The organism is Agarivorans sp. D1326 (genome assembly GCF_056958115.1).
The window spans coordinates 1-57,671 of record NZ_JBTWEN010000003.1 but is presented as its reverse complement, the minus strand read 5'-3'; the positions used below and the strand labels follow the sequence as shown (position 1 = coordinate 57,671).

Below are 57,671 nucleotides of genomic sequence, written 5' to 3'. Positions count from 1 at the left end.
ACTTCCGCTAGTAACACCTTGGTCGCTAACCACTTCGGCTTTAGCATGGTCTTTTTTAACTTTTTTGAAAAAAGCGGCAGATTCAAAATCTGGAATCGTTCCGCCTACATCTTCAACAGCGCCTTCGGCGTCGCTCGAGCTAGGAGTTGAGCCACATCCGTACACACCCAACAAAGTGAGCGATAACAGCGCAGCAATTTTATTTTTTGTAAATTTCATAACTTCTACCATTACGAGTGGGAGGCCCGTAAGCCGTGGCTTACGGGCTCTAGTGCTAAGTGGGTATAACTATGGGCGGCCTACCACCACGTTTCGAATTGTGCGCCAACTGTAGTAGCAGAGTTTTTACCCTTCTCTGTTACGTAAGGGTTGTGACGCCATTCCCAACTTGGATTATCTACACCTTCACCATGGCGGTTGTTGTAAACCGTGGTTTGAGTATCAGATTGACCGTAAGTCACGAAGAAACGCAGTACCGGGCGATCCCAGAAGGTGCCACCAATGTGTACGTTTTGCGACAGCGTAACTTTGTAAGATGAGTTAGTACCGCTCTCGCCGTAACCTTCACGAGCATCTAGCTTGATTTGGTCGTAGCTCAGTTCTAAATCAGTTGAGAAGCGATCATCCCAGATGTAAGTAGGACGAATGGTAATGTTGCCCCAATCAGACTTATCAATAGACACTAAGTTGCGTTTTAGCGCTTCGTCATCAAATTTCTGTCCTTCATATACCAATGCGTATTGAAGTCGGAATGAGTCACCTAGCTCTTGCATACCTTGGAAGAACGCACCAATCTGAGTTGATGGAGTATCTAACCAATCTTGAGTCATGGACTTACCAATGTCGCTGCTGTAACGAACGACAAATTCATTAAAGTCAGCCCATTGGCCTTGCTTAATTTGGAAACCAGCCTGGTAGCTATTTGGGTTCATATCTTTGGCAGTCATGCTGCCATTTTCGCTCAAGCTAGTATCAGAGCCTGCGTAGAAGCCATAGTTAAAGAACAAGCCCGCAGCAATGTTGTCGGTAATTTTCATGCCATGTAAGCGTGTATTTACCGAGTGGTATCCACCGCGGTAACCCGAACGACCGCTGCTGTCACAAGCATAAGTTGGATCGTTGATTGAACAGAAATCTTGACCGTAGCTATCGCCATTCTCTTGCTTGGTAATACCTAGGTTAAATTTAGCAAAACCAAAGTCCCAATCATCAATACCAGCACCTACGCCATCATTTTGTAGCATGTGGTAATCGAGGATTTCAGCTTTGTAACGCTGGTAGTAACGCTTACCAACCCAAATTACCGCACCAGGATTAGATTTGAATACGCCTTGGCCTGCTACCCACCACTCATCCAGATTGAATTTCTCCATATCTGTAGCGATGTTGGTTTTGATTACCCAGTTCATGTCGTTAAGAACTAAACCGTAATCGATATGGAATTCAGCAAAGTTACCTTCGTTACCCAAACGACCGGTTTGAGCATGTGGGTTACCAGCAGTTTCGATAATGTTAAAGCCGTTGTTGGCTAAATCTGAGCGTAAGCCCATTACTTTGTCAGTAGAGGTACCTGTACCGCCGCGGCCATAGCCCCAGAAGCGAGCACCTTCAACCACTTGTGCTCCTAAGTAGTCTAAAGCAGCTTCTTGAGCATGAGCCATGCTGCAAGATAGCGCTAAAGCGGATAGTGCAAAAATACGTGTTTTCATACGTTTACCTAACATCCTTATTTAAAAATAGTGTTTCGATTGTTTAAGCTGCTACGGTTTCTTGTTGATCTGTTGTAGTCAGCGTCTTCTTGGAACTTAGTGTGAACATCGCCAATACCGTGGCAACAGCAGCGAACACACCAAAATAGATATAGCTATGTGGGAATCCATGTTGGTCGTACATCACACCCATCACTGGCGCAGCAATGGCCGTCATCAGGTTATTAACCACTTGGAATCCAAACATGTAAGTGAAGGAGTTTACTTTCTTATCAAACTGCTCGGCGGTGTAAGCAAATACCGACACAATCAACAGCGGATTAACGATGCCGAACAGCAATTTAGCAACAATGGCTAAGTAGAGATTTTTCTCACCTAAGCCTGCAAAACCAATCATTAGCAAGAAAGAGGTAATACCAACAGCGGTAAGAATAAGACTGCCTTTAGCACCAATTTTACGAATAATGAAAGGCACACCAGCACTCACAAAGAACAGGAAGATAGCGGTAAGCCCGTCCATGTTAGAGCTAAAAGAAATACCCTCTTCTTGGGTAGGGAAGAAACTAATAAAGTAGCGAGTGAACTGGCTCATTGAAGTCCAGAACACCACCGATATAGTGCCCGCATAGGTCATGAAGGCCCACATTTTAGGGTTCTTCAATAGGCGAATAACATCTTCTTTTTGAATTTTATCCTGCGAGATAACTTCGTTATCAACATTTTCTAAGTGGCTTACTTTAAGCAACCAAGCACACAACAGCATTAAGAAAGCAGCAACGCTACATGCGTAGAAAATGAAGTCTGGGTTGATGTTATACAGGTAACCAGCCAATACTGCCGATACACCCCAAGCGGCGATACCAAAGCCGTTAACCAGTCCGAAATCGTTATCATGGCAACGCGCAAAACGGTCACTATAAGAAGCGATAACACCACTGCCCGCTTGGAACAACATACCTAAGTACACAGAACCAGCCACAATACCCAATACAAATGTTGAATCGTTACCCAGCAGTGGGCCGTATACATAAATGTAGAAAGGACCAATTAACAAGCTTAAGAAAGAGATGAAGTATATAAGGTGTTTTTTAAGACCAAGCTTATCAAGGATATAGCCAAAAGCAGGTTTAAACAAAACCGCAATACCGGTTTGCAAGCCAAACAATACGCCAATCTGAGAGCCATCAATGCCAACTTTGTCGTTTAGCCATACAGCAAATAAAGAACCTGAGCTTAACGACCAGAAGAAGTTGTAAAAAAAGTACATAAGGCAAACTTTGCCCATGGCGACTCGGTTAGAATCGGTTTTCATGATTACTCCATTAATTTTGCGATAGCTACTCAATGCCTAGCACACTGGTAAACCAATATCTAAATAACTTGCTTCATCGTACATAATGATCAACCAATTTAAAGTGACACCGCTAACATTTCGACATAAATACGGCTATTGGTTGGCAAAATGCTAGGCCCTACAGCCAATTGGTTGATGAGTTAATAAGCGTTAACATTCGCCAAGCCTTTATTCATGGGGGTTTGCGGCCGGAAAGCTTGTCATACAAAAAGATTGTCAAATTAAACAAGTGGGTTATGAAAGCTAAAAATTAAGTTACAAAAGTGTGTCATTGGTCACTTTTCTTTCATCTCAATAGCTGCTTCAGAGTAAGTTAATGTACCATTGCTCTAAATTGGTTTACCTTTGTAGCCAGTAGTTATTAAGCAATTTAGATTTTCGACAAATAGAGGTAGATATGTCAGGGACAGGTAGCAAGCTAAGCTTGGCCAGTAAACGCGCTATTGAGCGTGGTTACGATAAAAAAGGGCCTGAGTGGATGGTTGAGTTTGAAGAGCAAAGCTTACAAGGTGACTTTGCTTTTGAAGAGGGTGTGATTCGTCGTGACCCCACCGCAGTAATAGAGGTAGAGGGTGTTTACCACTGCTGGTATACCAAAGGTGAAGGCGAAACTCTCGGCTTTACAGGCAACCCTCAAGATAAGGTTTTTCCTTGGGATCTTACCGAAGTTTGGCATGCCAGTTCTGAAGATGGCATTACTTGGAAAGAGCACGGTTGTGCTATTGCCCCAGGTGAAGCGGGAGCCTACGACGACCGTGCCGTATTCACCCCAGAAGTTTTAGCCCACGACGGCAAATACTACTTGGTTTACCAAACTGTTCAGGCGCCTTACACCAACCGACAATTTGAAGAGATTGCCATTGCTTGGGCCGATAGCCCATTTGGCCCATGGACCAAATCACCAGCACCAATTGTAAGCCCAGCTAAAGATGGCGAATGGCGCACCGAAGAAGACAATCGATTCTTGGTCAATTCGAAAGGCAGTTTCGACAGCCATAAAGTGCACGATCCCTGCCTAATGTTCTTCAAGGGTGAGTTCTACCTTTACTATAAAGGTGAAACCATGGGTGAAGAAATGAACATGGGCGGCCGCGAAATTAAACATGGCGTTGCAATAGCAAAAGACATTCTTGGCCCGTATGTGAAATCGGAGTACAACCCTATTTCAAACAGCGGCCACGAAGTTGCAGTTTGGCACAAAGATGGCGGGATAGCCTCGCTAATCACCACAGACGGACCAGAAAAGAATACCGTGCAGTGGGCAGCCGATGGGATCAACTTCGAAATTATGTCTTATATTAAAGGCGCGCCAGAAGCGCTGGGCATATTCCGCCCAAATCAAGAGACAGCCATCGAGTCACCAGGCCTTGAGTGGGGCTTGTGCCACAAGTATGACGCCTCGTGGAACTGGAACTATATTTGTCGCTACCGGGTGAAGAAACAAGTTCTTGATGCTTCAACTTATCAAAATTCAAATTAAGTAAGCTGTTAGCCCACCGCCCGGTGGGCTAACTATTTCCCCTTAGCTCAGCAGCTATCACTCCCTATTTTTTGTACGTCGAGATTTCATGTCTATTTCCAGCAATACGCCTAAAGCATCACGCCAAACTATCGATTTTAATGCTGATTGGCAGTTCCAATTACAAACAGCTAACCAAACAACAACTGAAGCAGACTGGCGTAGCGTTATCCTGCCCCACGACTGGAGCATTGAACAACCATTTTCATCTGAACTGGAAGGTGCAACGGCCTACTTGCCCGGCGGTATTGGCTGGTACCAAAAAAGCTTTGATATGAAAGAGCTAAAAAAAGGCCAGCGGGTGTTTATCTTGTTTGACGGGATCTACAACAACGCTAGCCTTTGGCTAAACAAGCAATTGCTAGGTAAACAGCACTATGGTTACTCACCATTTTACTTCGAGGTAAGCCAGTATTTAAAAGCGAGCGATAATCAGCTGAAGATAAAAGTAGACCGCAGTCGGATAGCCGACAGCCGTTGGTATCCCGGAGCAGGCATTTACCGAGAAGTAAAACTGATAACCGTAAACCCTGTGCATATTCCCATTTGGAGTAGCGTTGTTGATAGCATAGAAATAAATCAAGGTTTCGCTCAAATACTGCACAAGTTTAAGGTAGTTAGTGAGCAGCTAAATCAACGTATTCAAATAGATAGTCATATTGTTGAGTTAGACACCGGGCGCCCGGTTGCCAGTTATCAACATCAAGCAACACTAAGCAATAAAGAACAAGCTTTTGCCTTTAGCTGTGACATATTGCAACCCAAACTGTGGTCTCCCGATTCCCCAACCCTCTATCAAATGACCACTAAGCTAACTGCTGGCTCTAAAGAGTTAGATTGCATCACTACACGCTTTGGCCTTAGAGATTTTCATTTTAACAGCCAACAAGGCTTCTTCTTGAATGGGCAAGCCACCAAAATTAAAGGGGTTTGTTTACATCACGATGGTGGCTTAGTGGGCGCAGCTGTGCCAGAAGCAGTGTGGGAACGTCGACTCACTATGCTAAAAGAAGCTGGCGTAAATGCGATTAGAATGGCACATAATCCCTCATCTGAAGTGCTTCTATCACTTTGTGACCGTTTAGGCTTTTTGGTTCAAGACGAGTTTTTCGATGAATGGGACTTCCCCAAAGACAAACGCCTAAACATGAATGAGCAGCATAATGATGCAGCCTCGCGAGGTTATGCGGAGCATTTTCAAACTCACGCTAAACAAGACCTTAAAAATGCCTTAAGAGCTCACATCAACCACCCATGCATATTCATGTGGAGCATCGGCAACGAAATAGAATGGACCTACCCAAGAAATGTAGAAGCAACCGGCTTTTTCGATGCCAACTGGAATGGCAATTACTTCTGGAACTTACCGCCAAACTCGCCCCAACAAATCAGCAATAAACTCAAGACCCTGCCTCATCATAACTACGACATAGGCAAAACAGCCCATCAACTAGCGCAATGGGTGCGCGAAGAAGATGTATCAAGGCCCGTTACTGCCAACTGTATATTGCCCTCGGTAAGCTATTTAAATGGCTATGCTAAATCCTTAGATGTAATTGGCTTTAGTTACCGACAAGTGCTTTATGACTATGGCCACCAGCATCATCCTCAGCTTCCTATTATAAGTAACGAGGCATTGCCCCAGTGGCACGAGTGGAAGGCGGTAAGTGAGCGCTCACATGTTGCGGGTTTATTCCTATGGACCGGTATTGATTATTTAGGTGAAGTGCATCAGCAGTGGCCAACTAAGGCGCTGGCTGCAGGCTTGCTCGATACAGCTGGCTTTAAAAAAGCACCCTACTATCTCTTTCAATCACTGTGGACCACCACGCCCATGGTGCAAATTCATAATCAGGTATTTGACGAAGAACGCTTTGTATACAAAACCGATAGTTTGAGCCTTGAAGAGCGTGACCCACAGGCTTGGAAAAGAAAACTGTGGATTTGGCCAGAGCAACAACAACATTGGAATTTTAGCAGCAACCAATTAATCGCCATTGAAGTCATCAGCAATTGCCAAGAGGTAGAGCTGCAACTCAACGGGCGAACAATTGGCAGTAAGCAACTTGCTGACCAAGCCGATAGAATGTTTCGTTGGGCTTTGCCATTTCAACCTGGCGAGCTAGTCGCTCTAGCTAAAAACAATGGCAAAGTGTTGGCAACCCACCGCCTTAGCACCACCCAAGCCGCCAGTGACTTAGTGGTGACTGTTGAAGGCGCTCCTTTACAGAAGGGCCAACCGGGTTACCAACACTTGGTGGTACAACTAGCAGATAGTGAAGGAAAATGGGTTAGCCATCAAAACACCCAACTAAGTTTTGAGCTAACCGGTCCAGCCGAGTTAGTAGGGCTAGATAATGGCTACCCAGCCAGCGTGCAAGCCTTTAACGCAAGCCAGATAGACACCCATCAAGGTCGGGCCCTAGCCTTAATAAAATACACAGGAGAAAAAGAAAATATTCTAGTGAGAATTACTACGCCCGAGGGCTTCTTTAAAGTACAACGCTTTATACTTGAGTAAGTCTAGGCGATAATCGGCGATAAATAACAGCAAGCTAGCCTAACTAGCTTGCTGTTCTAGCATTAAGCGGTTGCTCCTAAATCACTTAAATAACCCAATTCTTGGTCTGAGTAACGCTCTTGAAGCTGCGCCATAAACACTTTGGGAATAGCATGCTGTTGGCTACTTAAGAAGCTTAAAGCTTGCTGCGCCATTGCCTGCACCGGGTAATAGAGAGTGCTATAGCTGGCTTTGCTGTCTGCTGCATTATTGGATGAGCCAATAAATTCAAATGGGTTAGTGCAGCCCAACTGCTCTTTTAGCTGTTGCCATACCGGCCAACTCAAACGAGCAGACAAACAAACAAAAGCCGAAGCAGGCGATGATAAGGCATCACTACTCAAGCAGTCGTTGGGATCATGGGATAAGCGACTAAGAGTAATGTTAGCTTGCTTAAATGGGCTATCGATATGGCTTAAGCCTTGCTCAATAGCGAAGTACTGCTGCGCTTCGCACATTACCGTAATATGCTTGTGACCGTGCTCTACCAAAAGCTTTACTGCCAGCCAAAGGCTGGTAACAATGTCTAGGTGCAAACACTGTTTGGCATAGCTTGGTAAGTAACGTTTAGCGACCAATAAACCGGGATGTAAACGCATAAATTCGCCCAGTCTCGCTTCTTCCATATAGACGCTTTCAAAATATAAGGACTGCACTCCAAGGCTTAAGTAGTTTTCTAACATCTCAATTTCTTGTGCTTCTGAATGCGCACCAGAAACCAAGTGTAGCGGCATTGAGTTACTGGACGCTTCTGCCGACAACGCCTTTAGCAAGGTTGCGGTAAGCGGATCTTGTATCGATTGCACAATCATCGCTGGACCAATTTTGGGATTATTGGTGAGATTTTGCGCATGATAATTTGGAATAAAATTTAATGCTTTTATCGCCTGATTTACTTTTTCCACCTTGGCTTCACTAACAAAGGTAGTTTGATTAATTATTCGCGATACTGTGGCAACAGACACGCCAGCTTTTTTTGCTACGTCTATGATAGTGGGCATATGTTTCCTTACTACGCGTTTAGTGTAATGATTTTTATAGTGATTTAGATAAAACAAAAGACGAGCTAGGCTCGTCTTTTGGCTATAAGCAGAGCCTACTTCACCAGCTCTGGGTAACGCTGTGGATACAGCTTACGGTTAACTTCTGCTGCTCCTGCTACCAGTTTTTCATAGGGCGAGTCAGCTACAGTGACAAAACCATTGTTGTAGTTTTCTCCGTCCCAAGCTCGACCAGTAGTTGGCGAATCTAGGTACTGGAACCAATGCGCACCAACAAAGTAAGGATTAGCAATAACACTATCCATATAGTGGGCATACTTCTCGGCACGCCCTTGTTGGGTATCGGCAGCCACTAGACCAGGGTGGAACATACCGCTGTCGGTAGCACCAAAGTGGAACTCACCAATAATGCTTGGCATATCCAACTCGGCAAGGTGGCTCCAATCGCCCTTCGACATGTCGTTGCCATAGAGGTTGTAGCTCATTACATCTACATATTGGGCAGCACTATTTGCAGCTTCAGGAGTGATCCCCCACTCGGTAAAACGCGCACCTAGGTAAAGGTGGTTAGGTAATACCTGCTTCATCTGTTGCTGTACAATCGCAAAGTAGCGATCAGAGTGGTCAGCCAAGAACATGCTGTAATCGGCTTTAAGAGCGTCGTTCAAATCACCTTGATGCACATAGCCTTTAGCCAGTTCATCCCATGATTTAAGTTCGCTTCCCCATGCCTTATTCAGCGCCTGGATGTCTTGCGCATATTTCGCTTCTAACAAGCCAACAAACGCAGCTTTAGCAAAGCTGTCTTTAGCATCAGCACGTAAAGCGGCAATCGCTAAGGCATAGTGGTTAGCGTCAAACTCGGTGTTACCCCAGCTCATTTCGTTATCCACAAAGGTGCCTATACACCAAGGGTCTTGCTCTACTTCAGCGGCAACTTGCTTAGCCATTGTTTTCACAGACTCAACAAATTCTGGGTCGTAAGGATCGTGCATTGGCCCCCAGTAATCGTTACCGGTATTAATGCGCTGGTGATCGCCCACAATCCAGCCGTTTGCTACGTACGCAACTTTTTGATTACCGTAAAAACTTGGATCGGCCCAGTTACCTAACGAGGTAAAACCCCAATCCAACATACGAGCCAGCGTTACGTCGCGCCAAACCGCAATCGCTTCATCGCGAGAATCGGGCGCATATTTACGCTGTAAGTTAGCACTGTAAAAGCTATAAACTTCGCCATGCTCAAGCGGGCCGGTGTGAATCATGGTGGAATACTGATAGTTTTGCGCCAAGGCATCTTGGTAGCTAGGTAACCAAGTAAACATGCTGTTACGTAACTGCGAAGCCACTGAACGAGCATCTTGATTATCTACATAGCTGTCTTGAGAAATCTGACTAGGACGCAAGCTAAGATCTTCCGACAACACCAAATCGGTAAAGCCAACACCGGTGGTGGTGTAGGTATCATCCATGCGAATGTTGTCTAAACCTGTGGCAAAATACAGGTAACCGCTTGGGTCAACTAAAGACCATTTTCCATCTACTTTTTCAGTTCTAAAGTATCCCGTCGCTTCTAGTTTAGGTCCACTCTTCCAACCACCATATGGCGTACGGTCGTCCATAGGTTTGGCCGAATCAATCAACTTAACATCGGCTTTTGCATGCGCCTGTAGCTCTTCAGCTGAGTGAATTTTTTCTGCCCAGTCTTCATTGGTAAACTGACCAAATTCATCCAGCAAACCTTCATAGCGGCTGGTATCGGCGCTCAAGTTAGACACTAAGCGAATGTTGTCGATAACTAAACTCAGGTCTTTTTGCAGATCTTGCATATAGAGTTGGAAGCTAACAATATTGCTTAGATCTAGCTTCTGCTCACCCCAACCAAAGTTGATTGCTTGCGCTTGATAAGACTTCTTCGGTGGCTCGCCTCGCATTCCAGAATCAAGCGTTTTAGCTAGCTCTTCTAAAGTGAAGTAGTAAGTACCCGCTTCGCCTGCTGGCAACTGAACATAACCAGTACGACTATGGATAACACCATTTGCGCTACCCCCTTGCTTCTCATTTACGTCATCGTCTACGCGAATAAATAGTTGTGCGCCGGCATCACCAATATTTTCAATATCAAGGGCTAAGGTAAAGTCACCATGTTCTGACCAGTTCCAAGGTTTATCGGCACTAAAAGTTACGCTGGGGTAAGACGCGTCTGCGGAGTAATCAATTTTAAGGCCTTTACCCTCATCACGTTTTACTGAGGTGATGGTTGTGCCATGAGTTTTGCTAACAATGCCTTTTGAGCCATCATCAAAATCAGACAACGCTAAAAGAGTTGGAATAGGTGCAGCAATAACTTCCGCTTCACGCGCTTCCGACTTTACAAAATCACCGGTACGTTCAATAAAGTTAATGTCACGAATTACCACTTCTTGCGCAGCGATAGGCCCCACTGAATAGAATTGGATTTCGGCAATGCTTTTTAGGTTTAACTTAGCACCACCGCGGTAGCCGTCGATATTCATTTGTGTACCGTTAAACAAAAAGTCTACGGTGGTAGTTTTGCCCGCTGGCAAAATAATTGGTAAATCAACTTGGTTGTCGGCCGACCCCATAATGCCAATGTTATCGCTCACTTTCATTTCGATGCGAACGTCTTCACTGCCTGGATTTTCTAGGGCTACCTTTAAGCCGCCTTTGGTATTCCAGTCCCAAGGGCCTGCCTTAGAGTGGATTTTTACGTTTGGCCATTTAGATTGCGCCTCGGCTTCAGAGATCGCATCAAAATTCATCTTTAAGCCATCTTTACTTTGCTCTGCGGTTTTCTTAAGCACCGAGAACTGACTATGACTATTGGTAATTTTTTCTAATACTGCTGGCTCGGTGAAATCAAGCGGCGTTGCCGCGCTGGTCATATCACCCGAAGTGGCTGCATTTTCACTAGACTGCTTAGTGTCATCTGCAATGACGTTTGATGTAGATACCCCAGCTAATACAACTGATACTAGGATTGCTAAGTTGCTCTTTTTAAACAACACAATATTTCCTCCCTTAAAAGGATAACCAAAACCAATATTTGGACAACCACTAAGCAATATTGGATAACCAGATTACAAAATTAGCACACCAATTCAAGTTCTAATGTGAGCCAAAGCGATATTTGGAAAACTCAATACCAATAAAAAAGTCATTAAAAACAATAAGTAATACCAATAAGAATGGCGCCGTAACTAAGGGCTAGTCACAGATAAAAAGAGGAGAAACCTAGGTGCCCGCGGAACCATTGCAGGAGAGCACCTAGGCTAGTAGCAACACAGAGCGACACCATATTGCTACCTTTTTTAAAACACTTAGCTCACTAGGTAGTCGTAAACACCTTGCGCAACCGGAATGCCATTAAGGTCGCACTCGGCACGATAAGCCACTTGAAGGTCATTTGGCGCAAGCACTTTATCAACACCCGGAACCGGTGGAACTTCGTGTAGTTCTTTCACCATTGCAGCCATCATCACTGCAAACATAGGGTTACCGAGTTTCTTAGGATCAATCACTATCACTAAGCTCGCCAACTTACGCATTTTTTCGTAGTCACCATACATTTTCACAATGTGGTTACCGAAATTAGCGCCCATCAAAATGCCCGTTAGCGCATCAATCGCCAGCGCAATGCCAGAGCCTTTATGTCCACCAAATGGGAGTAAGTTAGCCACTTTATGCGGATCGGTGGTTTCGTTACCCTCTGCATCAATAGCTAAACCTTTGCCAATAGACTTACCGGTTTCTTTGGCGTGCAGTAACTTGCCGTATGCGGTTGCACTTGTAGCCATGTCAATAATCATTGGCGTTGAGCCTTCAACCGGAAAACCAAAGGCAATCGGGTTGGTTCCCAAAAACTTCGCTGCGCCACCATGAGGTGCTACACAGGTATCGGTTTGGGTCATACCAATGGCAATCATACCCGCATTTGTGGCTTGCTCCATGAAGTATGAAAGCGCCCCACAATGCGAGGTATTCTTGACACTTACAAAACCTAAGCCGGTATCAGAAGCTAGGTTTATGCCGTGTTTGGTGGCAGCAATAAGCGCCGAGTGGCCCATACCATCATCAGAGTCTAATACCGCTACCGAAGGCGATACTTGCTCTACTGAAAATGTTGCTTTAGCGTTTAAGCCACCCTTGGCTAAACGCTCACAGTAATGCTCTACGCGCATAACTCCGTGTGAATGAACACCGGTAGCATCCGCATGTACTAATACTTCGGTTACTTCCTTGGCCGTGTTTTCATCAAGGCCAGCGGCAATAAGTTTGTTAAGCGCAAGTCCTTTTAACTCGGCTTCCTTTACGTGTACTGTTGTCATATTTACCTGCGCGACTAAAAATTAATAACGCCCTTAATAAGCGTTGCGTTGTTCACTACATCTTGTTGGTATGAAAGACCAACTGTGTCAAAGTCATAATCACGATTTTTCATGATGTTCTCGTCGATTTCGCCTTTGCTCATTAACTCAATCACGCGCTCAAAATCTTCACGAGTGGCGTTGCGACTGCTTAATAATGTGGTTTCTTTTTTGTGGAATGTTGGGTCGTCTAGCACCAAGTCACCGATGTACAAACCGATGAATACAATCTTGCCGCCATGGCGAATTAGCTCAACACTGCGGCTCATAGAGCCTTTGTTCCCAGTAGCGTCTAATAAGGTGCATGCCAAGTTGCCGCCAAAGGCTGCTTTTAGGTCATCAACATAATTTTCCGCAAGAGGATTTAAGGTTTTAATGCCTAAGGCTTTTTCTACATGTGCGCGGCGCTCATCACTTACGTCTGCTACTACCACTTCTGCGCCATTAGCTTTAGCAATAGCAGCTGCCGCTAAACCGATTGGTCCAGCGCCTACTTGCAGCACTCGTTGGCCAGCTTTAACTTCGGCGCGACGCACCGCATGAGCACTAATAGCGAAACATTCGATTAATGCACCTTGGCTATCGCTAACGGTTTCTGGCAATTTAACCAGGTTGCTTTCAAGTACGCTTAGGTACTCTGTAAAGCCGCCATCTTGGTGGACGCCATATAAAGAAACATTCTCACAGCAGTTGGTTTTACCTTCTGCACAAGCAGAACATTCGCCACAAGGAATACACGGAATAACCGAGAAACGCTCGCCTACTTTAGCGGTGCTACAAGCACTGCCGGTGGCTTCAACTACACCACTAATTTCGTGGCCAAGTACCCGCGGGTAGCTAAAAAATGGCTGACGGCCAGCAAAGGCATGAATGTCGGTGCCACAAATACCTACTGCTTTAACTTTCAGTAGTACTTCGTTTTCGGCAAAAGACGGTTTCTCTCGCTCTACATACTCAATTGAGAATGGTTCGTTACAAACTAATGTTTTCATTGATATTTCCTAATTCGCTGCAATGGAGTCTACAACTGACTCAATGCCGTATTCTTCGATAGAGGCAAATGCTGATACCACCTGTTGGCTAAACTTGGCGTTATCTTTAGCAAGCGTTCCAAATATTTTGTTAATTGCTAACAAGGCTTTCGCTTGGTCTAGCGCTTCGCCGTTGCTTTCCACAATCTGTTTAAACTCGTCGGCTAATGGGTCAACAATTTGCTCACCCGCTTTTACAGCGCGAATAACTGAATGCATCCAACCTGCGATAAGAATTGGCAAACAAGTTACTTTTAAGCCGGCGTTTTGTAGGTGTAATAAGGGATCAACCGCGCGTTGTGGAAGCTTTTGAGAGCCGTCCATCGCGATCTGTGCAGTTTTGTGTTTTACGTTGGCGTTACTAAAACGCGCTATCAATAGATCAGCGTATTCTGGTAAATCAACGTTAAGGCTTGGGCTTAATGACTTAGCTTGCTCTTGAGTCATCAGTTTTAGCGTTGCCGCTTTAAACGCTGGATCTTGCATGCATTGGTATATGTACTCGTAACCAGCAAGCGCGCCGTTATATGCTAAGAACGAGTGACTACCATTTAACATGCGCAGTTTCATTTCTTCGTAAGGCAATACATCAGCAACAAACATTGCACCGGCCAAATCCCAATCTGGGCGACCAGCTACAAAATTGTCTTCTACTACCCATTGACGGAAATCTTCACATACCACGCCACAAGGGTCGGCATAACCAACTTCAGCTTCAATAGCGGCAAAGGCTTCGGCTGTCATAGCTGGGCAAATTCGGTCAACCATAGTGCTAGGGAAGCTAACATTTTGCTCAATCCAGCTGGCCAACTCTTTATCTAACTTACGAGCGTAAGACAACAAAGCATTCTTAGTTAGGTGACCATTCTCAGGAATATTGTCACAAGACAATACGCTAATTGGCGCTAAGCCATTGTCACGACGAATTCGCAGCGCTTCGGTAATTAAACCTAAGGCCGATTGCGGCTGCTGCGGATTTGCTAAGTCGTGTTTAATTAGTGCGTTTGCTTCATCAAGCTCACCCGATTGTGGGTCAACGCAGTAACCTTTTTCGGTAATGGTTAGCGACACTATTGCTACTTGTGGCTCGGCTATTTTAGCAATGGCCGTTGCAATACCACTTACAGGTGTATGAATAGCTTCGGTAACGGTACGAACTAAGCGAGAAGTCGTGGTGTCTTTAGATTTTTCAACAACACTAAACAAACAGTCTTGAGCAACTAAGTTGGCAACTAAGTCTTCGCTACCAAACATGTTAATTTCACAAATGCCCCATAACTCGCCAGATGCTTGGTTAGTTAAGTCGTTGTATACCGCTTGGTGGCCGCGATGAAACGCGCCAAAACCTATGTGAACAATCTTAGTGCTTAACTGTTCCCTGTCGTATGTTGTTGCTTCATTAAACCGATCTTTACACTGGCTTATTTGATTACTTGCTGCCATTCACTCACCCAATTGTTCAACCAATACGGCATTTATACCGACAAAGCGGTTAGATAGCCGTGACTATAATCACAAAATGGTAAACCAATACAGCGAGAATGGCTAACAATAATACAGTAAATAGCAGTCCAATATTGTTTAAGATCAATAAAAACAATCAACAAAAAAACACAAAACACAATAAAAACAACAACTTAATGCACACCCGCCAAGATTGGATTTAATTTATCCATGTTGAGGCTCTAAAAACCATTTTGGTTGACCAAAATAAATTCATCCCATACCATCAACATCATTAAGGGATTAACCCTTCTTATTAATTCAATCAAATAGGACAGGTCATGTTTAGCGAGATATTAAGTTTTGGCGAACCCATGTATGAATTCAGCCAAATAAAGCAGTCTAAAGCCATGGAGCCAGATTTTTTAAGCGGCTTTGGTGGCGATGTTTCTAACTTCGCCATTGCAGCAGCACGTCAAGGCGCCAACGTAGGCATGATCACCCATTTAGGGGACGACGAATTTGGTGAGCAATTTAGAGCGCTGTGGAAACGTGAATCTGTAGCAAGTGATTTAGTAGTAAGTAACGCGAGTGCACACACGGGCGTCTATTTTATTACTCATAATGAAGAAGGGCATCACTTTTCATTCCTAAGAAAAGGCTCTGCAGCCAGCCTTATTAGTAAGCAGCAACTTCCCGTTGAAGCGATAGCAAATGCTAAACTGCTACATACGACTGCAATTACCCAAGCCATTAGTGACACCAGCTGTGACGCAGTTTTTGCCGCCATTGAGCTGGCGCGTAAAACCGATACCTTGGTCTCTTACGATACTAACCTACGCTTAAAGCTGTGGTCGCTTAATCGTGCCAAAGCCATCATCAATGAAACCATTAGCCAGGTAGACATTTGCTTCCCTAGCATTGATGAAGCACAACTACTTACCGGCCTTACACATGCCGATGAAATTATCGATCATTACTTACAGTTAGGCGCCAAAATTGTTGTGCTAAAACAGGGCTCAGAAGGCGCTACTGTGGCTAATCAACACGAGCGATTTAGCATCAAACCCCACAAGGTAAGCGCTGTAGACGCAACAGCCGCAGGTGACTCATTTGCTGGTTCATTCTGTACCCATTATGTACGCGGCGCAGAACTACAAGAATGCCTTAAATACGCTAATGCTACTGCTTCTATCACCATCACTGGCTATGGCGCTGTAGCGCCGCTACCTACTCTTGCTCAAGTAGAGCAACGTATCGGCCTTAGTTAATTTTACTTTTAATATTACGGACAAAAACATGGAAAATTTAAACTCTCTGCTGAAGCAATTTAAAGTAATTCCAGTAATTGCTATCGATAAAGCCAGCGACATCGTGCCACTAGGCGAACAGTTAAGTAAAAATGGTTTGCCAGTTGCCGAAATCACCTTCCGCTCAGACGCGGCAGCAGAGGCAATTCGCCTACTTCGCGAAGCACAGCCAGATATGCTAATTGGTGCAGGAACCATCTTAAACGAAGAACAAGTAATAGCTGCTAAAGAGGCCGGTGCTAGCTTTATTGTTTCTCCAGGTTTAAACCCAAATACCGTTAAAGCCTGTCAGAAGCACAACATTGCTATTATTCCTGGCGTTAATAATCCGTCAACGGTAGAGCAAGCATTAGAGCTAGGTTTAGACACAGTGAAGTTCTTCCCAGCAGAAGCCTCTGGCGGCATTGCCATGCTTAAGTCATTACTTGGTCCATATACCAACATTCAAGTAATGCCTACTGGTGGCATCAATCAAAACAACATTGAAAAATACTTGGCATTACCCGGCGTTTTAGCCTGTGGTGGCACTTGGATGGTAGATAAATCACTTATTAATAAGGGCGAATGGGATACCATCGGTCAATTAGTGAAAGACATTGTGGCGCAACTTGCCGAGTAAGAGAACAAACATGAATACAGCAATTAAATCAGTTACAGCGCGTTTGTTTAAAATTCCTTTAGCGGAGATTTTATCGGACGCCAAACACGGCGATCACGACCACTTTGAGTTAGTGACCACCACCATTACCTTAGAAGACGGCAGTGAAGGTACCGGTTATACCTATACCGGCGGCAAAGGTGGCTATGCCATTAAAGCGATGGTGGAGCACGATTTAGCACCGGCTCTTATCGGTAAAGATGCCAGCCAAATCGACGAAATTTACGACTTTATGGAGTGGCATATTCACTATGTAGGCCGTGGTGGTATCGCTTCTTTTGCCATATCTTCGGTAGATATTGCCCTTTGGGATCTAAAAGGTAAGCGTTTAAATCAACCTTTATGGAAAATGGCTGGTGCTAAAAACTCTAGCTGTAAAGCGTATTGCGGCGGTATCGATTTACAATTTACCACCGAAAAGCTATTGGCCAATATTCAAGGTTACTTAGATAAGGGCTACAACGCGGTAAAAATCAAAATTGGTCGCGCCGATGCCAATGAAGATATTGCTCGTATTAAAGCGGTGCGTGAGCTAATTGGTAAAGACGTTACCTTTATGATCGATGCCAACTACTCATTAAGTGTTGAGCAAGCCATTGCTTTATCTAAAGCGGTAGAGCAATACGATATTACCTGGTTTGAAGAGCCAACCATTCCAGATGACTACCTAGGTTACGGCAAGATTGCCGATGCCACTTCTATTCCTTTGGCTATGGGCGAAAACCTACATACCATTCACGAATTTGAATATGCCTTCGAGCGCGCCAAACTTTCTTTTGTGCAACCCGATGCTTCAAACTGTGGCGGTATTACTGGCTGGCTTAAAGCCGCCCGCTTAGCCGACCAACATGGCATTCCGGCATGTTCTCATGGCATGCAAGAATTACATGTGAGCTTAGTGTCTTCTCAGCCAAATTCTGGCTGGTTAGAAGTACATAGCTTCCCAATTGATGAATACACCAAGCGTCCATTGGTGGTTAAAGATCATCGTGCTGTAGCACCAGATACCCCAGGCGTGGGTGTCGAGTTTGACTGGGATAAGATTAAACCTTTCGAAGTGTAAATCGCCCCTTCTTTAAACACCGCCCTAGCGCGGTGTTTTTTTATGCTTGTTTTATAGCTCCCCCCGCTTCAGCTTAGACTCTCTTCTGATCTGCTCTGTTCTGTTCCCCTACTAACAACAAAAAAATCAATAAAACACCACAATTGATAACCAATACACACAAAAGATCAACCAATGTCGATCTTGATCGACAAATTGGCTAACCAAACATGCTTAAATAACTTCCGAAAATAACCTTCTAAGAGGAACAAAGATGGACATAAAAACATGGAATGCTTACAAGTATGCGTTAATTGTGGCTATTGGCGGCTTTGTATTTGGCTTAGATGCCGCCATTATTTCCGGCACAGTGCGCTTTATCGCGTCGGAGTTTTCCCTCACTGATTTGCAAATTGGCACTGTAGTAGGCGCGCCAAGTTTAGGTGCAATTTTGGCCTTGCTAGTCGCCGGCAAAACTGCCGACGCCCTGGGCCGTAAAAAAACCCTCATAATTATTGCTGGTCTATACGTTGTCTCAGCCTTGCTGTCAGCTCTAGCAACTAGCTTTATGATGTTAACCATGGCGCGCTTTATTGGCGGACTAGCCTTTAGCTCGCTTTCTTTAGCCTCTATGTACATTGGTGAAATAGCCCCAGCTAAACAGCGTGGCAAACTCGTCTCGGCGAATCAATTTAACATTGTGATTGGTTTATTAGCGGCTTACTTCATTAACTACTATTTAGTGCTACATGTTAGCGAGAACTCCTTATTGTTTGCCCCCGATACCGTATGGCGAACCATGTTAGCTTCGGAGCTTATTCCAGCGGTGCTTTGGGTGATCTTACTTTGCCGCGTGCCAGAATCTCCTCGCTGGTTAATGATGAAAAACAAACAGGAACAAGCTAAAGAAGTACTGCTAAAACTGTTGCCAGAGCAACGCGCCGAAGAAGTACAGGCTGAGATTGAGCAGAACCTAAAAGAACATCAGGACACCAGTAGCATTACCGAACAACTTAAGCTGTTGTTCTCGTCGCCAATGAAAACCATTTTTGCGATTGGTTTTATCATGGCGGTTGTTCAAGGCATTACCGGTATGAACGCAATTCTGTTTTATGCTCCCACTGTGTTCGAACAAATTGGTTTTGGCTTAAATGCCTCGTTCCAACAAGCTATCTACATTGGCATAACGAGTGTGGTATTCACGGTATTAGCTGTTTTCTTCATTGATAAAGTTGGCCGAAAACCACTGCTTATCTTTGGGCTATTAGCGGTAGTACTAAGCCATGCAACTTGTTGGTACGGCTTTAGCAACGCCAGCTACAGCATTAATCAACAAACCATCGATAAACTAGAAGAGGTAATCGATACTACTCCACTTAAAGCGCAGCTAAATAGCCAATATGCTGATGATGTAAGCTTTAAGGAAATGCTAGCAAGTAACTATGATGCCGATACGCTGCGACTAAGCGAAGGGCATATTATTGAAGCCGCTATTTCAGTGAACCCAATTGTTATTTTAGTGGGTATTTTGGCCTTTATCGCGGCTTTCCACATTTCTATTGGGCCAATTATGTGGGTACTGTTTTCGGAGATTTTCCCTAACTCGGTACGAAGCGTTGCGATCCCATTGTTTGCATTGGTCACCAGTGTTGCCAGTTACTTAATCCAGCAGTTTTTCCCTTGGCAGCTAGCCAACCTAGGTGCAGCAAATACCTTCTTAATGTACTCAGTGTTTGGCTTAATAGGCCTATTACTGCTGTGGCCACTGTTGCCAGAGACTAAGAATAAAACCATTGAGGAGATTGAAGATACGTTGGTAAACAAGCGCAACCAGCCAACCACCAGCGCAGAAGTATCAGATAACCCGGTAGGCAGTAACGCACCTAGTGCCTAACGCTTAGCTGTTAAAGCCAAATAAAAAAGCCGCTAAATGTTCATTTAGCGGCTTTTTCTTATAACAATTGTCATTAATGGCTTTCGGTAAAGTTACTATCAAATTCCATTGCGAAGAAGTAATCGTCTAAATCAGTATCGCTATTGTCAGAGCTGGCAATCTTAAGCAACTCTTGCTTACTGTTCTCGATATGTTGCCACACTGCTTGTTTAGCATCTTCTGGAGAGCGTTTTTGCAAGGCTAACAAAATGCGTTTGTGGTCATTAATCCACATCGACTGTAAACGCTCTTCGTGTAAAAACTGATGGTTAAGCTCATTCCACAGCGGGTTGGTGGTACGTACCGTGCTCCACATGTCAACCGCTTGGTTAATCAGCACTCGGTTTTGAGTCGACTCAGCAATTAAGCTGTGGAATTGCTGATCCAGTGCTTCAAACTTCTCGCTGTCGCCATTTATCTCACTTTCTTGCAGTTGCAGTACCTTTTTAAGTTCACGTAGCTCGTTAAACTTAATTTGAGTGGCGGCAAATCCGGCAATGCTGCTTTCGATGATCTGGCGCGCTTGGAGCAACTCAAAAGGTCCTACATCACTTTTTGGCAATATAGTACGCTTGTTAACTTTTTCAGGAGAATCAATGAAGTAAATACCAGCACCTTGGCGAACCACAACCAAGCCTTTCAACTCAAGCATAATTACAGCTTCTCGGATAGTTGCGCGGCTGGTTTCGAATCGTTCGCTTAGCTCTCGCTCTGATGGCAGTCGTTCACCCGCTTTAAACACGCCTGAAAACAACAATTCCTCGATTTGCACGCCAATATCATAGTAGCGACGCTTGGTATCCATCTTAGCCATAATGTCATTTAACCTTTGGGGAAATATAGAAACTATCTAACTTTTGGTAAATCAATTCAAGTAAGTTCTAGACCGAAGCCTGAATAGTAACGCCTTTTAGCGCGTATCGGTAGTCAACCACAACTACCGATGTCTCATTTTGATCTAAATTGTACGACTAATAATAAATCACGCCTTAAATACATGAAATTTAGAAAATATTCATTTACCAAATGAATTTCTACAAAATTGACAGAATAACTTGTGAACCTCATCACTTTAAAGGTTAACCTTTATGGCGTAGAATGCAGAAATTGGTTTACCAAATTAGTTTTATCTCCACTGGGAATCTAAAGGAAGTTAGATGAGCACAGTTACTCACAAAATGTTTATCAATGGTGAATGGTTAGAATCAGCTACCGGCAACACCATTGAAGTTGTAAATCCAAGTAACGAACAGTTGGTTGGCTATGCTCCGCAAGCGAGCCGTGAAGAAGCAGCTAATGCTTTACGCTCATCAGAAGCGGCTCAAAAAGACTGGGCTAAATTACCGGCACAAAAACGTGCAGAACTAGTAGCAGCACTAGCTGACGAATTAGAAGCAGACGCTGAGCGTTACGCCGAAATGATTACCCAAGAACAAGGCAAACTGCTAAGTGATGCACGTGGCGAAGTAGCCGGTTCTGTTGGATTTTTGCGTTACGCTGCTGAATCAGCTCGCCGCATTGAAGGCGAGATAGTAACCAGCGAAAATCAAGACGAACAGATTTGGATCCAACGTGTGCCTTTTGGCGTAACCGTGGGCCTGCTGGCTTGGAACTACCCGCTAGCACTAGCGGCACGCAAACTAGGTAACGCCTTAGTCACCGGCAATACCATGGTAGTAATGCCACCAGCAGACACTCCGCTCACGGTATTAGAGTTCTCAAAACTTATCGCTAAAGTAGGTTTCCCTAAAGGCGTCGTAAATATTGTTTCAGGTTTAGGTGGCGAAGTAGGCGACGAGCTAGTGCGCAACCCTATTACTAAGCTTGTGACTCTAACCGGCAGCTCGGAAGTGGGCTCTATTTTATACCGCTCTGCTTCAGAGAACATTACAGCACTAAACCTAGAGCTTGGCGGCAAAGCGCCGTTTATCGTGTTAGACGACGCCAACATCGACGAGGTGGTTGAAATCGCGGTTAATTCAGGCTTTGGCAACTGTGGCCAAATTTGTACGTCTAACGAGCGCATGTATATCCATAAAGCGATTTACGCAGAGTTTATGGATAAGTTCATCGCTAAAGTGAAGCAACTTAAGATCGGTGACCCAATGTTAGCTAGCACTAATGTTGGCCCTAAAGTTAATGCTCGCGAAGTGGAAAAACTGGTTGAGATGATCAGCAAGGCCAAGGCCGAAGGTGCAACCATCGCTTGTGGTGGTGGTAAACCAAGTGGCGAAGAGTTTGCCAATGGTTACTGGTTTGAACCTACCGTGGTTACCGATGTAAACAACCAAATGGACATCATGAAACAAGAAGTGTTTGGCCCAGTTGTAGCTGCAATGCCAATTGATAGCCTGGAGCAAGCATTACAGTATGCCAACGACATCGACTTAGGTTTGTCTGGCTACGTATATACCAACGACATGCGCAAAATAATGCAAGTTGTTAACGAATTAGAGGTCGGCGAAATCTATGTTAATCGCCCTAATGGTGAGCTATTAAATGGCTTCCATACAGGCTTTAAACGCAGTGGTATCGGCGGCGAAGATGGGAAATACGGCTTGGAGGGATACTTGCAGAAGAAAACCATTTACCTGAACTACCAGTAATCTTTTTTAATTCCTTTTGACAATTGTTAGCACTTTGCCTTGGTAGTCATACCAAGGCCTTTTTTTATCTGCCCTTCCGAGACCTTGCTCACCAAAACCACCCTTCTACAAAGTAAAAATAATAACTTGATCACACACCTTACAACAGGTTAACAATGAGCATAAATTGATCGACCAGATCGCATAAATAGGTTAATAACTGTGCGATATTTGTTATCACACTAAACAGGGAGATAACAATGAAAGGATTCACTAAGCACCCACTACTATTAGCCTGCGGTTTAGGTTTATCACTCAGTACTTATGCGGCAGACTGGGATAATATCCCAATTCCAGCTGAGCTAGACCCAGGACAAAGCTGGGAGTTACAAGAAAGCTATTCAGACTCTTTTAACTATTCGGGTAAGCCAAGCTCCTTTACCAGCAAATGGAAAGACGCTTACTTTCATAACTGGACAGGCCCTGGCCTCACTTACTGGTCAAGCGATGAATCGTGGGTTGGTGATGGTAACTTAATTATTAGTGCATCTCGCCGCCAAGGCACTAACCAAGTTAATGCTGGGGTAGTCACTTCTAAAACCAAAGTGAAATACCCAATTTTCTTAGAAGCCAACATTAAGGTAAGCAATTTAGAGCTCTCTTCTAACTTTTGGTTACTAAGTGAAAACGACCAGCGCGAGATTGATGTTCTGGAAGTGTATGGCGGTGCGCGCCAAGACTGGTTTGCCAAAAACATGTCAACCAACTTCCACGTATTCTTCCGTAACAACGATAACTCAATTAGCAGTGACTTTAACGATCAAACACACAATACCCCTACTTGGGGCAATTACTGGCGTGAAGGCTTCCATCGTTTTGGCGTTTACTGGAAAAGCCCCACTGAGGTGACCTTCTACATTAATGGCCAAAAAACCACTAAAGGCGCTTGGAGCCAAGTGGTAATGAAAGATAAAGATTATACCGGTGCCATACTAGATAAAAGCCGTTACAACATGGATCAAGAAATGTTCATTATTCTTGATACCGAAGACCATTCTTGGCGCTCTGAAGCAGGCCATATTGCCACCGATGCAGACCTAGCAGATGGCGATAAAAACAAAATGTACGTAGATTGGATTAGGGTTTACAAACCTACTGGTGGCAGCACTACTCCGCCAACAGGCGGCATTACTCCACCTAGCGGTTATACCAACCTTCAAGTGGCTCACTCTAACTTATGCCTAGATGTGAAAAGCGGCGCATTATGGAACGGCAGCACCTATCAACAGTGGTCATGCAACACCGGTAACAATAACCAGCGTTTCCAATTTACCGCTTTAGGCAACAACGAATACAGCATTAGCGCAAAAGTAAGCCAACTATGTATGGAGCTAGCATCTGGCAGCTCTGCAGACGGCGCTAAAGTTCAACAATGGGTTTGTAACCACGCCAATACAAGCCAAGTATGGAGTCTTGTAGATAAAGGCAGCAATACCTTTGAAATCCGCAATAAACAAAGCGGCAAGTGTTTAGAAATAGCAAACAATTCGGGCGCTAATGGCGCAGATCTTAGACAATGGTCATGTGATGGAGGTACCAACCAACGTTTTAAATTCCAGTAGTATTTTTTAGCAATTCCTTCCTTTGGCCAGTGGTGATAATACCACTGGCTTTTTTTCGAGTAGGTAAATTGCCAGCCCCCACCAACTGCATACCAAATCCTTTACGATCGCTGTTACACAGTAAAGTGTTCAACCTTAGAATCTATGTTTTGCGAGGTGCTTCGTGTAGCAAGTGCAATATCGTTTAGTTGATTAGCGATATTGGATAAATCACTGGTCATCTCAGATAGCCCTACCAAATTCTGATTGATGTCTTCTGCCACGATACTTTGCTGCTCGGTTGCCGCCGCGGTTTGAATAGACATATCTTGAACCTTCTCTGTAACACCTAATATTTCAACCAAGGCCTTACTCGCTCGTCCAGACAACTTAACCACTGCTTGCGCACCCACAACGCTGTCTTCCACCGTGTCTACCGCTTGTTTTACCCCGTCTTGTAAATTAGTAATCATCTCTTGAATATTCTCAGTAGACTGGCGGGTTTTACTGGCTAAGTTTCGAACTTCGTCGGCCACAACAGCAAATCCCCTGCCTTGCTCTCCTGCACGGGCTGCTTCGATCGCTGCATTTAAAGCAAGTAAATTAGTTTGCTCAGAAATACCTCGAATCACATCTAATACCGTTACAATTTGCTCTGAGTTATTAGATAACTCTTGGATAACTACCGAAGCCGAGCTAATTTTATCCGATAAACTCTCTATTTTTTGCACCGACTGTTCTAAGGTTTCCTGGCCATTTATCGTCACTTTATTCACGGTTTCCATTTCATCGGCCGTATTACTGGCACTAAGTGCTACCTCTTTTATTGCCACACTCATTTGGTTAACAGCGGTAACAATAGCCTCCATGGCTTGATATTGTGATTGGCTTAATTGTGAAGATTTTTCTGCTTCACTTTTTAGTAAAACGGTTTGCTTGTCTAAAGAACTAGATTCATTTTTAATCCCTTTTACCAATTGAGCCAAAGAGCCTACAAAGTCGTTAAACCCGGCTACTAGCTGGCCAATTTCGTCTTTACGTGTGGACTCTATTCTTCGTTGTAGATTACCGTCTCCAGAGTTAACAGAGTTTATTCCCTCTGTTACTTGCTTGATCGACTGAGAGATATACTTAGGAACTAACCAAGAACATAAAGCGCTGATAATGATCACCATTGCAACCATAGCGATAATGACCTTTTTAAACTGGCTAACTTTGTTGGCTACCAACGATTGCTGCTCGGTCATTAAGGCTTCAACAATATCCCCTGCTACTTTAAATTGTTCCCGTAGTTGCTCAAATGCGCTTTCATTAGCAGGTATTTGTTGCGCATTTCCCGTTTTAAGTTGCTGCTCTACCAAAGAAAAGACCTTTTCGTGCTGTTTTTGCCAACCACTATGCACTTGCCTAAAAGATGCTAAGTGACTTAAGTCGCTGTTTTGTTCACTCATCAAGGTTACAAAGGTTTGCATTCCATCAAAAGCTTGCTGAGCATTTTTAATGGAGTCTTTATTTAAAGATTCAAATTTGGAGGGACTTAACTCACCTTGAAATAATAACGCTTCTGCTAAACGTGCTTGATATAGATCTCTGTCTGCAGCTGTAACAGCCGCAATGCTAGGACTGTATACCCTAGAAAAATCCTGCAGCTTTTGATCTAAAAAAAGCGTTGCATAATAAAAGTAACCAGCCACTAACACGAAAAACAAAGCCTGAAAAACAAACACTAAAGTGTACTTTTTTCTTAAACTGCTATTAATATTCATCGGTCTTCCTTGATCAAAAAACCGTGGTAGCTTGAATTAGCGATAGGAAGCGCATTGAGCAAGTACCACGTCCAAAAGGCGCTGCAAGCACCACTTGGCGCTTACAGCCTTTGAGGGCTAAATTGTTCTAGCTCTTAATTGTAGTTTGGTTTAAATTCCTTTGTTGGCCAATATTTGAAGATTGTCATCAGAAATATAAGCCACGTCGTTATCTTTTAACAACAAGGTTAATTTTGCTGTTTCCTCTAGCTCTTCTGCATTATCAACCGCGTCCAGTAAATCAATACCAGTGACTACCGGCCCGTGATTCGCTAATAGGTAGGCGCGATGTTTGGGTGCTAACGCAGCTAACTCAGTAGCAATCATCGGATCACCAGGGTTGTAATAGGGCACTACAGGAAGCTGGCCAACTCGCATAACGTAATAGGGTGTAAAGGCCCTAATAGCGTTGTCAGTATTCAAGTTCTTTAAGCTCGATAACGCGGTCAAATAAGTTGAATGTAAATGCACAATCGCCTTACAACTTGGTCGATTTTTATATATAGCCAAGTGAAAACTTACTTCTTTAGAGGGCTTATCTCCGCTAATGTGCTCACCTGATTGACTAATTAAGGAAAGGGTATCGGGCTCCAACCTTCCAAAGCTAGAGCCCGTAGGGGTAGCCAGAAACATTCCATTAGCTAGCTGAACAGAAATATTACCGGCACCTCCAGTGGCGTAGCCCCTATCAAACATAGATTTTGCGAGTTCACAAAGTTGTTTACGCTGTTGATGTTCATTCATGGATCAGCTCCTGTGCTTTAGCAAAAAAATGCGGATCACCAAAGTTGCCAGACTTTAGCGCCAAATATAGGGTTTTATCTAAAGCTCTAACCCAAGGTACGCCAGGCGCTATTTGAGGACCAATACGCAAACCATTCACCTTTAGAGCTTGGGTAACCGCACCAGAGGTTTCTCCCCCAGCCACAATAAAGTTTTGCACTCCTTTGTCTGCCAATAACACTGACACCTGTGCAAAAAAACGCTCGATAGCTTGGCTAGCTTGCTGTTCACCATACTGCTGCTGTACCTTTGAAAGAGCTTGACGATCAGCCGTGGCGTAAATCATTGGGGCATAGGTACGCTGGTTATCCAACACCCATTGCGCTAACTCTTCTGGATAGTCTGGCTGATTAAAACAACGTTCAATATCTAGGGCATGAGAGGCTGCTTTAGCTTGGTATAACGCCACTTGCTGATTAGTCATGTCTGAACAAGAGCCCGATAACACCACCGCCGAAGAAGGCCGCGGACAAGCCTCAACACTTCGTCCGATGTGAGAGGCTTTAGGCCAACAGTGAGCAATTCCAGCAGCTAATCCAGATCCTCCTGTGACAATAGGCAAGTTGGCGCTGACGCTAGCAATAACGTTCAAGTGCTGCTCATCCAGAGTATCTAACACTAGATATTTTGCGCCTGCATCGGCAAGTTCGGCCATTTTTGCAGCTAAATATTCGTTACCTTTAGCTAACTCGGGATAAAAAATATTCGCAGCTTTGCCTTGGCTTTGCTGCTCCATCATTCTGGCAACATCAGAATCAACCATAGGTGTCACTGGGTGATGACGCATGCCCGACTCGTTAAGCAACTGATGATGAACAAATAGCTGGCCATTAATCACTGTTCGACCATTAACAGGCAAGGCCGGACAAACAATTGTATATGGAAAATCTAAGGCCGCTAATAGAGCATCGGTAACCGGCCCTATATTTCCTGCTGCAGTGCTATCAAAAGTAGAACAGTACTTAAAATAGAAACGTTCACACCCTTGATTCTTTAGCCATTCCAGTGCGGCTAAGGAGTTCCCAACAGCCTGCTCTACAGGACAAGAGCGAGACTTTAAGCTCACCACAATTGCATCGGGTTCTTCTGTAATATTTTGCTTAGGTATGCCGCTAAATTGTATCGCGCTCAAACCATTCTCAACCAAAAAGCTGGCGATGTCGGTTGCTCCGGTAAAATCATCAGCAATGATGCCTAATCGCATTACAAGGCTCCTTCACTGCCTCTTGAGCAGCTAAGTTAGAATTAAAGAAAAGCTGTATTACAGATAGGTAACACAGCTAAAGTTAGTGAGTTAAGCGCTACGCTTTGCTTTTAAGCATTGACGAAGCTTAAAGAACCCAGAGATACCAATTGCGGCAAACATAACCGAACTCAGCACTAACGAGATTGGTCGTTGGACAAAGATATCTAAGTTACCTTGGCTAATAATTAGCGATTGTAAGAAGGTGCTTTCGGCCATGCCACCCAACACCAAGGCTAAAACAGTTGCAGCTGGAGAGTAGCCGTATACCTTCATACCGAAACCAACTATACCCATAACAATTAGCATTGAGGTCTCAATAATGCTGTTGTTAAGCGCATAAGCACCAACCACACAAAGAATGACAATCACTGGCACAACTAAGCGATAAGGGATGTCGAGGAACTTAACAAACAGTGGTATAGCAACAATACTAAGAATGACTAACACCATATTGCCCATATACATGCTGGCAATTAGGCCCCACACTAAATCTGGATTACTATCAATTAACATTGGACCTGGCTGTAAACCCCACATCATTAAGGCCCCTAGCAATACTGCGGTTGCCCCCGAACCAGGAATCCCCAATGCAATGAGCGGCACCATAGCACCTGCCGATGCAGCGTTATTGGCGGTTTCTGGCGCAACCAAGCCTTTCATTTCGCCTTTACCAAACTTCTCTGGCTCTTTAGCGACTTTTTTCTCTACCGAGTAAGCCAAAATAGAACCAATTGTGGCCCCAGAACCTGGTAATACACCGGCAATAAAACCAATTATGGAGCCTCTAAAGAAAGTAAAACGAGACTCGAAGTAATCTTTGGTGTTTGGCCAAAAGTCTTTAGAGAATAACGAAAAGCTCACTCGCGATACTTCTTGTTTATGTTGGCCGGTATAAATGCAATACAACAACTCACCTATACCAAACAAACCAATAGCAACCGGAACAAAATAAATGCCACCAATCAGCTCTGGCGAGCCAAAGGTATAACGCTGAGCGCCACTTACTGAGTCAACCCCAACCATTGCAATAGCAAAACCAAATAGCGCTGACACCATGCCATTAAGGCGGTTATCTCCCATCATAGTTGTGAGCAATAACAAACCTAACATAATGATTAAAAAGTACTCCGACGGCCCAAATGAAGACGCAAATTGAGCTAATAAGGGCGCGAAACCGCAAATTAAAACTACGCCGATAGTACCGCCAACAAAAGATGCAATGGCTTGCATTACCAATGCTGGGCCAGCTCGACCTTGCTTAGCCAACGGGTAACCATCCAAAGTTGATGCAACCGTGGCCGATTCCCCCGGAGTGTTAATTAAAATAGAGGTAATGGTGCCACCGTACATCGAGCCATAGTAAATCCCCGACAACAAAATAATTGCTGTGGTTGGATCTAAACCAAAGGTCATCGGTATCAGTATCGCAATACCTGCTGCCGGACCAAAACCAGGGAACAGTCCCACAACCATTCCTACAAATGCGCCTACCAACAAGAAAAACAAATTGGTGGTGGTAAAGGCAACCGATAAGCCAAATGATAAATTGGCAAACATTTCACTTAAAAACATCTTACTAACCTCTTCCTACGCTAGTAGAAGTAACTTAACAAACCGTCGGGTAAACCCGCTTGTAGCCAAACATCAAACAGCAAATACACAGCCCCAGGAAACAGCACCGCATAGCTAATATTTTGTTTAGTTTTCCCAGGATTGAAGTACCACAAGAACAACAACATAAAGACAATCATGGCAATAATGGCTCCAGCACTATTTAGCACCGCAATCAGCAAGCCAACCAAACTAGCTATGACTAAGGTATCTTTGGCATAAGTCGGCTGCTGAGCCATTTCCTGTTGGCCTTCAGCTCCAGCTTGTTGCTGTTTAGCCTTTACAGCTGCTAGGTCTTTAACCGTGTTTATTCCAGTACAAATAATGAGGCCAATACCGATAATCAACGGAAAGTAGCCCGGACCTGGTCTTCCATTTACATCATAAAGATCCAAAGTGCTGAACCCATAGATGGTAAAGGCCAAGGAAAACACTAATGATCCGATTGAAAACCAATGTCGCATTGTTACATCCTTAACTCGTTATAGCGGCGGCAAGCCGCCGCTGACTGCTCTCTAATACGCTTACTTCTTAATTGCGCCAATCTGCGTCAACACTCTTTCAAAATCGGCACTGGTGGCTGCTAAATTTGCAGCAAAGTCTTCACCCCAAACCGTATTTCCAGACAGACTGTTTGTTTCTAGGTATTCTTTCCACTCTGGAGTTGCCACTACTTTTTGTAATGTTGCCACCCACCAGTCACGCACTTCGCTATCGATACCAGCAGGCATTACAACCCCTCTTGGTAAGGAAAATGCGAAGTCATATCCCTCCTCCATAAACGTGGGTACTTCAGCGTAAACGGTACTGCGTTGGGCTTCTGAATAAGCCAATGGACGGAAATTGCCAGCCGTTATTTGGCCAGACACTTCTGAAGGGTTAGCTACAATGGCATCAACACTATTCGATGTAAGCGAAGTCACCATACCGCCGCCATCTTGCGATGGAACATAGTCGTAATTAAAGCCCGCGGCTTCGGCAAACAAGCTGGCTACTACACGCTCAGGACCTGCAGCGCCGGTGCCACCTATAGTGACCCGGTTTGTTTTGGCATACTCAACAAAATCTTTCGCCGTTTTGAAGTCAGAATCTGCTCTCACAACAATAAACATCGCATCTTGTGCCAACAAACCAATTGGAGTGAAATCGCGATAAGTCCAGCCCGTATTAGACACTAACGGTGTACCTAAGAAGTTACCGCTGGTAGAGCTCATGTTGTATGGGCTACCTTTCTTTTGGGCTACGTAGTTAAAACCAACCGCGCCACTGCCACCAGCAAGGTTATCTACACGAATGTTCTTAGAGTAAAATTGGTACTTTTTAAGAATATCGACCACAGTGCGAGACATCAGGTCGTTACCACCACCCGGCCCGAAGGCAATGGTGTAATTTAAACGCTTTGTAGGGTAATCAATATCGCTAGCTAAGCTAAGTGGCGAAGCGATTAATGCAGCCATCATCGGCAGCGCAACAAATTTTTTCAGTAATGACATCTTATCTTCCTTAATTATATTTCTAGGTTGCCGAAAGCTAAGTACTTTAACTAAGCACTAACTCACAGTTTCCACTCTTGGAGATGCTGTACATCATTCTCAACATCGTTTGATTTAGCTCGCAGCTAAAGTGTCAGCAACAGCCTGGCTAAAGGCTTTACAGCCCAACTGTCCGCCTAAATCAGCTGTTCTGTTAATTGGGTTTTCTAAGGTTGCATCTACCGCCGTAACCATCGCTTTGGCAGCAGCAATCAAGTCTTGTTTGTTATGGCGCTCGCCCATCCACTCAATCAACATGGCAACAGACAAAATCATCGACACCGGATTGGCTTTATCTTGGCCTTCAATATCCGGGGCAGAACCATGCTGAGCTTGGGCACAGCAATAGTGGTCGCTAGCCATCATCGATCCGGCCAAACCTAAGCTGCCAGACAGCTCACTAGCTAAATCACTTATAATGTCGCCATAGAAATTGGTCGCTACTAACACATCAAATCGCTCTGGGTTACGCACTAAATGCGCGGTAGAAGCGTCGACAAGCAAATCATCCAGCTCTACTTCTGGAAATTCCTTAGCAACATCTCGCACTACATCTAGGAACAAACCATCTGTCATATGAAAGCTATTCGCTTTATGAATTGCGGTAACTTTTTTGCGACGGGTCATCGCCAGCTCAAAGGCTCGACGAGCAATGCGCTCAGAACAATGACGGGTAATTTTCCGTATAGACAAAGCCATATCAGGTGATGGCATCACTTCGCCCCAGCCTTCAGTCATATTGCGGTCTGGGTAAAAACCTTCAGTGGCTTCACGCATAATGACTAAGTCGATACTTTTGCCAGCGCTCATGTTGGTATCGATAAATGAGCGTGAACGCGCTGGACGAACATTGGCATATAGATCTAAACCAATCCTAAATCCAGCAGACACATTACGACCGCCCTGCTCCGGCTTGGGGTAATCAGCATGAGACTGCGTACCCAAAATAATACCGTCGTAAGTTTTTGCCTTCTCTAGCGTTTCTTCACGTAAAGTGGTGCCATATTTTTCTAAACTGCTAAACCCTACATCGTCAAAGTCATAACGCAGGTTAAGTGCAAACTTTTGATTTGCCGCTTCTAGTACCTTCAACGCACCGTTGGTGATCTCAGGACCAATGCCATCTCCAGGCAATACAATAATCTTCATCTTTACCTCTTTTCTTACTGGTTGTTCTTAATGGCCTAAGCCGTTTTCGTTAAAACTGTTCGTAACATTTCTACTGCGCTCACTGGGCTGCTAAGCACTTGTTTTCCTGTTGCCTTTTTCACCGCATCCAAAGCGCGAGATGAGGAAAAGTGCGCCAACATTAATACTGGCTGCTCACTCAACTGCTTAGCGGCATTGGCAGTTAATTGGTTATGTTTATCCACATCACCTTGCTTTAGCGCCTCTTTCGCTTCGGCTACACACACCGTGGTGATTTGAGCGTCTTTACCCTGCGCCTTAGCTAACTGATTAAACTCTTGTTCCATGCCGGCAACAGCTGGCTCAAATGAAGCAATCATGCCGACATTAGGGCTAATGTTTATGGCTTGTAAAAACATGGCTTGGTTTGGTTTTAGGACAGGAATCGCACTTTGCTCTGCCGCCATTTCAATGGCCTCCCCAAAAGCAGAACAAGTAAACAACACGGCGTCGGCGCCTAATGAGGTCGCATATTCACTTAAGTCAATAATGCGCGAAATAAGCGCCTGGCTAAGCTGCTCTTGTTTAGCACGTTCAATACTTAGTGACTCATCGAGAATATTGATTAACTCAGCTTCAGGCCAATACTGTTGAAATGCAGATTGAATAGGCTGCATGGCAATTTGAACCGCATGAATAAGTACTACTCTTGGCATTTCCTTACCTTTACTTTTTTTGTATTTTGTAAAAACTAAATACAATTTAAGAGTTGGATAAAACCTTGTCAACAAAATGTTAACTGCATGTTTCAACCACAATCAAAGGAAACAAAAGCACTACAAGCATTTAAAAATTAAACATAAGTCATTGTTTTAAAAAGAACAGAAAGGAAATAAAGTGTATTTAGAACTGCTAAAATACAATTAATAAGGTAGAAAAATAGAAGTTCAGATTGTTGAAGTCGCTCACAAATACTTGTATACATCTTTGTAGAAAGTACAATTTGGTATAAAAATGCAATTTAACAATTTTGTTATCACTTACTTACAAATTGTTAGGCAGGTTGTTTCTGCGCGGTATACATCATGGAAGACTTAAAATGACAACTAGTAGCAAAAAAAGCAGCTCTACCGAACTACTCGCCGCCCGCATCTATGAAATTATTTGCCAACGACAGCTTGCCGCCAATACTCACCTTAAAGAGATGCAGTTTGCTAATGAGTTAAAGGTATCTAGAACTCCTATTCGCGCGGCATTCTCCCAGCTACAAGAACAAGGTTTACTTATTCGAAAACCCAATCAGGGCTTTTTCTTAGCCGCTGATGTGCCTAGTGATCCTGGAGCTCTAAAGCTAAGCCCAGCAACTAGTGACTCCTTAAGCCCACTTTGCTACCAAATTGGCCAAGATTACCTAAACGGCCACATAAGCAAAGCAATGGTAGAGAATGACTTAATTAACAAATATCAGGTTAATCGTAAAAGCCTGCAAGAAGCACTTATAGCGATGGAGAAAGAAGGCTGGTTAACCAGAAGTTTAGGCTACGGCTGGGAGTTTAAAGAATTCATTTCATCACCAAAAGCTTATGCACAAAGCTATCGGTTTAGACAACTCATTGAGTCTGAAGCCTTAAGAGAGCCCGGCTATTTTGTTGACCACGCTAAATTACATATGCTCAAGCTGGCACAACATGACATTCTCAACCATACCGATAAACTTGTTTCCGCTGCGCAAATGTTCAACGCAGGCGTACTTTTTCATGAAACGATTGTAGGTTTATCTGGCAATGTATTTTTACTGGATGCCTTGCAACGCGTAAATCGCCTTAGAAGACTCATAGAATACAATGTTCACAGTAAGCGCAGCATTCCTAAAACTGAATGTGAAGAGCACCTACAACTGATCGAATTGATTGACAGCAACAAGCTGGAGCAAGCAGCCGCATTTCTTCATAAACACTTAGAGCGTGCAGCCAAAGAAAAAGAACAAATAGCCAGTGAACTGTTTAGCTATAGTGTTTCTTCGCCCTCAATAGGCTAGGACTCACTACTCCTCTAACCGCTTTTACTTGGTGAACAGCAACTAGAGCGAACCAATAACTGAGTGGGCACAATGGTGTCTTGGCTGGCTTTGCTGCCCTGCAGTATCTTCATTAGCGTGTTGGCTGCTGTCTTGCCAATATCTTCTTGCGGCTGACGAATGGTGGTGAGCTCTGGGTTGGTATATTCGGCAAATAACAGGTCATCAAAGCCCACTATTGATAACTGTTGCGGCACCTTAATACCCAGTTGAGTGGCCGCTTTCATTGCCCCTAGAGCCATCATGTCGTTAAAGCAAAATAACGCTGTCATTGAGTAGTGTTCGTGTAGACGCATGAACGCGCTATACCCCGACTGAAAACTAAAATCACCGTCTTCAAAAGCGGCTTCGTCAACGGCAATATTTAGCTGCTGAAGACTGTCTTGATAACCGGCTTTACGATCCACACAAATTGGGTTTTCCATAGGGCCGGTAATACAGCCAATTTGGCTATGCCCAATATCTAATAAATAATCTACAGCTCGCTTAGCCGAGCCGCGATTATCAATACGCACCGTGGGAATAGGAAAACCAGGAAAGTACTCACATGCCATTACCATTGGAATTTCGGTACCTTGGCGGATCTCCATAGGCAGCTCAGCGGTAAGCGAAATAATGCCGTCGGCTTGCTTACTGCGTACCAAGTCCATATACACTTTTGCTTGCTCAACCGTATGAATTGAGTCCCCCAGCAACACCTTGTAGCCATTTTGCAAGGCAACCTGCTGGATCCCGCGCACAATGCTGGCGAAAAACATATTGGCGATATCGGGCACAATAATCACGATGGTTTTAGACTCACTGCGCCTTAAATTTCGCGCAATCACATTGGGAGAGAACCCCGACTTGGCTACCGCTAACTCGACCTTCAAACGGGTTTTCTCGGATACTTTTTCTGGGCTCATCATCGCCCGAGATACCGTTGCGGTAGATACGCCTGCCAATTTGGCCACATCTTTTATGGTAGGCATTTACTGTCCTTAGATTGGTAATAAGCAAGGCTAACCTTAGTGAAAGCTTAGCCCAAATGTAACGGATTACATCAATTATCATAAAGTACTTTATTTTAAATCACTTAAGAACTCAATCAGCAATTTGTACAAAAAATAAACTTTTAAACTGATCACATTTTCGCAACATACGCTAGATAAACACTATTTTATTGTATAAGTTTTATTCAACTACTAAATAAATGCCATGCAGTGCGGCTTTATACGCCTCCAGCTTTCAACAGCGCATGGTTTTTTTATGAGACCAAATGTAATCGATTACATTTAGTCTCAACAAAATACTACATTTGGTTTGAACTTCGATAAAAGGATTGCCGATGAAAACCCTACAAGGACCCGCGCTGTTCCTCGCCCAGTTTGCTAGTGACGAAGCGCCCTTTAACTCACTGAGTTCAATTGCCGCTTGGGCAGCCAGTGTGGGTTACAAAGGAGTGCAAATGCCCAGCTGGGATAAACGTTTGTTTGATTTGGAGCGCGCTGCAGAAGACCTAAGCTATTGCCAAGAGGTATTAAGCCTGCTTGCCGACAATGGCCTCACTCTCACCGAGCTGTCGACGCACCTGCAAGGCCAACTTGTTGCAGTGCACCCAGCCTACGATGAAATGTTTGACGGCTTTGCTCCTGAGTCCGTTAGGGCTAACCCAAGCGCCCGCCAAGAATGGGCGGTAAACCAAATGATGTTGGCGGCAAAGGCTTCTAAAAACCTAGGTTTAAGTGCTCATGCTACCTTCTCTGGCGCGCTGCTGTGGCCATATATGTATCCATGGCCACAGCGTCCTCAAGGCTTAGTTGAAACTGGCTTTGAGGAATTAGCGAAGCGTTGGTTACCGATCCTCGACGCCTTTGACGCAGCTGGCGTAGATGTATGTTACGAAATTCACCCAGGAGAAGATTTACATGACGGCGTTAGCTTCGAAATGTTCTTGGATGCAGTTAACCAGCATCCGCGTTGCAATATCTTGTATGACCCTAGCCATTTTGTGCTGCAGCAGCTGGATTATTTAGACTTTGTCGACCGCTATCACCCTCGCATCAAAATGTTCCATGTAAAAGACGCGGAATTTAACCCCACTGGTCAACAAGGCGTATATGGCGGCTACCAAAGTTGGACTGAACGTGCGGGTCGATTCCGCTCCTTAGGCGACGGTCAAGTAGATTTTGTGGGGATTTTTTCCAAACTCGCCCAATACAACTTTAGTGGCTGGGCGGTAGTTGAGTGGGAATGTTGCCTTAAACACCCTGAAGCTGGCGCGCTGGAAGGCGCAGCATTTGTACAGCAACACATCATTGAAGTCACCGACAAAGCCTTTGATGATTTTGCCGACAGCGCCATCGACCAAGCAGCAAATCTGCGAATTCTGGGTTTATAGGAGTAACTCATGGATAAAATTAAACTAGGAATGGTAGGCGGTGGCAGTGGTGCGTTTATTGGTGCCATTCACCGTATTGCTGCGCGCTTAGATAACCAATATGAATTAGTTGCTGGCGCATTAAGTGCCGATCCAGCCAGAGCGCAACAATCAGCCAAGGATTTAGGCATTGCTGCCGACCGCTGTTACCTAAGCTATCAAGATATGGCTGAGGCCGAAGCCGCTCGCCCTGATGGTATTGAAGCGGTAAGTATCGTAACGCCTAATCATTTGCACTTCCCTATAGCTAAAGCATTTTTGGCCGCAGGTATTCATGTGATTTGTGACAAACCCATGACCTGCTCTCTTCACGAAGCAATGGAGCTCAAAGAGCTGGCGAATAATAGCGGCAAGCTGTTTGTGCTCACTCACAACTACAGTGCTTACCCCATGGTGCGCCAAGCCCAACAAATGGTTGGGGAAGGCTTGCTTGGCAAGCTGCGCTTGGTTCAAGTGGAGTATGCCCAAGATTGGCTCACGACCGCAGCGGAAAATACTGGCAATAAACAAGCCGAATGGCGCACCGATCCAAAACGCTCTGGACCTGCTGGTTGCTTGGGCGATATTGGCACTCATGCCTTTAATCTAGCGGCCTTTATAAGTGGCTTACAGCTAGAACAAGTAAGCGCAGAGCTGTCTACTTTTGTAAATGGGAGAGTACTAGACGACAACGTGCATGCCATGCTGCGCTTCGAGCAAGGTGTACGCGGCATGTTATGGAGCTCGCAGGTGGCCCCAGGTAATGAAAATGGTCTGAGAATTAGGGTTTATGGCAGTGATGGAGGGCTTGAATGGTCGCAAGAGCAGCCCAACCAACTACTGTACAGCCCATTCTCCCAGCCTAGCCGAATTATTAGCCGTGCAGGTTATGGATACAACGCCGAGCCTGAACATTTGGTGAGAACCCCAGCCGGCCACCCCGAGGGCTACTTAGAAGGCTTTGCCAATATCTACACCGAAACCGCCAAGGCTATTCGTACAGCACGCAATGGCTCATCGGCCACCGACATTCTAGCTAATAGTTTATTGCCGGGAGTGAAACAAGGTGTAGAAGGCTTACAGTTCATCAATGCCATGATCCACTCCTCGCAAAACAATGGTAAATGGACCGCTTTGGAGAACGTTCATGAGCTTGCTTAAACCTATTCTTAGCTTGGATAAAATCACTAAAAGCTTTTCTGGAGTACAAGTTTTACACGGCATTAGCGTTGAGGTGCAACCAGGCGAAGTAATGGGCATTCTTGGTGAAAATGGCGCGGGTAAGTCTACCTTGCTAAAAATTATCTCTGGCATTTATCAGCGCAGTAGCGGCCAAGTGCTAGTTAATGGCAAAGCCGTTGAGATAAACAGCCCAGCAGACGCCAAAGCCTTGGGCATTGCGATGATTCCACAGGAATTTAACTTAATTGCCAGCCTAAGTGTGTTTGAAAATATTTTTTTAGGCCAAGAGTTAAAAGGCAGCTTGTTTCTTAACAAAAAAGCTATGCGCCAACGTACCCTCCAACTATTAAGTTTATTAGAAACAGACTTATCGCCAGATGCGCTAATTGAAGCACTGAGTGTGGCCGAAAAACAAATGGTGGAGATAGCGAAAGCATTAGTAAATGATGCGCGTATTCTGATTATGGATGAACCCACCACGGTGTTAACCAGCCAAGAAGTTACCGTGCTATTCAAGCTTATCGATAAGCTAAAAGCGCAAGGCGTAACGATTTTGTTTATCTCGCACAAACTTAAAGAAGTTAAACAGCTATGCGATCGCCTAATTATTTTGCGCGATGGCGCGTTAATTTCGGTTGACCAAATGAGTGACATTGACGAACAAGACATGGCGAAAAAAATGGTTGGGCGTGAGCTTAACCAAGTATTTCCGCCACGCTCTAAAGTACAAAGCAAAGTGGCACTTAAAGTCGATGATTTGAATGTTAAAAACTTACTTAAGCAAATTAGCTTTGAAGTGCGCCAAGGTGAAGTATTGGGATTTGCCGGCTTAATTGGCAGCGGGCGCACCGAAACAGCAGAAGCGATAATGGGGTTACGCCGTCGCCAAAGCGGCAAGATCTTTATTCATCAACAAGCCGTCACCATTCACAATATTAAAGACGCGGTAAAACATGGCTTGGCCTACTTAAGCGAAGATCGCCAAGGCTGCGGATTAACCATGAGCTTTAATTTACCCGAGAACATTAGCCTTATTTCACTGGGGAACTACTGCAAAGGCTTAATTAACCACGGCAAAGCTCGCCAACAAGCTCAGCAATATGTACGTAAATTCGACATTAAAGCGGCCTCCTTAGATACCGAGCTTCTTTACTTAAGCGGAGGCAATCAACAAAAGGTGTATTTATCGAAATGGATGGATACCCAGCCGCAAATACTGATTCTCGACGAACCCACTCGGGGCGTTGATGTAAATACCAAGAAAGAAATCTACCACTTTATCCAAAGCATGACCGAGCAAGGTTTAGCAGTTGTGGTGATCTCATCAGACATGGAAGAACTCATTGGCCTTGCCCACCGAGTTTTGGTGATGCGCGAAGGCCAAATTCAAGGAGAGCTGCGTGAACAAGAAATCAACGAACAACAAATCATGTTTTTGGCCGCAGGTCTGCAAAGCCAGGCAACGCCGGTATCTACGCCGATGCAGGAGAGCCCCCAATGAGTGAGGTTGCTAAAATGAATCAAAAATCTGGGCTAAGCCCTAATTCCAGTTGGTTAAATAAGCTGCCTAAATTTACTCTGTCTAACTGGGCTCCTTTAGTCGCGTTACTCATTTTGGTGGTGCTGTCGGCCATGGCCAGTGACCACTTCCTTATCCCAAGAAATCTTACCAATGTGCTTAGACAAGTCTCCTATACCGGCATTATTGCCCTAGGAATGACCTTTGTGATTATTGCCGGCGGAATAGATTTATCGGTGGGTTCAATGGTCGCCTTAGTGGGTGTACTGGTGATTATGCTGCTCAACTATTTAGGTGATGGCTGGATGGCAGTGACCGTTTCTATTGCTGCGGCGATGGCGATGGGCGCAGCTTTTGGCGCGGTAAATGGCTTACTTACCACCAAAGGGAAAATTACCGCGTTTGTCGCCACCTTGGCAACCATGTCTATATTCCGCTCCCTAACCCTATACATTAGTGATGCCGGAGAAATGGTCTCGCAAAATAACCACTACCCCGACATTGGTGGCGGCTATTGGCTGGGCATTCCTATTCCTGTTTGGCTGTTTATTGGCCTCGCATTTTTAGGCCACCTTATCTTGCGGCATACCGCTTTTGGCCGTCATGTATGTGCGGTGGGATCTAACCCTAAAGTGGCCACCTATTCTGCGATTAATGTACAACGCGTTTATTTTCTTACTTTTGTGATTGTTGGTTTCACCGTGGGTTTGTCTGCGGTGATGCTGTCATCACGATTAAATTCGGTGAGCCCTGGTGATGCGGGCTTGTTTTACGAACTCGACGCCATTGCAGCGGTTGTAATAGGCGGCACTTCGCTGTCTGGCGGCAAAGGCACCTTATGGGGCACCGTTATCGGCGCCATCATATTAGGCATTATTAACAACATGCTGAATTTAATGGGGGTGTCCCCCTACTTACAAGGAACGGTAAAAGGCTTAGTGATTTTGATTGCAGTGCTCATGCAATTTAAACGCGACCGCTAAACCAACACCGTACATTAATACAAAGGAGAGTAACTCATGCGTTTATTGCAACACATAGGAAAATTACTACTTGCCGCCACTTTTATTGCCTCACTGGGATTAAACGCCGCAGTAGCTAAAACCTTAAAAGTGGGTGTATCCGTTCCCTCAGCAGACCACGGTTGGACCGCAGGCTTGTTGTGGTGGGCAGAAAAAGCCGCCGACGACTTTAAGAAAAGTGAAGACGATATAGAGTTTTACGTAGTGGCTGCCAGCTCTGGTTCCAAGCAAGTTGGCGATGTGGAAGATTTGATGATCAAGGGCATTGATGCTTTGGTTATATTGCCGCACAACCCTGCCACCTTACAAAAAGTGATTGAAGAAGCCTACGGCAGTGGCATCTACACTGTAGTAGTAGACCGCGAATTAGAAACTCCAGCGCAAAATGTATTTATTGCTGGTGACAACGCAGGTTTAGGCAGTGTAAGCGGCGAATGGTTAGCTAAAGAAATGGATGGCAAAGGCAAGGTAGTAGTGATTGAAGGCATGTCTATTCCGATTAACAAGCAACGGGTGGACGCGTTTAACGAGGTGATTGCTCAACATAAAGGCATGAGCATTCTCGATAGCCAACCAGCCGATTGGTCTACCCAGAAAGCACTAGCCGTAATGGAAAACTACTTACAAAAACATCCAGAGATTGATGCGGTTTGGTGCCAAGATGATGACATGCTAAAAGGCGTGATGCAGGCGATTAAAGAATCTGGCCGAACCGACATTAAAACCGTATTAGGCGGAGCGGGATCGCAAGACATAATCAAAATGGTGGTAGATGGTAACCCGGTAGTTCGCGCTACCGTCACCTATCCACCTAGTATGGTAGCCTCTGGCATTGCATTAGCGATTACGGGAGCTCGCCATGAAATGCTAGGCAAGATGTACCACAGTGCACCTTCACGAGTTATCTTGGCGGCAGAGCTTATCGACACTAATAATGCTAGCGAATTTGTGGTCGCCGACGCTGCTTACTAGATTTCACTAACAAGCAAAAGCCCAAACAAACATTGTTTGGGCTTTTATTTATTCAGCTAGCTAACATAGCAATAATAAGCAAATCACTAGTTTGGCGCAGCTACTCTTCGGTTAGCAATTCAAAGCTCACATCAACACTATCTCTATAAATAAGTTGAGCAGCCTGATAAGAGCCAGCGTTAGCATCGGTTGCAGCTAGAGTAGCGCGTTCTATCTTCATCACTGGAATAGCCGATTGGTTACGGTAATTAACTTCAACCACCGGTCCTAGCTGGCCTTCATAGCCTTCTGCCAACTGCTTAGCCTTAACATAAGAATCGTTCACAGCCATAGCGCGTACTTGTTGCTTGTACTGCTCTTCTTGTGAGCTTTTGTATTGTAGCTGGCGCACTTCATTCACCCCGCTCAACATAGCTGCATCAAGTACTTGAGTTAGCCCGTCTAGGTTAGCCAGCTCAACGATAATACTTCGCTGCGCGCGATAACCAACAAACACCCGTTCTCTGTCCTGGTATTTGTATTCAGCCTGAATTTGCAGTTGGCTGGCTTCAAAGCGGTCGGAGTCAGTTAATAAATTGGCGAGGTTTGATTGAGTAACTTTAACTATTTTATCTACCTGCTGTTTAGCATCACTGGCCGTTTTTGCCAGACTAGTAGCATGTAAATCCACCTGCACTTGGTCGGCAATTACCACTAACTTAGCCTCGCCACTAGTATGCAGCAAAGCGGCAAATGCCGGAGAGATGCTAACACTGCAGGCAACCAAGCCCACTAACAACAATTTGTTCATTATTTACCTCTGCTCATTAGTGCACTTAATCATTCAACGTAAAACGCTGAGGAGGAGCAACATAACCTTGATAGGCGTCTACTGGCAAGGCCGACAGCAGTTCAACTTGCTGTTGATTTTCGACTCGCTGTGCCACCGTGATGATTTGTAAATTGCGTGCGGCTCTACATATCGCACTTAAGAAGTGGCTATCACCATCTTCGGCCAAGGCCTGTGCTGTATAACCATAGTCAATTTTAACGTAATTAGGTTTAACCCGGCTTAAGTAGTTTAGGGAGTTTAGATTACGCCCGTATTGATCAATACCAATTTGGAAACCCAGCTCTCTTAAACTGTCTAAACTGGCTTCTAACTGGGTATTTTCTTGCAAAAAAGCCGTTTCTGGAATTTCAAAGGCCATTCGAGATGCCACCGTTTGATACTGCTGTGCCAGTTCGATTAACCACGCTAAAAAGCTCGCTTCGCTAATAGCCGATAAAGTTAAGTTAATCGCTAAGCTTAAGTTATTGTCCTGCTGCAAAGCTCGCGCGGCTTGCTCAACCACCATTTGGTCAAACTGAGCGCCCAATCTAAATTGCTCAACCGCCGGCATAAACTGACCAGCAGCGTAATGCTGAGCATCCACTTCAATGGTGGTAAACAACTCTTGGTGCAATACTTTGTCGCTATGAATAAAGTTAACCACCTGCGCCTTGTAAGCCAAGCTTTGGCGACTAATGGTATTTTCGAGTAGCTGCTTCCATTGGCTGCGCGGAATATGAGTATGCTCAACATCGGCCAAACTAAAGAAGCCTTCGCGCAACTCGCGAGCGTTATGTAACGCGGTATCGGCTGCGGTTAATAGCTCGCCTATGTTTTCATCTTTCTGGCGCAATACTAAGCCCATCACCAATGGTCGAGGCATGTACTGCTTCCACGTGGCTAAGCGGGACAATAAATCTTTATTAATTTGCTCTGCGAGATCCAACAACTGTTGCTGATCGAAACCCTCGGCTAATACTGCAAATTCTAAATTGCTAATGCGGGCAAATACCAGTTGTTGCTGTTGCTGGGTATAAGCGGTAAACAGCTCCCCTACAGAATGAATAAACTCATCCCGAGCACTAAAACCATCACGCACGTGAATGGCTTCAATAATATCGAGAGACAATAGCGCAACCCCACCCACTCCAGACTCAGCTAACCAAGATTTGCTTTGATTGATGAAGTAAGCGCGATTACCTAAGCCTGATACCGAGTCTTGAAATGCTTGCTGGCGCAAAGCGCTAGCTTCTTGTACTTGGCTTTCAAACTGCTGGGCAATGTTATCCGACATATGGTTAATTGCACCCACTACACTGCGCAACTCTTGAGTGTGTGGCAAGGGAATAGTTTGGCCAAAATTACGCTGTTCAATTAACTTAGCTTGCTGTTGAATTTGCTCCAGTGGTTTTAACAAATAACGCAGCGCCCGCATTAATAGCAACACCGTTGCTAAATACCCCACGACAAATAGCTTTGCTAAATCAACCATGGCGTTCCACAGTTGCAAATAAGCAAAACCAGGGTGGCCAACTACTTTTAGTTCGCCTAGCTGCATCCAACCACTGGTTAATACCTGCTCTTGAGCGCTGGGCTGAAATAGTTCAAGTGAAGTAAACCACTCGGGCACGCCATCAATAGAGCGAGAGTTTTGGCGGTCGATAAGGCTGTCATCGGCAAACAACTTAAGACTAATTTGCTGATAGTAGCCACTGTCGAACATGGCGTTAATTACCGACTCGGCACCTATTACATCTTCATCTTCTAGATAGGGGCTTAGGGATAAACCTAAAGAAGTGCTTGTATTGTTTACATCTGATAGTTGCTGCTCAGACAAGTAACTACGGGTATTGCCAATTTCGATACTAAATACCACAGCCAGCAGGCCGCCGTAGATAAGCAGTACCACAATTAACAACTGGCGATATAAGGTCATAGTGTTCCCCTAAGCATCGAAATTCTTTACTGGTTTTTTGAGTTTATTTAGCCGCCAGCGTTGCTGGAGATCGGTCCAAAGCTTAAGACGACTAGACTTGCCGGCTAACTGACCACGGCCTTTTTCTTTCATCAACCACAAGTGCTGACCATTAAAACTATATATGGGTACTAGATCGCCGCGCTGCGTCGCCGGCAATATATTTGGATTGATGTTATCGAGAATAATCGGTATTGATGAAGGCGTTTCATAGTATGCCACCACCATATGAAATTGGTTGTAAGTAAGCGACTTTACATAAACCAAGCGCATCTTTTCATCACTCACGCCCAGTTCTATTAACGAGAAGTATTTGGCAATGCTAAAGTCGTCACAATCTCCGGCTGCGGCGCCCAAGAATTCGACGGGAGTGGCCCAGTAGTCTTCTTGCCCCCACACATCAATATCATCAACAAATTGCATTTGATTGAAGAAATCATTAATGGAGCGAAGCTGGTCTGCTTCGCTTAAGTCATGACCATCATTGATGGTTTGGCGCCAAGCTCGAACTCTAAGTTCGGCTTTTTCACCATAGAAATTGCGAACTGTGCTGGCGAGTTCTTCTAGCTGGTAAGCGGTAGCAAATAACAATATTGGCCAAGCCAATACTGCTATCCACCACCTAGCTAAAAGCCCTCGCATTAGCCTATTGCTGCTTTAAGTGCGGCGTATAAATTGACCAGCGAGGAACCGCTTCGCGGTATTGTTCTTGTACAAAAATTCGAGCTCGGCGATTAGCAGCTTCTGCCTGTTCTGAATCACCAGCAGCCAACAACTCTTCTTCCCCAATTGCTTCTAGCTCAATGCGCTCTGCGCTCACAGCGTAGTCGTCGATTAATTGCTGGCGTACACTTGCGGCACGACGTTTAGACAGCTTAAGGTTGTAAGACTTACTGCCACTAGCGCTAGCGTAGCCTTCAACACTGATTTTCACCTCTGGATACTTCTGCATAAAGTCGGCAACTTGTTGAAGCTGCGGAGCATATTCATCGGTTAGTTTGCTTGAGTCGTGGCCAAAAAAGACCATCAATTCATAACCATCATCTACGCTTTGAAACTCTGAACAGCCATCGTTATCAACCGCTGCACCCGCTTCGGTATCCGGGCAAAGATCGCGCTCATTGATAACGCCATCACCATCTTGGTCTTGGCGGTCGTAATTAGCAGGCTCAGCCTGGTAAGTATCAGCAGTTTGACTACACGCAGTTAAGGCCAAAACAGCCGCTGCGACAATTAAGCTCTTGTTTTTCATTAAAAAGTCCAGTCCTCTGGTCGATTAACACGTAAAGCCTCAAGCAGTAAGCCTGTGGCATTGAGTAAACGGTACTTCGCGCGAAGTTCATCAATGTCGGCACTAATGAATTCATTTTGCGCTTCAAATAGTTCATTTTCGGTATTCAGTACATCTAACAGGCTACGCTTGCCTAAGTTAAATTGCTTTTTGTAAGCCTCAACGGTTTGAAAGCTCGCCTCAACATGCTGTTGCAGAAAGGATTTTTGACGAACCAATACATCCCAAGCATTCCAAGCTAAACGGGTACCCTCGCTAACTTGGCGATATGCGTCTTCACCCACCGCTTTAGCACGATTAACATCGTAAGCACTGCGGCGAATTTCAGCGGCATCACTGCCACCGTTAAACAAGTTGTAACGCAGGCGGAGCATCGCGGCTAACTCATAATCTTTAGTATCATCCAAACCGTTTTGGTTGCGATCCCAGTTACCATCTAACTCCAAGGCAATTTCTGGATAGTTGTTTGCTTTAGCTACGGTGGTTTGTGCGTTCGCGGCGGCAACGTCGTATTGAGCCGACTTAAGGGTTGGGTGCACATCTAAAGCCGCGGCAAGCGCTGCATCAAGGTCTGCAGGTATCAAGGCCACATCGGCCCCCGGTTGCACTAAATCTTTGGGTAGCTCGTTAACCACTCGCAAAAACTGAGTTTGCGCGTCCATCAAGTTATTTTTTGCAGATAACGAGTTGGTGGTTGCTCGGGCAACACGGCCATTTACTTGGGTTAAATCAGCACTAGAACCCACACCCGAATCGGTGCGTTTTTTAATGTCTTTTTGAATGGCTAAGTGAGTTTGCAGATTGCTTTCGGCAAGTTCCGATAACTGTTGCTGCTTTATTACTTCGAGGTAAACATCAACCACTCGCAAGGCGATGTTTTCGGCATCGTTATATAACAGCCATTGATCGGCCAAGGTTTCGTTTTCAGTACGAGTAACCTCTCCAGATGTAGCAAAACCACTAAACAGAAGCTGGCGAATACTCACGCCAATTTCTGTGGGATTAGCACTATTTACGCCCAGAGTTTCAGTTTCCCGTTGGCCCCAACCTGCACCAGCGGTGAGATCTATCGTTGGGTAGTAACCGCCTTTGGCACTTTGGTATTGCTCGCTGCTGGCCTTAAATTGATTAAAAGATGACTGCAGCTGCGGATGCTCGGTAAGCACTTTAGCTACCGCTTGCTCCAATGACTGTGCTGAAGCCAAGTTACAAGACATCAATAGACCAGACGCTAGGGTTAAGGTCAGCTTATTCATTAACACTCCTTGTCGTAGGCTAACCAAAGGGTTAGCAAACAGACTTTCTTATCGTTCGCGTAGCGCTGATTGTTGCGCTTTAATTATTGGTTTTAGCAAATAATCTAAAATACTTTTCTTGCCAGTGATGATATCTACACTAGATAGCATGCCGGGAATAATAGGCAATGGCGCTTCATCATTCCCTAAATAGTTTTTATCGGTTCGTACCCTGACCAAATAATAACTATTCCCTTCTTCATCCAAAATGGTGTCGGCACTAATATGTTCTAGTTGGCCGTCTAATCCACCGTAGATAGAAAAATCGTAAGCACTGAATTTAACAACAGTTTTAAGCCCTGGCCGAAGAAATGCAATATCTTTTGGCTGAATTTTCGCCTCAACCAAAAGGTTATCTTCGATCGGGACAATTTCCATGATGCTCATACCTGGCTGGACGACGCCGCCAACGGTATTAATGTAGATTTTCTTTACCGTGCCTTTTACCGGAGAAACCACCGAGGTTCTATCAACCCTATCACGCAAGCCAACCTGCCCCTCGCTTAAAGGTTGTAGCTCTGCTTCAATTTGGTTGAGCTCACGGCGAGCCTCACTAAGAAAGTTAAGAGCGATATCTCGGCGCTTATAAATGGTTTCGCCGATGGCGCTGTTGATCTTAGGTTCTAACAACTTGCTACTTTGCAACTCACCATTTAAATCGTTGGCTTGGCGGCGTAGTTTTAATATCTCAACTTGCGAGACAATGCCTTCTTCGGCTAAAGGCTTGGTAATTCGCAATTCCTCTAGAACGAGATTGTAACTAGTATTTACATGGGTAATTTTGGATTTAAGCTCAAGTAGCTCTTGCTGCTTTTGCTCTATTTGACCAGCAGTAATGGATAGCTGATTTTGTAATGCGCTTAAACGTGCTGACTTTTGCAGCTGCTGGCCGGTAACTTCTGAGGGGTATTGCTGTTTAAACTCATCATCAAAGGCGATGTCGACCTCAACAACTTGCACTTGATCACGCCACTGCTGCGTTGGTAATTCAGGGTTTAATTGAATACTGGCAATTTCACTTTTAAGGCGAGCCACGTCGCCTTCTAGATTAATCACCCGCTGTTGTTGTTCTCTAAAGTCGGAACGAAAGCGGGTATCGTCAATTAGCAATAAGGGCTGGGCTGGCTCGACGTGCTCTCCTTCTTTAACCAAAATCTGCTTGAGAATACCGCCTTCTAGATTCTGAATGGTTTGAATTTGTTGCGAAGGAATAACTTTACCGCTGCCTACTGTAACTTCATCAACTTTGGCCCAGTGAGCCCAATACAGTGCGCAAGCTAGCAAAACAAAAATAAGCCACAACAAACGCTTAGAACGACGTGGCGTTTTCATCAAAATAGCAGCATTAATATCGTCAACAAACTTTAGCTCAGCTTCCGAGAGGTCCTGCTTGCGCTTACTCATTTGGCGCCCTCACTTTGCCACTACGCAACAACTCTAGTACTTCTGCTTTACTGCCATCGGCAACCACTTGGCCTCGTTCGAGTACAATAATCCGATCAACTAAATCCAACATCGACATCTTGTGGGTAATCAATACAAAAGTTTTATCTTCAGCGACTTGCTTCAAGCGTTTTTTGACGAGGTTTTCTGAGTAGGCATCCATGCTGCTGGTTGGTTCATCCAATACCAATACTGGTGGATTAAACAGCAGTGCTCGTGCTAAGGCGACAGCTTGGCGCTGCCCACCCGACAGATATTGACCCCGTTCACCAACTTGTCTGTCTAAGCCTTCTGGGTCCACATCGGTAAATTGAGTAACACCAGCCAATTCGGCAGCTCGAAAGATTAACTCATCTTCAATATGCGGCACGCCTAAGGTGATGTTTTCACGAATAGAGCCAAAAAACAGATTGATGTCTTGCGGTAAACAGCCCATTTTTTGTCGAATATCTGCGGGGCTAATTTGGTTGAGATCCACGCCATCAAGGCGAATAGCGCCATGCTGAGGTGTATAAAACCCAAGCAAGACTTTCTCTAAACTGGTTTTCCCAGCGCCAATTTTGCCAATAATCGCAACTTTTTCTTTGGCTTTTAGAGAGAAGCTTACGTTCTTAAGTACTTGCTGATCGCTACCAGGATAGGTAAAGCTCACATCCGTAAAACTGATTGCTCCGTCAAAATGAGAACGATGCATATAACGCTCTAAATTCTCATCGGGCAATTGCATTATATCTTCGAGATTTTCCAATGCAGATTGTGCTTGGTTATAACGTGTTGCGAGTAGAGATACTTGAGAGAATGGCACTAAGGCACGGCCAGTAAGCATAACAGCAGCAACTAACCCGCCCATCGATAACTCACCTTGAGAGATTTGGAATACCCCAACAACCACAATCAATACCGTGGTACTTTGTGAGACAAAGGCGTTAACGTTACCTACCGATGTGGCCAGTTTGCGAATAGCCATGTTCCAAGTGGCGATGTTACCCACTAGCTCTTCCCACTTGTGTTGAAACTGACTCTCGGCCCCAGCTAATTTCAAGGATTCAATGCCGTTTAAGCTTTCGATAAGATGGGCATTTTTTTGGCTGGCAAAGCGACTACCCAACTCAACTTCTTGATGCATTTTGCGTTTAATGTAAAAAGAGTAAAGTAGCATCACTAGAGCGGCACCAGCGGGCACCAGAGCTAATGGCCCAGCCACCATGGCGATGACCAATAGGAACAGCAAGGAAAACGGTACATCGACCAGGGCAGCAATGGTTGACGAAGTAACAAACTCCCTAATGGAATCAAACTCTTGTACGTTCTTAGCAAAAGCCCCTACCGAAGGCGGCCGCACTTCTGCTTTGATGTTGAGTAGTTTTTCGAAGATCCGCGCAGAGAGCAAAATATCAGATTTTTTCGCCGCTAAATCTAAGGTGTAAGCGCGCATTTGCTTGAGAGCAAAATCAAACACCAGCACCAAGGCCATACCTGCAGTAAGTACCCATAAGGTATCTATCGCCGAGTTAGGAACCACCCGATCATAAACATTCATTACAAACAGCGGAGAGGCTATAGCAAACAAATTAAGAAACAAGGAAGCGACTAAGGCATCTCTATAAATGGGCGCTGAGCGACGCAGGGTATTCCAAAACCAATGGCCTTGTTTATTGCTTAATGACTCTGGAGAACGAGCATCAAAGCGATAACGCTTACGAACATAACAACAAAAGCCGGTGTAATCTGGTGCAAGCTTATCTAAAGAGATGTGTTCATGACTATCGGGAAGCTCCGGCCAAGCGACTTCTATGCCTTCGTCACTTCGTGAAAGCAGCACACAAGAACGACCATCTTTTAGCAGCAAAATACAAGGTAAGAGCAGTTCAGGTATTTTGTTAATTGGCTTTTTAACGATAGAGGCGTCCATACCGGCGCGCAAAGCGGCACGAGGCAATAAGGCTGGTGTTAGCAAGCCTTCCTCTAAAGGCAGACCAGCAGATAGAGCGCGCGCAGAAAAAGGTTTACCGTAATACTTAGATAAAAACACTAAGCTACTCAGTAAAGGGTCTGTTCTTTCTGCGGTTAAATCTAAATCGCGATATTGCTGCTGTGGGTTAGCGTCCTGCACCGAGCGTCCTTTCCATAAACAAAAACATCAAGAGTAAGCCTTAGCTTACTCTTGAATCTACAATTTCCCAAACCTTAAGCGGCTAGTTATCTACATTAAGCTGTTGATCTTCAATTAATTGGCTCAAAATTTCACTATCGCTCATGCCTGAGAAGTCGACATCTTTAAGGGTAATAGTTTGATGAACACTTTCACCATTGCTGGCGCCGTCTTTATCGATTGAGATAATCGTCTCAACATTACCGCCATTATTGACGGTTTCAAAAGACAGATACGATTCTAAGCTTGCCTCTGTTTCACCTTGCAGCAAATCACTTAAATCAAGCACATCTGCGTCGCCATCAGCTTTTAGGGTGAAATCAGTTACCGTATCGTTACTGGTAGATTGATCATCACCTTCTAACCAAGCAAACATGTCACTGTCATCACCACCGGTAAGAATATCATTACCTTGCCCACCTATCAGCAAGTCTTCACCAACACCACCATCAAGTTGGTCGTCACCCGCATAACCAACTAAGGCGTCATCTCCAGCATCACCATCAATAGCATTAGACGCCTCATTGCCTACAAGTACTTCATCACCCTCGCCACCATCAATTGAGCTACCTTGAACGCCAATAAGCTCTGCAGTGGTTGTATCTAAGGCACCACCATCACCTATGATGCTATATTCAAATTCTTCTTGGGTATCGGTAAGCGCTGATTTTTGATAAACAGCACTGCTGGCATCAATGGTTAAATGCATCTGATAAAAACCGCTATCGGTGTCATCATCGGCAACGATTTGTATGTAGTATTCACCTTCTTCAGTTGCAGTAAAGCTACCTCTAGGTCCCTGCCAATCTTCTTGAAATTGCTTTTCCCCATTATCGGTTTCTAGCAAATTGCCTTCGGAGTCATAAATGAAAGCGTCTACTTTGACTCTTTCTTCTCCCGAAATAGTGGCCATATTTGCCCACAGCACTTCACCTTTCGCTAAAGTAACTTTAATCCAATCTTCATCGGCATTAGTTACTGGGTCGTTATCATTTACTAACTCACTTTGGTAGGTGAATGAATAACCACCCGATACGATTTGAGGAATATTTCCATCATTTAGACTAAATAGGGAACGGTCACTTAAATCCACTGTATCGTGGCCATTAAAATCAACAAAGCTTACATCTTCAGCAGTTGCGATAATCGATAACTCTTCGGTTTCAAAGTTGCTATCGTGAATGCCTAAGCCAACTCCGTCATCTGAATCAAACAAGATTTCATCACTACCACTTACCGAACCACCAACGGCACTGCCTACTCCATCAAAACTGATGTCGTCGCCAGTATCGTTCCAGAGTAGTGCTAGGCTTGGTACGCTTATGGTGCTGCTACCATCTTGATTGGTAATAATCACATCGCGGTTAGCATCAACCACTGCTTCAAATACAGTGTTAATTTCGATATTAATAGAGCTTGTGTCACCATCAAAATCGGTTACGGTTACCGCAATGTTTTCTTGTTGTCCCCATCCATCGCCACCAACATCAAGCTCATAAGAGTATGCGCCGGTTACAAAGTTAAGCAGTAGAACTCCGCCTAAAGCAGTAGTAATACTTACGTTTTTCTCTTGCTCTGGAACTGCACGAGGATCATAGCTATACGTCACATCGTCTACTGTTATGGCACTTACGTAGCCATCATCAGCACCAACCATGAAGCCGTCTGTAGAGGCGGTTTGCAGTAAACCAAGTGAAGCATCAACTTCAGCTTCAAGGTAGCTTTCAACAAGTGTGGAAGATAAGTCTGTTACATCATCAACGATGAAGGCAAATTCATCTGTCGCGGATTCTGAAGCCACATCCTTCAATACATCTAAATCTGCCTGACCAATACCAATGCCGTAGCTTGTATCAATATTGTCTTGAACAAACTCATCCCATGCTGCAAGGCCATTGGAGCCGTTATATTCAACGGTATCATCAATACCGTAACCAAAGTTTGGCTCACCATCAGAGATAAAATACAACAAGGTATTATCAGTATCTGGCTGCTGAGCACTGGTACTGCTTGAAATCACCTCATTAAGCGCAATATCGTAGTGAGTACCGCCACCTGAGCTTAAATCCTGTAGATAGCTTAAAGCGTCTTCAACGTTGTCGCTGATCCAGCCGCTGCTTATTACAGAATCAGAGAAGCCAACAATTTGCACATTGACGTTACCTGCAGCATCAGCTTGCTCTATTAAATTAGACAAAGCTTTAACGGCGATTTCTAGGTAGTTTAAGCCATCGCCGTGTTCACCATTAGTCATACTGGCAGAAGTATCTAAAACCAAAACAAGGTTGGTTGTTACCAACAAGGGGCTTGATTCTAAGCTATGAGAAAGGTCGTGGCCAATTGGAGCATCGTCTTCAATACTTATTTCTAAGCTTGCTTGAGTAACAAAGCCCGAAGTTGGATTAGCCACCAAATAGTTGAAGCTTTCGCTTACTCCATCACCATCTAAACTTGAGCTCTCTAGCTGATACTCGTAATCACCCTTGCTAAAACCATTATAGTCTTGGGTATAAACGCTTAACTGCCCTTGAGCAGTATCAATCGTAATTACGCCATTCGCGTCAGCAGTATGCGGAATACCCTGATATATCACACTGCTTAACTCTAAACCGTCAACTAAGCCATCATCATTTGCTAATAAATTACCTGTGGCTGAGCTAGTTTCAGCACTAGGTGCAGAACCACTAGCCAAACCTGACTCATATACTTGAGCGCTGTCGTTGGACAAGTTAACGACATTGCCGCTTACATCAGCGCTGCTTTCAGCGCCATGCTCATCTTGTAATACGTATGAAAACTCGACTAAGCCACTACCATTTGCACTGGCTGTATAACTGATAACTCCAGCAGCAGTTACATTCACCACTCCATTTGGTACAGAGATACTTTGAGCGACACCAGGAGTTAGATCTGTACCGTGAATTGATTTAACGCTGATTGCATCGCCTTCCAAGTCGCTATCGTTAGCAACAAGGTCAAGCAAAACTGTCTCTGATGATGCAATGTTAGCAAAGCTATCATCTTGTGCGTCTGGCGCATCATTCACTGGGGTAATGTCTAAATCGGCAGTACCTGTGCTGATGGTCGCTTCACCATCGCTAATGTCGTAGCTAAAGCTCACGCTGCCATCATCGTCTTTAGCTGGCGTATACGTCCAAGTGCCATCGTTATTGTTGGTGAGCGTGCCGTTACCAATTAGGCTTAGGTTGCTCACCGATAAATCGGCTAGGTCATTATCGATATCACCGGCATTAGCTAAGAGCTCGGCTTCGGTGATCACTCGACCACCCACTGCATCTTCCGCCACTGGGTCTAACACCACATTGCTGGTGGTAGGTGCATCGTTCACAGGCGTAATGTCTAGGTCGGCAGTCCCGGTGCTGATGGTCGCTTCACCATCGCTAATGTCGTAGCTAAAGCTCACGCTACCGTCATCGTCTTTAGCAGGCGTGTAGGTCCAGGTGCCATCGTTATTGTTGGTGAGCGTGCCGTTACCATTAAGGCTTAGGTTGCTCACCGATAAATCCGCTAGGTCATTATCGATATCACCGGCATTGGCCAAGAGCTCGGCTTCGGTGATCACTCGACCACCCACTGCATCTTCCGCCACTGGGTCTAACACTACGTTACTGGTGGTAGGTGCATCGTTCACAGGCGTAATGTCTAAGTCGGCAGTACCTGTGCTGATGGTGGCTTCACCATCGCTAATGTCGTAGCTAAAGCTCACGCTGCCGTCATCGTTTTTAGCTGGCGTATACGTCCAAGTGCCATCGTTATTGTTGGTGAGCGTGCCGTTACCAATTAGGCTTAGGTTGCTCACCGATAAATCGGCTAGGTCATTATCGATATCACCGGCATTGGCCAAGAGCTCGGCTTCGGTGATCACTCGACCACCCACTGCATCTTCCGCCACTGGGTCTAACACTACGTTACTGGTGGTAGGTGCATCGTTCACAGGCGTAATGTCTAAGTCGGCAGTACCTGTGCTGATGGTGGCTTCACCATCGCTAATGTCGTAGCTAAAGCTCACGCTGCCGTCATCGTTTTCAGCTGGCGTATACGTCCAAGTGCCATCGTTATTGTTGGTGAGCGTGCCGTTACCAATTAGGCTTAGGTTGCTCACCGATAAATCCGCTAGGTCATTATCAATATCACCGGCATTGGCCAAGAGCTCGGCTTCGGTGATCACTCGGCCACCCACTGCATCTTCCGCCACTGGGTCTAACACCACATTACTGGTGGTAGGTGCATCGTTCACAGGCGTAATGTCTAGGTCGGCAGTCCCGGTGCTGATGGTCGCTTCACCATCGCTAATGTCGTAGCTAAAGCTCACGCTACCGTCATCGTCTTTAGCAGGCGTGTAGGTCCAGGTGCCATCGTTATTGTTGGTGAGCGTGCCGTTACCAATTAGGCTTAGGTTGCTCACCGATAAATCCGCTAGGTCATTATCGATATCACCGGCATTGGCCAAGAGCTCGGCTTCGGTGATCACTCGACCACCCACTGCATCTTCCGCCACTGGGTCTAACACTACGTTACTGGTGGTAGGTGCATCGTTCACAGGCGTAATGTCTAAGTCGGCAGTACCTGTGCTGATGGTGGCTTCACCATCGCTAATGTCGTAGCTAAAGCTCACGCTGCCGTCATCGTTTTCAGCTGGCGTATACGTCCAAGTGCCATCGTTATTGTTGGTGAGCGTGCCGTTACCAATTAGGCTTAGGTTGCTCACCGATAAATCCGCTAGGTCATTATCAATATCACCGGCATTGGCCAAGAGCTCGGCTTCGGTGATCACTCGGCCACCCACTGCATCTTCCGCCACTGGGTCTAACACCACATTACTGGTGGTAGGTGCATCGTTCACGGGCGTAATGTCTAGGTCGGCAGTCCCGGTGCTGATGGTCGCTTCACCATCGCTAATGTCGTAGCTAAAGCTCACACTACCGTCATCGTTCTCAGCTGGCGTATAGGTCCAAGTACCGTCGTTGTTGTTGGTGAGAGTACCGTTACCAATCAGGCTTAGGTTACTCACCGATAAATCTGCTAGGTCATTATCAATATCACCGGCACTAGCTAAGATTTCGGCTTCGGTGATCACTCTACCGCCCACGGCATCTTCCGCCACTGGGTCGAGAACCACATTACTGGTGATAGGTGCATCGTTCACCGGGGTAATGTCTAGGTCAGCAGTACCTGTGATGATGGTCGCTTCACCATCGCTAATGTCGTAGCTAAAGCTCACGCTGCCATCATCGTCTTTAGCTGGCGTATACGTCCAGGTGCCGTCGTTATTATTAACCAGAGTACCGTTGCCAATCAGGCTTAGGTTGCTCACCGATAAATCCGCTAGGTCATTATCAATATCACCGGCATTAGCCAAGAGCTCCGCTTCAGTAATAACTCTACCACCCACAGCATCTTCTGCCACTGGGTCTAACACCACATTACTGGTGGTAGGTGCGTCGTTCACAGGCGTAATGTCTAGGTCGGCTGTGCCTGTGCTGATAGTGGCCTCACCATCGCTAATGTCGTAGCTAAAGCTCACGCTGCCATCATCGTCTTTAGCAGGCGTGTACGTCCAAGTGCCATCGTTGTTGTTGGTGAGCGTGCCGTTACCAATTAGGCTTAGGTTGCTCACTGATAAATCCGCTAGGTCATTATCAATATCACCGGCATTGGCTAAGAGTTCGGCTTCGGTGATCACTCGACCACCCACTGCATCTTCCGCCACTGGGTCGAGAACCACATTACTGGTGGTAGGTGCGTCGTTCACAGGCGTAATGTCTAGGTCGGCAGTACCTGTGCTGATGGTCGCTTCACCATCGCTAATATCGTAGCTAAAGCTCACGCTGCCGTCATCGTTCTCAGCTGGGGTGTAGGTCCAGGTCCCGTCGTTGTTATTAACCAGAGTGCCGTTACCAATTAGGCTTAGGTTGCTCACTGATAAATCCGCTAGGTCATTATCAATATCACCGGCATTGGCTAAGAGTTCGGCTTCGGTGATCACTCGACCACCCACTGCATCTTCCGCCACTGGGTCGAGAACCACATTACTGGTGGTAGGTGCGTCGTTCACAGGCGTAATGTCTAGGTCGGCAGTACCTGTGCTGATGGTCGCTTCACCATCGCTAATATCGTAGCTAAAGCTCACGCTGCCGTCATCGTTCTCAGCTGGGGTGTAGGTCCAGGTCCCGTCGTTGTTATTAACCAGAGTGCCGTTACCAATTAGGCTTAGGTTGCTCACTGATAAATCCGCTAGGTCATTATCAATATCACCGGCATTGGCTAAGAGTTCGGCTTCGGTGATCACTCGCCCATCCACTGCGTCTTCCGCCACTGGGTCGAGAACCACATTACTGGTGGTCGGTGCATCGTTCACCCGAATAACTTCCGCCGTATCACTGTCGCTGGCAGTTTGACCATTGGCGGTCACTTCTACACTAATGTTAAGTTCGGAAAGATTGAGAGTATCGTTGTTGACCGCGGTCACACCGGCATCGGTCAGTTTGACTTGGTTGCCATCAAGCACCAAGTAGCCATCGTCATTGTTGAGCAAGGCGTAGGTCTGCGTATCACCTTCTGGATCGCTAGACGTAAAGTTAGCAACCACAGTATCAGTAGAAACGGATTCTTCGGTGAGCGTTTCTGCAGCGACACTAATGCTTGGACCTTCATCCACACGAGTAATAGCGGCTGTATCACTGTCGCTGGCAGTTTGACCATTGGCAGTAACCTCTACACTAACGTTCAGCTCTGATAAGTTCAGCTGGTCATTGTTAACCGCAGCCACACCAGCATCGGTGAGTTTGACTTGGTTGCCATCTATCACCAAATAGCCATCGCCATTGTTGAGCAAGGCGTGGGTCTGTGCGTCACCTTCTGGATCGCTAGACGTAAAGTTAGCAACCACTGTGTCAGTAGACACGGATTCTTCAGTGAGCGTTTCTGCAGTAACGCTAATGCTTGGGCCTTCATCCACACGAGTAATGGCAGCTGTATCGCTGTCGCTGGCCGTCTTGCCATTGGCGATCACTTCTACACTAACGTTCAGCTCTGATAAATTCAGCTGGTCATTGTTGACCGCGGCCACACCGGCATCGGTCAGTTTGACTTGATTGCCATCAAGCACTAAATAGCCATCGCCATTATTGAGCAAGGCGTAGGTCTGGGCGTCACCCTCTGGATCGCTGGACGTAAAATTAGCAACCACGGTGTCTGTAGACACAGATTCCTCGGTCACTGCTTCAGCGGTCACGCTAATGCTTGGACCTTCATCCACACGAGTAATGGCAGCT

General features: G+C 45.1%; 40 protein-coding genes (1 of these 40 running past the window's edge). 14 read left to right on the top strand and 26 right to left on the bottom strand.

Annotated elements, in window-relative coordinates; translation table 11 throughout:
* The 3 genes from ACYFDN_RS06910 to ACYFDN_RS06900 all read right to left on the bottom strand — a co-directional run.
* Positions 1–219, bottom strand: partial view of a beta-galactosidase gene (locus ACYFDN_RS06910; RefSeq protein WP_152780377.1) — the 5' end (the start) only. 2,637 nt of this gene lie to the left of the window's left edge; 219 of the gene's 2,856 nt are visible here — the first part of the coding sequence; it begins with the start codon at positions 217–219; the stop codon falls past the left edge of the window.
* Positions 220–299: 80 nt separating this feature from the next.
* On the bottom strand, positions 300–1,709 hold the full coding sequence (locus ACYFDN_RS06905; RefSeq protein WP_472590115.1) for a carbohydrate porin: 1,410 nt from the start codon (positions 1,707–1,709) through the stop codon (positions 300–302).
* Between the two features lie 43 nt (positions 1,710–1,752).
* The gene (locus ACYFDN_RS06900; protein WP_472590114.1) at positions 1,753–3,021 is read right to left on the bottom strand and encodes an oligosaccharide MFS transporter; all 1,269 of its coding nucleotides are present in this window, start codon (positions 3,019–3,021) and stop codon (positions 1,753–1,755) included.
* Positions 3,022–3,460: 439 nt separating this feature from the next.
* Between ACYFDN_RS06900 and ACYFDN_RS06895 the strand changes: the two genes are divergently transcribed.
* Both ACYFDN_RS06895 and ACYFDN_RS06890 read left to right on the top strand, forming a co-directional pair.
* Complete coding sequence (locus tag ACYFDN_RS06895; protein WP_483510507.1) at positions 3,461–4,543, top strand: glycoside hydrolase family 117 protein; 1,083 nt, start codon at positions 3,461–3,463, stop codon at positions 4,541–4,543.
* 88 nt (positions 4,544–4,631) lie between these two features.
* Positions 4,632–7,103 carry a glycoside hydrolase family 2 TIM barrel-domain containing protein gene (locus ACYFDN_RS06890; protein ID WP_483510506.1) on the top strand — a complete coding sequence of 824 codons (2,472 nt, stop codon included), beginning with the start codon at positions 4,632–4,634 and terminating at the stop codon, positions 7,101–7,103.
* A gap of 62 nt (positions 7,104–7,165) precedes the next feature.
* Here ACYFDN_RS06890 and ACYFDN_RS06885 read toward each other — a convergent pair whose 3' ends face one another.
* The 5 genes from ACYFDN_RS06885 to ACYFDN_RS06865 all read right to left on the bottom strand — a co-directional run bounded on the left by ACYFDN_RS06885 (position 7,166) and on the right by ACYFDN_RS06865 (position 15,005).
* The gene (locus tag ACYFDN_RS06885; RefSeq protein WP_483510505.1) at positions 7,166–8,143 is read right to left on the bottom strand and encodes a LacI family DNA-binding transcriptional regulator; all 978 of its coding nucleotides are present in this window, start codon (positions 8,141–8,143) and stop codon (positions 7,166–7,168) included.
* A gap of 95 nt (positions 8,144–8,238) precedes the next feature.
* The gene (locus ACYFDN_RS06880) at positions 8,239–11,172 is read right to left on the bottom strand and encodes a beta-galactosidase (RefSeq protein WP_483510504.1); all 2,934 of its coding nucleotides are present in this window, start codon (positions 11,170–11,172) and stop codon (positions 8,239–8,241) included.
* Between the two features lie 312 nt (positions 11,173–11,484).
* On the bottom strand, positions 11,485–12,492 hold the full coding sequence (locus tag ACYFDN_RS06875; RefSeq protein WP_483510503.1) for an Ldh family oxidoreductase: 1,008 nt from the start codon (positions 12,490–12,492) through the stop codon (positions 11,485–11,487).
* A gap of 14 nt (positions 12,493–12,506) precedes the next feature.
* Positions 12,507–13,523, bottom strand: a complete 1,017-nt coding sequence (locus ACYFDN_RS06870; RefSeq protein ID WP_221074711.1) for a zinc-binding alcohol dehydrogenase family protein — start codon at positions 13,521–13,523, stop codon at positions 12,507–12,509.
* A 9-nt stretch (positions 13,524–13,532) separates the two neighbouring features.
* The gene (locus tag ACYFDN_RS06865; RefSeq protein WP_016403221.1) at positions 13,533–15,005 is read right to left on the bottom strand and encodes a mannitol dehydrogenase family protein; all 1,473 of its coding nucleotides are present in this window, start codon (positions 15,003–15,005) and stop codon (positions 13,533–13,535) included.
* A gap of 341 nt (positions 15,006–15,346) precedes the next feature.
* Here ACYFDN_RS06865 and ACYFDN_RS06860 point away from each other — a divergent pair, with 341 nt between their 5' ends.
* The 4 genes from ACYFDN_RS06860 to ACYFDN_RS06845 all read left to right on the top strand — a co-directional run bounded on the left by ACYFDN_RS06860 (position 15,347) and on the right by ACYFDN_RS06845 (position 19,909).
* Positions 15,347–16,276 carry a sugar kinase gene (locus ACYFDN_RS06860; RefSeq protein WP_016403222.1) on the top strand — a complete coding sequence of 310 codons (930 nt, stop codon included), beginning with the start codon at positions 15,347–15,349 and terminating at the stop codon, positions 16,274–16,276.
* A 28-nt stretch (positions 16,277–16,304) separates the two neighbouring features.
* On the top strand, positions 16,305–16,934 hold the full coding sequence (locus tag ACYFDN_RS06855; protein ID WP_221074713.1) for a bifunctional 4-hydroxy-2-oxoglutarate aldolase/2-dehydro-3-deoxy-phosphogluconate aldolase: 630 nt from the start codon (positions 16,305–16,307) through the stop codon (positions 16,932–16,934).
* A gap of 10 nt (positions 16,935–16,944) precedes the next feature.
* Entirely contained in the window at positions 16,945–18,036 is a 1,092-nt protein-coding gene (locus ACYFDN_RS06850; protein WP_221074714.1) for a mandelate racemase/muconate lactonizing enzyme family protein, read from the top strand.
* Between the two features lie 217 nt (positions 18,037–18,253).
* Positions 18,254–19,909 (top strand): sugar porter family MFS transporter, encoded by a 1,656-nt coding sequence (locus tag ACYFDN_RS06845; RefSeq protein ID WP_483510782.1) that lies wholly within the window; start codon positions 18,254–18,256, stop codon positions 19,907–19,909.
* A 73-nt stretch (positions 19,910–19,982) separates the two neighbouring features.
* Here ACYFDN_RS06845 and ACYFDN_RS06840 read toward each other — a convergent pair whose 3' ends face one another.
* Positions 19,983–20,762, bottom strand: coding sequence for an FCD domain-containing protein (locus tag ACYFDN_RS06840; RefSeq protein WP_016403226.1), 780 nt, complete (start codon positions 20,760–20,762; stop codon positions 19,983–19,985).
* A gap of 343 nt (positions 20,763–21,105) precedes the next feature.
* On the opposite strand from ACYFDN_RS06840, the gene aldA reads away from it, so the two are divergent.
* On the top strand, positions 21,106–22,554 hold the full coding sequence (gene aldA, locus ACYFDN_RS06835; protein ID WP_152780398.1) for an aldehyde dehydrogenase: 1,449 nt from the start codon (positions 21,106–21,108) through the stop codon (positions 22,552–22,554).
* A gap of 239 nt (positions 22,555–22,793) precedes the next feature.
* Positions 22,794–24,155 (top strand): RICIN domain-containing protein, encoded by a 1,362-nt coding sequence (locus ACYFDN_RS06830; RefSeq protein ID WP_016403943.1) that lies wholly within the window; start codon positions 22,794–22,796, stop codon positions 24,153–24,155.
* A gap of 113 nt (positions 24,156–24,268) precedes the next feature.
* Here the strand turns inward: ACYFDN_RS06830 and ACYFDN_RS06825 are convergent, their stop codons facing one another.
* The 8 genes from ACYFDN_RS06825 to ACYFDN_RS06790 form a co-directional block, all read right to left on the bottom strand.
* Complete coding sequence (locus ACYFDN_RS06825; RefSeq protein ID WP_483510502.1) at positions 24,269–25,900, bottom strand: methyl-accepting chemotaxis protein; 1,632 nt, start codon at positions 25,898–25,900, stop codon at positions 24,269–24,271.
* A 150-nt stretch (positions 25,901–26,050) separates the two neighbouring features.
* Positions 26,051–26,683, bottom strand: coding sequence for a 3-oxo-tetronate 4-phosphate decarboxylase (gene otnC, locus ACYFDN_RS06820; protein ID WP_483510501.1), 633 nt, complete (start codon positions 26,681–26,683; stop codon positions 26,051–26,053).
* The gene (otnK, locus tag ACYFDN_RS06815) at positions 26,676–27,926 is read right to left on the bottom strand and encodes a 3-oxo-tetronate kinase (protein ID WP_483510499.1); all 1,251 of its coding nucleotides are present in this window, start codon (positions 27,924–27,926) and stop codon (positions 26,676–26,678) included. Before otnK ends, otnC begins: the two co-directional genes overlap by 8 nt.
* Positions 27,927–28,016: 90 nt before the next feature.
* A complete protein-coding gene (locus tag ACYFDN_RS06810; RefSeq protein ID WP_152780408.1) occupies positions 28,017–29,540 on the bottom strand; it encodes a tripartite tricarboxylate transporter permease in 1,524 nt (507 codons plus the stop codon).
* 20 nt (positions 29,541–29,560) lie between these two features.
* A complete protein-coding gene (locus ACYFDN_RS06805; protein WP_411994452.1) occupies positions 29,561–30,043 on the bottom strand; it encodes a tripartite tricarboxylate transporter TctB family protein in 483 nt (160 codons plus the stop codon).
* A gap of 60 nt (positions 30,044–30,103) precedes the next feature.
* The gene (locus tag ACYFDN_RS06800; protein ID WP_411994450.1) at positions 30,104–31,072 is read right to left on the bottom strand and encodes a Bug family tripartite tricarboxylate transporter substrate binding protein; all 969 of its coding nucleotides are present in this window, start codon (positions 31,070–31,072) and stop codon (positions 30,104–30,106) included.
* A 114-nt stretch (positions 31,073–31,186) separates the two neighbouring features.
* Positions 31,187–32,260, bottom strand: a complete 1,074-nt coding sequence (locus ACYFDN_RS06795) for an isocitrate/isopropylmalate dehydrogenase family protein (protein WP_483510497.1) — start codon at positions 32,258–32,260, stop codon at positions 31,187–31,189.
* A 35-nt stretch (positions 32,261–32,295) separates the two neighbouring features.
* Positions 32,296–32,955, bottom strand: coding sequence for an aspartate/glutamate racemase family protein (locus tag ACYFDN_RS06790; protein ID WP_411994447.1), 660 nt, complete (start codon positions 32,953–32,955; stop codon positions 32,296–32,298).
* Positions 32,956–33,338: 383 nt separating this feature from the next.
* Here ACYFDN_RS06790 and ACYFDN_RS06785 point away from each other — a divergent pair, with 383 nt between their 5' ends.
* The gene (locus tag ACYFDN_RS06785; protein ID WP_483510496.1) at positions 33,339–34,277 is read left to right on the top strand and encodes a GntR family transcriptional regulator; all 939 of its coding nucleotides are present in this window, start codon (positions 33,339–33,341) and stop codon (positions 34,275–34,277) included.
* Positions 34,278–34,291: 14 nt separating this feature from the next.
* On the opposite strand, the gene ACYFDN_RS06780 is transcribed toward ACYFDN_RS06785, so the two are convergent.
* Positions 34,292–35,287 (bottom strand): LacI family DNA-binding transcriptional regulator, encoded by a 996-nt coding sequence (locus tag ACYFDN_RS06780; protein WP_483510494.1) that lies wholly within the window; start codon positions 35,285–35,287, stop codon positions 34,292–34,294.
* A 356-nt stretch (positions 35,288–35,643) separates the two neighbouring features.
* On the opposite strand from ACYFDN_RS06780, the gene ACYFDN_RS06775 reads away from it, so the two are divergent.
* From ACYFDN_RS06775 to ACYFDN_RS06755, 5 genes are read left to right on the top strand one after another with little or no spacing between them, the layout of a single operon-like run.
* Complete coding sequence (locus ACYFDN_RS06775) at positions 35,644–36,696, top strand: sugar phosphate isomerase/epimerase family protein (protein WP_483510493.1); 1,053 nt, start codon at positions 35,644–35,646, stop codon at positions 36,694–36,696.
* 9 nt (positions 36,697–36,705) lie between these two features.
* Positions 36,706–37,875, top strand: a complete 1,170-nt coding sequence (locus ACYFDN_RS06770; protein ID WP_338622205.1) for a Gfo/Idh/MocA family protein — start codon at positions 36,706–36,708, stop codon at positions 37,873–37,875.
* Positions 37,862–39,397, top strand: coding sequence for a sugar ABC transporter ATP-binding protein (locus tag ACYFDN_RS06765; protein ID WP_483510491.1), 1,536 nt, complete (start codon positions 37,862–37,864; stop codon positions 39,395–39,397). The genes ACYFDN_RS06770 and ACYFDN_RS06765 overlap by 14 nt, the downstream gene beginning before the upstream one ends.
* Positions 39,394–40,398 (top strand): ABC transporter permease, encoded by a 1,005-nt coding sequence (locus tag ACYFDN_RS06760; RefSeq protein ID WP_483510489.1) that lies wholly within the window; start codon positions 39,394–39,396, stop codon positions 40,396–40,398. The genes ACYFDN_RS06765 and ACYFDN_RS06760 overlap by 4 nt, the downstream gene beginning before the upstream one ends.
* A 36-nt stretch (positions 40,399–40,434) precedes the next feature.
* Positions 40,435–41,409: a substrate-binding domain-containing protein gene (locus tag ACYFDN_RS06755; RefSeq protein WP_338622208.1), complete on the top strand. Its 975-nt coding sequence runs from the start codon at positions 40,435–40,437 to the stop codon at positions 41,407–41,409.
* 100 nt (positions 41,410–41,509) lie between these two features.
* Here the strand turns inward: ACYFDN_RS06755 and ACYFDN_RS06750 are convergent, their stop codons facing one another.
* The 8 genes from ACYFDN_RS06750 to ACYFDN_RS06715 form a co-directional block, all read right to left on the bottom strand.
* Positions 41,510–42,199: an SIMPL domain-containing protein gene (locus tag ACYFDN_RS06750; RefSeq protein WP_406609511.1), complete on the bottom strand. Its 690-nt coding sequence runs from the start codon at positions 42,197–42,199 to the stop codon at positions 41,510–41,512.
* Between the two features lie 25 nt (positions 42,200–42,224).
* Positions 42,225–44,156 (bottom strand): bifunctional diguanylate cyclase/phosphodiesterase, encoded by a 1,932-nt coding sequence (locus ACYFDN_RS06745; protein WP_483510488.1) that lies wholly within the window; start codon positions 44,154–44,156, stop codon positions 42,225–42,227.
* A gap of 9 nt (positions 44,157–44,165) precedes the next feature.
* A complete protein-coding gene (locus tag ACYFDN_RS06740) occupies positions 44,166–44,837 on the bottom strand; it encodes a transglutaminase-like cysteine peptidase (protein WP_016403953.1) in 672 nt (223 codons plus the stop codon).
* 4 nt (positions 44,838–44,841) lie between these two features.
* Complete coding sequence (locus ACYFDN_RS06735; RefSeq protein WP_016403954.1) at positions 44,842–45,447, bottom strand: OmpA family protein; 606 nt, start codon at positions 45,445–45,447, stop codon at positions 44,842–44,844.
* The gene (locus tag ACYFDN_RS06730) at positions 45,447–46,742 is read right to left on the bottom strand and encodes a TolC family outer membrane protein (protein WP_483510487.1); all 1,296 of its coding nucleotides are present in this window, start codon (positions 46,740–46,742) and stop codon (positions 45,447–45,449) included. Before ACYFDN_RS06730 ends, ACYFDN_RS06735 begins: the two co-directional genes overlap by 1 nt.
* Positions 46,743–46,790: 48 nt before the next feature.
* Positions 46,791–48,185: an HlyD family type I secretion periplasmic adaptor subunit gene (locus ACYFDN_RS06725; protein WP_016403956.1), complete on the bottom strand. Its 1,395-nt coding sequence runs from the start codon at positions 48,183–48,185 to the stop codon at positions 46,791–46,793.
* The gene (locus ACYFDN_RS06720) at positions 48,178–50,337 is read right to left on the bottom strand and encodes a type I secretion system permease/ATPase (RefSeq protein WP_483510486.1); all 2,160 of its coding nucleotides are present in this window, start codon (positions 50,335–50,337) and stop codon (positions 48,178–48,180) included. Before ACYFDN_RS06720 ends, ACYFDN_RS06725 begins: the two co-directional genes overlap by 8 nt.
* A gap of 82 nt (positions 50,338–50,419) precedes the next feature.
* Positions 50,420–57,631, bottom strand: a complete 7,212-nt coding sequence (locus ACYFDN_RS06715) for a cadherin-like domain-containing protein (protein ID WP_483510485.1) — start codon at positions 57,629–57,631, stop codon at positions 50,420–50,422.
* Positions 57,632–57,671 lie beyond the last annotated feature (40 nt).

Excerpts from the sequence above, each read along its gene's own strand:
- ACYFDN_RS06905 (WP_472590115.1), bottom strand. The coding sequence starts at position 1,709 with ATGAAAACACGTATTTTTGCACTATCCGCTTTAGCGCTATCTTGCAGC.
- ACYFDN_RS06900 (WP_472590114.1), bottom strand. The coding sequence starts at position 3,021 with ATGAAAACCGATTCTAACCGAGTCGCCATGGGCAAAGTTTGCCTTATG.
- ACYFDN_RS06895 (WP_483510507.1), top strand. The coding sequence starts at position 3,461 with ATGTCAGGGACAGGTAGCAAGCTAAGCTTGGCCAGTAAACGCGCTATT.
- ACYFDN_RS06890 (WP_483510506.1), top strand. The coding sequence starts at position 4,632 with ATGTCTATTTCCAGCAATACGCCTAAAGCATCACGCCAAACTATCGAT.
- ACYFDN_RS06885 (WP_483510505.1), bottom strand. The coding sequence starts at position 8,143 with ATGCCCACTATCATAGACGTAGCAAAAAAAGCTGGCGTGTCTGTTGCC.
- ACYFDN_RS06875 (WP_483510503.1), bottom strand. The coding sequence starts at position 12,492 with ATGACAACAGTACACGTAAAGGAAGCCGAGTTAAAAGGACTTGCGCTT.
- ACYFDN_RS06870 (WP_221074711.1), bottom strand. The coding sequence starts at position 13,523 with ATGAAAACATTAGTTTGTAACGAACCATTCTCAATTGAGTATGTAGAG.
- ACYFDN_RS06865 (WP_016403221.1), bottom strand. The coding sequence starts at position 15,005 with ATGGCAGCAAGTAATCAAATAAGCCAGTGTAAAGATCGGTTTAATGAA.
- ACYFDN_RS06860 (WP_016403222.1), top strand. The coding sequence starts at position 15,347 with ATGTTTAGCGAGATATTAAGTTTTGGCGAACCCATGTATGAATTCAGC.
- ACYFDN_RS06855 (WP_221074713.1), top strand. The coding sequence starts at position 16,305 with ATGGAAAATTTAAACTCTCTGCTGAAGCAATTTAAAGTAATTCCAGTA.
- ACYFDN_RS06850 (WP_221074714.1), top strand. The coding sequence starts at position 16,945 with ATGAATACAGCAATTAAATCAGTTACAGCGCGTTTGTTTAAAATTCCT.
- ACYFDN_RS06840 (WP_016403226.1), bottom strand. The coding sequence starts at position 20,762 with ATGGCTAAGATGGATACCAAGCGTCGCTACTATGATATTGGCGTGCAA.
- aldA (WP_152780398.1), top strand. The coding sequence starts at position 21,106 with ATGAGCACAGTTACTCACAAAATGTTTATCAATGGTGAATGGTTAGAA.
- ACYFDN_RS06830 (WP_016403943.1), top strand. The coding sequence starts at position 22,794 with ATGAAAGGATTCACTAAGCACCCACTACTATTAGCCTGCGGTTTAGGT.
- ACYFDN_RS06825 (WP_483510502.1), bottom strand. The coding sequence starts at position 25,900 with ATGAATATTAATAGCAGTTTAAGAAAAAAGTACACTTTAGTGTTTGTT.
- otnC (WP_483510501.1), bottom strand. The coding sequence starts at position 26,683 with ATGAATGAACATCAACAGCGTAAACAACTTTGTGAACTCGCAAAATCT.
- otnK (WP_483510499.1), bottom strand. The coding sequence starts at position 27,926 with ATGCGATTAGGCATCATTGCTGATGATTTTACCGGAGCAACCGACATC.
- ACYFDN_RS06810 (WP_152780408.1), bottom strand. The coding sequence starts at position 29,540 with ATGTTTTTAAGTGAAATGTTTGCCAATTTATCATTTGGCTTATCGGTT.
- ACYFDN_RS06805 (WP_411994452.1), bottom strand. The coding sequence starts at position 30,043 with ATGCGACATTGGTTTTCAATCGGATCATTAGTGTTTTCCTTGGCCTTT.
- ACYFDN_RS06800 (WP_411994450.1), bottom strand. The coding sequence starts at position 31,072 with ATGTCATTACTGAAAAAATTTGTTGCGCTGCCGATGATGGCTGCATTA.
- ACYFDN_RS06795 (WP_483510497.1), bottom strand. The coding sequence starts at position 32,260 with ATGAAGATTATTGTATTGCCTGGAGATGGCATTGGTCCTGAGATCACC.
- ACYFDN_RS06790 (WP_411994447.1), bottom strand. The coding sequence starts at position 32,955 with ATGCCAAGAGTAGTACTTATTCATGCGGTTCAAATTGCCATGCAGCCT.
- ACYFDN_RS06785 (WP_483510496.1), top strand. The coding sequence starts at position 33,339 with ATGACAACTAGTAGCAAAAAAAGCAGCTCTACCGAACTACTCGCCGCC.
- ACYFDN_RS06780 (WP_483510494.1), bottom strand. The coding sequence starts at position 35,287 with ATGCCTACCATAAAAGATGTGGCCAAATTGGCAGGCGTATCTACCGCA.
- ACYFDN_RS06775 (WP_483510493.1), top strand. The coding sequence starts at position 35,644 with ATGAAAACCCTACAAGGACCCGCGCTGTTCCTCGCCCAGTTTGCTAGT.
- ACYFDN_RS06770 (WP_338622205.1), top strand. The coding sequence starts at position 36,706 with ATGGATAAAATTAAACTAGGAATGGTAGGCGGTGGCAGTGGTGCGTTT.
- ACYFDN_RS06765 (WP_483510491.1), top strand. The coding sequence starts at position 37,862 with ATGAGCTTGCTTAAACCTATTCTTAGCTTGGATAAAATCACTAAAAGC.
- ACYFDN_RS06760 (WP_483510489.1), top strand. The coding sequence starts at position 39,394 with ATGAGTGAGGTTGCTAAAATGAATCAAAAATCTGGGCTAAGCCCTAAT.
- ACYFDN_RS06755 (WP_338622208.1), top strand. The coding sequence starts at position 40,435 with ATGCGTTTATTGCAACACATAGGAAAATTACTACTTGCCGCCACTTTT.
- ACYFDN_RS06750 (WP_406609511.1), bottom strand. The coding sequence starts at position 42,199 with ATGAACAAATTGTTGTTAGTGGGCTTGGTTGCCTGCAGTGTTAGCATC.
- ACYFDN_RS06745 (WP_483510488.1), bottom strand. The coding sequence starts at position 44,156 with ATGACCTTATATCGCCAGTTGTTAATTGTGGTACTGCTTATCTACGGC.
- ACYFDN_RS06740 (WP_016403953.1), bottom strand. The coding sequence starts at position 44,837 with ATGCGAGGGCTTTTAGCTAGGTGGTGGATAGCAGTATTGGCTTGGCCA.
- ACYFDN_RS06735 (WP_016403954.1), bottom strand. The coding sequence starts at position 45,447 with ATGAAAAACAAGAGCTTAATTGTCGCAGCGGCTGTTTTGGCCTTAACT.
- ACYFDN_RS06730 (WP_483510487.1), bottom strand. The coding sequence starts at position 46,742 with ATGAATAAGCTGACCTTAACCCTAGCGTCTGGTCTATTGATGTCTTGT.
- ACYFDN_RS06725 (WP_016403956.1), bottom strand. The coding sequence starts at position 48,185 with ATGAGTAAGCGCAAGCAGGACCTCTCGGAAGCTGAGCTAAAGTTTGTT.